Origin of the sequence: Salinisphaera sp. S4-8 (assembly GCF_040361235.1) — a bacterium.
In the GTDB taxonomy this organism is placed as follows: Bacteria; Pseudomonadota; Gammaproteobacteria; order Nevskiales; family Salinisphaeraceae; genus Salinisphaera.
This window is the reverse complement of record NZ_APNF01000016.1, coordinates 1-57,477: the sequence shown is the minus strand read 5'-3', so window position 1 is coordinate 57,477 and position 57,477 is coordinate 1. Positions and strand designations below refer to the sequence as shown.

The 57,477-nt window shown below is 63.4% G+C and carries 51 protein-coding genes and 2 pseudogenes (1 of these 53 only partly in view); 33 read left to right on the top strand and 20 right to left on the bottom strand.

The annotated features are described in order from the left end of the window. From S4A8_RS17715 to S4A8_RS17705, 3 genes and pseudogenes are all read right to left on the bottom strand, one after another. A pseudogene (locus S4A8_RS17715) lies at positions 1–916 on the bottom strand (IS3 family transposase); its annotated part reaches 157 nt to the left of the window's first position; the annotation flags it as partial. Between the two features lie 48 nt (positions 917–964). Then, entirely contained in the window at positions 965–1,150 is a 186-nt protein-coding gene (locus S4A8_RS17710; RefSeq protein WP_353221159.1) for a hypothetical protein, read from the bottom strand. After that, complete coding sequence (locus tag S4A8_RS17705; protein WP_353221158.1) at positions 1,147–1,446, bottom strand: transposase; 300 nt, start codon at positions 1,444–1,446, stop codon at positions 1,147–1,149. Before S4A8_RS17705 ends, S4A8_RS17710 begins: the two co-directional genes overlap by 4 nt. Before the next feature lie 777 nt (positions 1,447–2,223). Here S4A8_RS17705 and S4A8_RS17700 point away from each other — a divergent pair. From S4A8_RS17700 to S4A8_RS17690, 3 genes are read left to right on the top strand one after another with little or no spacing between them, the layout of a single operon-like run. Then, positions 2,224–3,177 carry an amidohydrolase gene (locus tag S4A8_RS17700; RefSeq protein ID WP_353221157.1) on the top strand — a complete coding sequence of 318 codons (954 nt, stop codon included), beginning with the start codon at positions 2,224–2,226 and terminating at the stop codon, positions 3,175–3,177. A gap of 60 nt (positions 3,178–3,237) precedes the next feature. After that, positions 3,238–3,465: a hypothetical protein gene (locus S4A8_RS17695; protein WP_353221156.1), complete on the top strand. Its 228-nt coding sequence runs from the start codon at positions 3,238–3,240 to the stop codon at positions 3,463–3,465. Continuing rightward, positions 3,462–4,925 carry a sodium:solute symporter family protein gene (locus S4A8_RS17690; protein WP_353221155.1) on the top strand — a complete coding sequence of 488 codons (1,464 nt, stop codon included), beginning with the start codon at positions 3,462–3,464 and terminating at the stop codon, positions 4,923–4,925. Before S4A8_RS17695 ends, S4A8_RS17690 begins: the two co-directional genes overlap by 4 nt. Positions 4,926–5,018: 93 nt before the next feature. On the opposite strand, the pseudogene S4A8_RS17685 reads toward S4A8_RS17690, so the two are convergent. From S4A8_RS17685 to S4A8_RS17670, 4 genes and pseudogenes are all read right to left on the bottom strand, one after another. Then, positions 5,019–6,189: pseudogene (locus S4A8_RS17685) on the bottom strand (fatty acid desaturase family protein). 50 nt (positions 6,190–6,239) lie between these two features. Continuing rightward, positions 6,240–7,298, bottom strand: a complete 1,059-nt coding sequence (locus S4A8_RS17680) for a ferredoxin reductase (protein ID WP_353221154.1) — start codon at positions 7,296–7,298, stop codon at positions 6,240–6,242. 363 nt (positions 7,299–7,661) lie between these two features. Further along, positions 7,662–8,507 carry a glutamate racemase gene (gene murI, locus S4A8_RS17675; protein WP_353221153.1) on the bottom strand — a complete coding sequence of 282 codons (846 nt, stop codon included), beginning with the start codon at positions 8,505–8,507 and terminating at the stop codon, positions 7,662–7,664. Between the two features lie 64 nt (positions 8,508–8,571). Then, entirely contained in the window at positions 8,572–10,155 is a 1,584-nt protein-coding gene (locus S4A8_RS17670; RefSeq protein WP_353221152.1) for a gamma-glutamyltransferase family protein, read from the bottom strand. Positions 10,156–10,497: 342 nt separating this feature from the next. On the opposite strand from S4A8_RS17670, the gene S4A8_RS17665 reads away from it, so the two are divergent. The 18 genes from S4A8_RS17665 (at position 10,498) to S4A8_RS17580 (ending at position 30,904) form a co-directional block, all read left to right on the top strand. Then, on the top strand, positions 10,498–11,715 hold the full coding sequence (locus S4A8_RS17665; RefSeq protein WP_353221151.1) for an amidase: 1,218 nt from the start codon (positions 10,498–10,500) through the stop codon (positions 11,713–11,715). Further along, entirely contained in the window at positions 11,712–12,113 is a 402-nt protein-coding gene (gene hpxZ, locus S4A8_RS17660) for an oxalurate catabolism protein HpxZ (RefSeq protein ID WP_353221150.1), read from the top strand. Before S4A8_RS17665 ends, hpxZ begins: the two co-directional genes overlap by 4 nt. Before the next feature lie 129 nt (positions 12,114–12,242). Beyond that, on the top strand, positions 12,243–12,743 hold the full coding sequence (locus S4A8_RS17655; protein WP_353180511.1) for a MarR family winged helix-turn-helix transcriptional regulator: 501 nt from the start codon (positions 12,243–12,245) through the stop codon (positions 12,741–12,743). Between the two features lie 423 nt (positions 12,744–13,166). Continuing rightward, positions 13,167–14,441 (top strand): amidohydrolase/deacetylase family metallohydrolase, encoded by a 1,275-nt coding sequence (locus tag S4A8_RS17650; RefSeq protein ID WP_353221149.1) that lies wholly within the window; start codon positions 13,167–13,169, stop codon positions 14,439–14,441. Continuing rightward, positions 14,438–16,795: a xanthine dehydrogenase family protein molybdopterin-binding subunit gene (locus tag S4A8_RS17645; protein WP_353221148.1), complete on the top strand. Its 2,358-nt coding sequence runs from the start codon at positions 14,438–14,440 to the stop codon at positions 16,793–16,795. The genes S4A8_RS17650 and S4A8_RS17645 overlap by 4 nt, the downstream gene beginning before the upstream one ends. After that, positions 16,782–17,597 (top strand): FAD binding domain-containing protein, encoded by an 816-nt coding sequence (locus S4A8_RS17640; protein ID WP_353221147.1) that lies wholly within the window; start codon positions 16,782–16,784, stop codon positions 17,595–17,597. The genes S4A8_RS17645 and S4A8_RS17640 overlap by 14 nt, the downstream gene beginning before the upstream one ends. Beyond that, positions 17,594–18,112 (top strand): (2Fe-2S)-binding protein, encoded by a 519-nt coding sequence (locus tag S4A8_RS17635; RefSeq protein ID WP_353221146.1) that lies wholly within the window; start codon positions 17,594–17,596, stop codon positions 18,110–18,112. The genes S4A8_RS17640 and S4A8_RS17635 overlap by 4 nt, the downstream gene beginning before the upstream one ends. After that, on the top strand, positions 18,102–18,734 hold the full coding sequence (locus S4A8_RS17630) for an SRPBCC family protein (protein ID WP_353221145.1): 633 nt from the start codon (positions 18,102–18,104) through the stop codon (positions 18,732–18,734). Before S4A8_RS17635 ends, S4A8_RS17630 begins: the two co-directional genes overlap by 11 nt. A gap of 8 nt (positions 18,735–18,742) precedes the next feature. Further along, positions 18,743–19,855 carry an oxamate carbamoyltransferase subunit AllG family protein gene (locus S4A8_RS17625; RefSeq protein ID WP_353221144.1) on the top strand — a complete coding sequence of 371 codons (1,113 nt, stop codon included), beginning with the start codon at positions 18,743–18,745 and terminating at the stop codon, positions 19,853–19,855. An 85-nt stretch (positions 19,856–19,940) separates the two neighbouring features. Next, the gene (locus tag S4A8_RS17620) at positions 19,941–20,765 is read left to right on the top strand and encodes a phytanoyl-CoA dioxygenase family protein (RefSeq protein ID WP_353221143.1); all 825 of its coding nucleotides are present in this window, start codon (positions 19,941–19,943) and stop codon (positions 20,763–20,765) included. Positions 20,766–20,810: 45 nt separating this feature from the next. Continuing rightward, positions 20,811–21,701, top strand: coding sequence for a glycine betaine ABC transporter substrate-binding protein (locus tag S4A8_RS17615; RefSeq protein WP_353221142.1), 891 nt, complete (start codon positions 20,811–20,813; stop codon positions 21,699–21,701). A 280-nt stretch (positions 21,702–21,981) separates the two neighbouring features. After that, positions 21,982–23,628: an amino acid ABC transporter permease/ATP-binding protein gene (locus S4A8_RS17610; RefSeq protein WP_353221141.1), complete on the top strand. Its 1,647-nt coding sequence runs from the start codon at positions 21,982–21,984 to the stop codon at positions 23,626–23,628. 3 nt (positions 23,629–23,631) lie between these two features. After that, a complete protein-coding gene (locus tag S4A8_RS17605; RefSeq protein ID WP_353221140.1) occupies positions 23,632–24,450 on the top strand; it encodes an ABC transporter substrate-binding protein in 819 nt (272 codons plus the stop codon). A 955-nt stretch (positions 24,451–25,405) separates the two neighbouring features. After that, on the top strand, positions 25,406–27,025 hold the full coding sequence (locus S4A8_RS17600; RefSeq protein ID WP_353221139.1) for an ABC transporter substrate-binding protein: 1,620 nt from the start codon (positions 25,406–25,408) through the stop codon (positions 27,023–27,025). A gap of 3 nt (positions 27,026–27,028) precedes the next feature. Further along, complete coding sequence (locus S4A8_RS17595) at positions 27,029–28,048, top strand: ABC transporter permease (RefSeq protein WP_353180489.1); 1,020 nt, start codon at positions 27,029–27,031, stop codon at positions 28,046–28,048. Further along, positions 28,048–28,899: an ABC transporter permease gene (locus tag S4A8_RS17590; protein WP_353221138.1), complete on the top strand. Its 852-nt coding sequence runs from the start codon at positions 28,048–28,050 to the stop codon at positions 28,897–28,899. Before S4A8_RS17595 ends, S4A8_RS17590 begins: the two co-directional genes overlap by 1 nt. After that, entirely contained in the window at positions 28,896–29,864 is a 969-nt protein-coding gene (locus tag S4A8_RS17585; RefSeq protein ID WP_353221137.1) for an ABC transporter ATP-binding protein, read from the top strand. Before S4A8_RS17590 ends, S4A8_RS17585 begins: the two co-directional genes overlap by 4 nt. A 65-nt stretch (positions 29,865–29,929) precedes the next feature. Further along, positions 29,930–30,904, top strand: a complete 975-nt coding sequence (locus S4A8_RS17580) for an oligopeptide/dipeptide ABC transporter ATP-binding protein (RefSeq protein ID WP_353221136.1) — start codon at positions 29,930–29,932, stop codon at positions 30,902–30,904. A gap of 249 nt (positions 30,905–31,153) precedes the next feature. Here S4A8_RS17580 and S4A8_RS17575 read toward each other — a convergent pair whose 3' ends face one another. Both S4A8_RS17575 and S4A8_RS17570 read right to left on the bottom strand, forming a co-directional pair. Then, complete coding sequence (locus tag S4A8_RS17575) at positions 31,154–32,812, bottom strand: putative bifunctional diguanylate cyclase/phosphodiesterase (RefSeq protein ID WP_353221135.1); 1,659 nt, start codon at positions 32,810–32,812, stop codon at positions 31,154–31,156. Between the two features lie 333 nt (positions 32,813–33,145). Then, positions 33,146–34,567: a diguanylate cyclase gene (locus S4A8_RS17570; RefSeq protein ID WP_353221134.1), complete on the bottom strand. Its 1,422-nt coding sequence runs from the start codon at positions 34,565–34,567 to the stop codon at positions 33,146–33,148. Positions 34,568–34,838: 271 nt separating this feature from the next. Between S4A8_RS17570 and S4A8_RS17565 the strand changes: the two genes are divergently transcribed. After that, positions 34,839–36,077 carry an MFS transporter gene (locus tag S4A8_RS17565; RefSeq protein WP_353221133.1) on the top strand — a complete coding sequence of 413 codons (1,239 nt, stop codon included), beginning with the start codon at positions 34,839–34,841 and terminating at the stop codon, positions 36,075–36,077. On the opposite strand, the gene S4A8_RS17560 is transcribed toward S4A8_RS17565, so the two are convergent. From S4A8_RS17560 to S4A8_RS17525, 8 genes are all read right to left on the bottom strand, one after another. After that, entirely contained in the window at positions 36,074–36,463 is a 390-nt protein-coding gene (locus tag S4A8_RS17560; protein ID WP_353221132.1) for a DUF2267 domain-containing protein, read from the bottom strand. The genes S4A8_RS17565 and S4A8_RS17560 overlap by 4 nt on opposite strands. A 236-nt stretch (positions 36,464–36,699) precedes the next feature. After that, positions 36,700–39,120 carry a heavy metal translocating P-type ATPase gene (locus S4A8_RS17555; protein WP_353221131.1) on the bottom strand — a complete coding sequence of 807 codons (2,421 nt, stop codon included), beginning with the start codon at positions 39,118–39,120 and terminating at the stop codon, positions 36,700–36,702. Next, complete coding sequence (locus S4A8_RS17550) at positions 39,113–39,508, bottom strand: MerR family transcriptional regulator (RefSeq protein ID WP_353221130.1); 396 nt, start codon at positions 39,506–39,508, stop codon at positions 39,113–39,115. The genes S4A8_RS17555 and S4A8_RS17550 overlap by 8 nt, the downstream gene beginning before the upstream one ends. Before the next feature lie 95 nt (positions 39,509–39,603). Beyond that, complete coding sequence (locus S4A8_RS17545) at positions 39,604–40,413, bottom strand: copper resistance protein B (protein ID WP_353221129.1); 810 nt, start codon at positions 40,411–40,413, stop codon at positions 39,604–39,606. After that, positions 40,406–42,325, bottom strand: coding sequence for a copper resistance system multicopper oxidase (locus S4A8_RS17540; protein WP_353221128.1), 1,920 nt, complete (start codon positions 42,323–42,325; stop codon positions 40,406–40,408). The genes S4A8_RS17545 and S4A8_RS17540 overlap by 8 nt, the downstream gene beginning before the upstream one ends. A 47-nt stretch (positions 42,326–42,372) precedes the next feature. Beyond that, complete coding sequence (locus tag S4A8_RS17535; RefSeq protein ID WP_353221127.1) at positions 42,373–43,053, bottom strand: c-type cytochrome; 681 nt, start codon at positions 43,051–43,053, stop codon at positions 42,373–42,375. Between the two features lie 143 nt (positions 43,054–43,196). Next, on the bottom strand, positions 43,197–43,568 hold the full coding sequence (locus S4A8_RS17530) for a hypothetical protein (RefSeq protein ID WP_353221126.1): 372 nt from the start codon (positions 43,566–43,568) through the stop codon (positions 43,197–43,199). A 52-nt stretch (positions 43,569–43,620) separates the two neighbouring features. After that, positions 43,621–44,061 carry a DUF411 domain-containing protein gene (locus S4A8_RS17525; RefSeq protein ID WP_353180465.1) on the bottom strand — a complete coding sequence of 147 codons (441 nt, stop codon included), beginning with the start codon at positions 44,059–44,061 and terminating at the stop codon, positions 43,621–43,623. Positions 44,062–44,371: 310 nt separating this feature from the next. Between S4A8_RS17525 and S4A8_RS17520 the strand changes: the two genes are divergently transcribed. Further along, positions 44,372–45,325 carry a Gfo/Idh/MocA family protein gene (locus tag S4A8_RS17520; RefSeq protein WP_353221125.1) on the top strand — a complete coding sequence of 318 codons (954 nt, stop codon included), beginning with the start codon at positions 44,372–44,374 and terminating at the stop codon, positions 45,323–45,325. A gap of 25 nt (positions 45,326–45,350) precedes the next feature. Here S4A8_RS17520 and xth read toward each other — a convergent pair whose 3' ends face one another. Further along, complete coding sequence (gene xth, locus S4A8_RS17515) at positions 45,351–46,124, bottom strand: exodeoxyribonuclease III (protein ID WP_353221124.1); 774 nt, start codon at positions 46,122–46,124, stop codon at positions 45,351–45,353. A gap of 81 nt (positions 46,125–46,205) precedes the next feature. Between xth and S4A8_RS17510 the strand changes: the two genes are divergently transcribed. Beyond that, positions 46,206–46,676 carry a DUF1499 domain-containing protein gene (locus S4A8_RS17510; RefSeq protein ID WP_353221123.1) on the top strand — a complete coding sequence of 157 codons (471 nt, stop codon included), beginning with the start codon at positions 46,206–46,208 and terminating at the stop codon, positions 46,674–46,676. Positions 46,677–46,691: 15 nt separating this feature from the next. Here S4A8_RS17510 and S4A8_RS17505 read toward each other — a convergent pair whose 3' ends face one another. Further along, the gene (locus S4A8_RS17505) at positions 46,692–48,764 is read right to left on the bottom strand and encodes a M3 family metallopeptidase (RefSeq protein ID WP_353221122.1); all 2,073 of its coding nucleotides are present in this window, start codon (positions 48,762–48,764) and stop codon (positions 46,692–46,694) included. A gap of 148 nt (positions 48,765–48,912) precedes the next feature. Here S4A8_RS17505 and gorA point away from each other — a divergent pair, with 148 nt between their 5' ends. The 4 genes from gorA to gpmA all read left to right on the top strand — a co-directional run bounded on the left by gorA (position 48,913) and on the right by gpmA (position 52,528). Then, on the top strand, positions 48,913–50,259 hold the full coding sequence (gene gorA / locus S4A8_RS17500) for a glutathione-disulfide reductase (RefSeq protein ID WP_353221121.1): 1,347 nt from the start codon (positions 48,913–48,915) through the stop codon (positions 50,257–50,259). Between the two features lie 141 nt (positions 50,260–50,400). After that, positions 50,401–51,270, top strand: coding sequence for an alpha/beta hydrolase (locus S4A8_RS17495; protein ID WP_353221120.1), 870 nt, complete (start codon positions 50,401–50,403; stop codon positions 51,268–51,270). 77 nt (positions 51,271–51,347) lie between these two features. Beyond that, positions 51,348–51,728, top strand: coding sequence for a 3D domain-containing protein (locus S4A8_RS17490; RefSeq protein ID WP_353180434.1), 381 nt, complete (start codon positions 51,348–51,350; stop codon positions 51,726–51,728). A gap of 50 nt (positions 51,729–51,778) precedes the next feature. Beyond that, positions 51,779–52,528 (top strand): 2,3-diphosphoglycerate-dependent phosphoglycerate mutase, encoded by a 750-nt coding sequence (gpmA, locus tag S4A8_RS17485; protein WP_353180432.1) that lies wholly within the window; start codon positions 51,779–51,781, stop codon positions 52,526–52,528. Between the two features lie 15 nt (positions 52,529–52,543). Here the strand turns inward: gpmA and S4A8_RS17480 are convergent, their stop codons facing one another. Next, entirely contained in the window at positions 52,544–53,047 is a 504-nt protein-coding gene (locus S4A8_RS17480) for a hypothetical protein (protein ID WP_502950756.1), read from the bottom strand. 53 nt (positions 53,048–53,100) lie between these two features. Between S4A8_RS17480 and S4A8_RS17475 the strand changes: the two genes are divergently transcribed. From S4A8_RS17475 to S4A8_RS17455, 5 genes are all read left to right on the top strand, one after another. Continuing rightward, positions 53,101–53,943, top strand: coding sequence for a hypothetical protein (locus S4A8_RS17475; RefSeq protein WP_353180430.1), 843 nt, complete (start codon positions 53,101–53,103; stop codon positions 53,941–53,943). A 9-nt stretch (positions 53,944–53,952) separates the two neighbouring features. Beyond that, positions 53,953–54,366 (top strand): CoA-binding protein, encoded by a 414-nt coding sequence (locus S4A8_RS17470; protein ID WP_353180428.1) that lies wholly within the window; start codon positions 53,953–53,955, stop codon positions 54,364–54,366. Between the two features lie 221 nt (positions 54,367–54,587). Then, the gene (locus tag S4A8_RS17465) at positions 54,588–55,289 is read left to right on the top strand and encodes a ZapG family protein (RefSeq protein ID WP_353221119.1); all 702 of its coding nucleotides are present in this window, start codon (positions 54,588–54,590) and stop codon (positions 55,287–55,289) included. Positions 55,290–55,421: 132 nt separating this feature from the next. Continuing rightward, positions 55,422–56,597, top strand: coding sequence for an alpha-hydroxy-acid oxidizing protein (locus tag S4A8_RS17460; RefSeq protein ID WP_353221118.1), 1,176 nt, complete (start codon positions 55,422–55,424; stop codon positions 56,595–56,597). Between the two features lie 462 nt (positions 56,598–57,059). Further along, the coding region (locus S4A8_RS17455) for an IS110 family transposase (protein ID WP_353221117.1) at positions 57,060–57,477 on the top strand (418 nt) is incomplete at its 3' end.

Sequence of the window (57,477 nt, the reverse complement as noted above, 5' to 3'; positions counted from 1 at the left end):
TTGAAGGACTCGATATAGGCGTTCTGGTTCGGTTTGCCGGGCTCGATCTGCTTGAGCTGAACACCATTGTGGTGAGCCCAGTTCAGCATGGCCTTGCCAATGAACTCGGGCCCATTGTCTGATCGTATGACCGTCGGAAGACCGCGGGTGAGTGACAGTTCATCGAGTACACGGGCGACTTGCGTGCCGCTCATCGATCGACCGGGCACGAGTGCCACGCACTCGTGCGTGGCGTCGTCGACGATGCCCAAACACTTGATGGCACGGCCATCGGCGACCCGATCGAACACAAAATCCATCGACCAGACTTCGTTCGCCCGAGCGGGGCGTATCAACGGCTGCCGGTCGGAGATCGGCACCTTCTTGCGTCGTCGCCGACGCACTTGCAGGCCTTGCTCGGCATAGAGTCGTTCGACGCGCTTGTGGTTCACGGACCAGCCGGCCTGGCGAAGCTTGAGATAGATCATCGGCGCGCCATAGCGTCGATAACGCTGTGCCAGGCGCAGAATTTCGGCGCGTAAGCACGCGTTGCGATCGGGTGCCGGCTGATACCGGAATGCGCTAGCACTCATCGCCACCACGGCCAGCGAACGCCGTTCGCTCAAGCCGCGCTGGCCCATAAACCGCACCAGCTCGCGCTTGGCTGCTGCGGTTACCATTTTTTTCGCAAGGCCTCGCGCGTGACCTCGTTTTCGAGCATCGACTCGGCTAATAGCCGCTTCAAGCGACTGTTCTCGGCCTCAAGCGCTTTCAGTCGCTTGGCATCCGAGACGTCCATGCCGCCGAACTTATTCCGCCAAGTGTAATAGCTCGCCTCGGAAAAGCCGTGCCGGCGGCACAGCTCTTTAACGGGCGTACCGGCCTCGGGCTCCTTCAGAAAACCGATGATCTGCTCTTCGGTATAGCGCTTCTTCATGTCCAATCTCCAGGCTTTGGGTGATTGGACTCCAGATCGACGTGCTACTCAATAGCGGGGGATGGTCGGGTGCAGTTTGAGAATCCGTTGCGTCAGCGCTTTATCGGCCTGGGCTCGGATGCTTGGACCGCGCTGGCGCCAGGCGTAGAAGCCCGAGCGGCTTACGCCCAGAACCCGGCAACAGGTCGCGATCGAATGGGACTGGCGATGCTGCGCGATCCAGGCGTACTTCATGGCAGCTCTCTGGCGAAGTACGCCGCCGCTTTTTTTAAGATGTCGCGTTCGGCTTTAACGGCTTCAAGCTCTCGACGAAGCCGCTCGATCTCGCTGGCTTCGGCGGCCGGCTTCGGGCCCGGTTTGCGAGAAAAGGCGTCATCGCCCTTGCTGCGTATCTCGTCCCGCCACGTGTAGAGCAGGTTGCGCCGCACGCCCAGATCGCGAGCTAAAGCAGCGGCTTTCCGGTCTCCGCTTTCAAGTAGCCGGACCGCTTCACGTTTGAATTCGGCTGAAAACGTTTGTCGTTCGGTCATGGTGCACCTCCGTCAGGATTGTCTCCTGATCTGGGTGTCCGTTACAGCCGGGGCGCCTCAGTATATTTAATTCCGAATTACCGGAAGGAATTAGAGCAAGGTTTTGAAATCCCGCTCCACGAGTTACCTATGCTGTCTGCTGATGGTCGGTGCCGCCGCAAATCAAGTTCGTCACTCGGCGCCCGAGCGCTCATACAATAGCGATCGGGACGCGCGAGCGGGTTCATCCAATACAGTGGCTTTGAGCCGATAGGCGGCGCAGCACGGGATACAAATTCCATTGGAAGAAATCGGGGGCTTGGCGTCCGCGGTAGCAGTTAACAATGAGGTTTGACTAGCTGGGGTGGCCTGGCGATGCGACCGGCAATAAAAGGGTACCGTCTGAGGGTGATCATGACTGCAAAGCGGGTTCTCTTGTGCATCTGTACTCGTGAGTCGATCGCTTGCGAACTGCAACAAACGCCGTTCCTGCAACGACTTACCGAAAGCTGCATGCTGAAATAATTGGCGGTGTTTGCTATTTTGCGGATCTGTTCAGCTGACTAGCGAGCGTATTCCCATGTTCGACGACGCGCCAACGCATTTGGTGACTTTGCGTCATGCCTTGCACCAAAATCCGGAGCTGGGTTTCGAGGAGCAGGCGACTTCGGATCGGGTGTGTGCCCATCTGGACGAACTGGGCGTGGAATACGAACGCGGTATCGGCGTGACCGGGGTCGTAGCCTGGGTGCAGGGGAGCAGCCGGGCGGTTCGGTGCGGGTGGGTCTACGGGCGGATATGGACGCGCTGCCGATTCATGAAACCAGCGGCGTGGCTCATGCCTCGAAAGTGCCTGGGCGCATGCACGCCTGTGGTCATGATGGGCATACCACCATGCTGCTGGGCGCGGTAGAGCATTTCGTGGCCCATCGTGATTTTGCCGGGACGGTGTATTTCATCTTTCAGCCGGCCGAAGAAGGCGTGGGCGGGGCAAGCGCGATGATCGCCGACGGGCTGTTCGAGCGCTATCCGATGGATACGGTGTACGCCCTGCACAACTGGCCGGCCTTGCCCATCGGCCAGTTCGGGCTCATCGAAGGCCCGATCATGGCGGGTGGTGATCGGGTGGATATCGCCATCCACGGTCGTGGTGGCCACGGCGGGCTCAACCCGCATGGCTGTATCGACCCGGTGCGTATCGCCGGTGAACTGATCACCCGGGCGCATTCGATCGTCGGCCGCGATATCGATCCGCTGGCGCCGGCGGTGGTTAGCCTGTGTTCGATTCAGGCGGGCGATCTGGCCGGTTTTGCGGTGATTCCGGACACGGCGCGGCTGTCCGGCACGCTGCGTGCGCTGGATAACGACACACGCGAGAAACTACGCGAACGCCTGCGTGCGATATGCGCCGGCCTGGAAGCCACCTACGGGGCAACGATCGAGCTATCCATCGAGGACAAGTTCAGCGTGACCTACAACCACGCCGGCCCGACCGCCACGGCGCGTGCCGCGATTGCGTCCACGTTCGGCGAGACGACGCTGGCGCCGAACTACCCGCCGTGCATGGGCGGCGAGGATTTCTCCTACATGCTGGATGTCTGCCCGGGGGCCTATATTCATGTCGGTTCGGGCGATGATGAGCATACCCACGGGTTGCATCACCCGGCCTACGATTTCAACGACCGCATCATGGCGCCGGGGATTGCGCTGTTCGTGCAGCTGGCACGGGACACGCTGGCGCAGGCGGCGTAATCGAGCGCGGGCTGCGCGCATTCATTGCGAGCCAAAGCGCTCGCCATACGAGGGAGCATCATGGAACAACCCCCCAAGCGCCGTCGTGCGACCGGCGCCTATATTCTGTTTTTAATCGTGGCCTTCACGCTGATGACCGTGCCGGTGTTCACCTTTGCCGACCGCGTCGAGCCGCTGGTGTTCGGCCTGCCGTTCAACCTGTTCTGGATCGTACTGGTCGAGCTGGCCGCGTTCGTGGTCATTCTTGGCTTCTACGTCTATGAACACGGCCGCGGGAGCGAGGCATGAGCAACTGGATGTTCGCGCTGTGCTCGATGCTGGTCTATCTGGTCATCGCCTTTGCGCTGGGACTGCTGGCCGGTCGCAAGCGCTCGTTCTGGTCGGTGTCTGAATATGCGGTCGCTGATCGGGGGCTGGGCTTCATCGTGGTCTGGTTCATGATGGGCGGTACGGTTTTCAGTGCCTTTGCCTTTCTGGGCGGGCCGGGGATGGCGTTCTCCCAGGGTGCGGCCGCGTATTTCGTGCCGGCCTACCTGGCCCTGGGCATTCTGCCCTGGTACGTGCTCGGGCCGAAGGTCGGGCGGATCGGCGCGCGCAAGAACTTCGTCACCCTGGGCGAGTTCGTGGGTGATCGCTACCGCTCGCGCGCGCTCACGGTATTAATCGGCGTGATTTCGGTGCTGGCCTTCATCCAGTACCTCACCCTGCAGATCAAGGGCATGGCCTTCATCTTCAGCATTCTCACCGAGGGCGCGATTCCGTACTGGTTCGGCGCGCTGCTGGCCTACGGTATCGTGGTCATCTATGTAGCCAGTTCCGGTGTGCGCGGCGCGGCCTGGAGCGATGTGCTGCAGGGCGCGCTCATGCTCCTCGTGGCTTGGGCGGTGGGCTTTTATCTGGTGAATACGCTGCACGACGGGCCGACGGATATGTTCTCGGCAATCAATGCCAGCCAGCCGGATTTTCTGACCATCGGTCGTGACGGCTCGCCCATGTCGGCGATGGCGTTTTTCTCCGTGATTCTGGTGTCGGCACTGGGTTTTCTGATGTGGCCGCATCTGTTCACCAAGTCGTACACGACCACGGAAAAACGCATCAAGCTCACCACGCTGGCCTTCCCGCTGTTCGGTATTTTCCTGGTGCCGGTGCTGTTCGTGGGCTATGCCGGTATTGGTGTGGTGGCACCGGATGCGCTGGGTAGTGCCGACGAACTGCTGCCGTATCTCATCACCAACGAGCTCGGCGCCAGCGGTTGGCTGTATGGCCTGATCGGCGCCGGTTCGCTGGCTGCGGCCATGTCGTCGTCGGATGCGATCACCCACGGTGGTTCGGTGTCCTTCGGGCGCGATATCTGTCGGGCGTTGAAGCCGGATCTGTCCGAACGGTCCCAGATCTGGATCATGCGGCTGGCGGTGGTCGGCATCGGCGCGGCGGCCTACTGGCTGTCGATCTTCGGTGCGGCCGGGATCATTGCCTTGCTGGTCGGTGCCTATGGCTCGATCGCCCAGTTCGTACCCGCCGTCTACGGAGCGCTGATCTGGAAACGCGGCACCGCCGCGGGTGCGATCAGCGGCATGGTGGTGGGCATCGGCGTCAACTACTACTACCAGATCGTGGCCGACGCCACGCCTTGGGACATGAACGCGGGCCTGGTCGGCCTGTTGTGCAACATCGCGGTATTCGTGGCCGTGAGCCTCATGACCAAGCCGGTCGACGCGGCGCTCGCGGCGGAATATCGCAACGCCTAACCTTGGTTGCTGATAGCGTTCGCGGGCGGCGCGCTACTTCAAGGTAGTGCGCCGCCTACATATCTGGCCAATTCGGCCGGCCAGCGCTTCGTTCTAGTGCGCGGCCGCCGCAGCGGAGGCCGAGCCGTTGACCTGCGAGCGCCGCTTGGCCTGGGTCTTGGCGGCGGGACGTTCGTGGTGGATGCTCGAGGGGATCGGGCCCTTGCGCTTGCGCCGGTGCGGCAGCGCCATGCGCACGATTCGCTTGGCCACACCGCCGAGTTGTTTGGATAACGGGCCGGTGTTGTAGTTGAGGTTGTAGCGTTTGGCGATCGCCTCGACCTTGGGCCCGATCTGACGGTACCGATTCGAGGGCATATCCGGAAATAGATGATGCTCGATCTGGTAGCCCAAATGGCCGCCCATGATATGAAAGAACTTGGAACCGGTGACGTTCGACGAGGCGAGCATCTGGCGCAGATACCACTCGCCCTGGGTTTCACTTTCGGTTTCCTCGATACGGAACATCTCGGCCTGTTCGGTGAAATGACCGCAGAAGATAATCGTGAACGACCACAGGTTCCGGTTAAGGTTAGCCACCAGATTGCCGGAGAACACGAACGGCGCCATCGGGCCGGCCAGTACCGGGAACAGCACGTAGTCCTTGAGTACCTGCCGGCGGACCTTGCGCCAGATATCGCGGCCCTGCGATAGCGCCTCGGCATAGCTCTTGTCCTTGCCCAGACGCTCCCATTCGAGATCGTGCAGGGCGACGCCCCACTGGAACAAGGCTGCGAGTACGAGCACATAGAACGGCTGAAACAGGAACGCCGGGTTCCATTTCTGTTCTTCGCTCATGCGCAGGATCGAGTAGCCCACATCGCGATCCATGCCCACGATATTGGTATAGGTGTGGTGCATGTAGTTGTGCGAGTGCTTCCATTGCCGGCCGGGGCAGGTGTTGTCCCAGTCGTAGGTAGCCGAATCCAGTGCCGGGTCGTGCATCCAGTCCCACTGGCCGTGCATCGTTATGGCCGATCTCCATGTTCTCCAGAATTTTGGAGACGGATAGCAACGCCGTACCTGCCAGCCAGGCGGGTGGGAAAATGCCCGCGAACAGCAATGCGCGGCCCGCGACTTCGGAAAACCGCTGGGTATTGAGCACGCGATAGATATAACGGGCGTCTTCTTCGCCCAGGCTGTTCATGACTTCATCGCGCAGTGCGTCGAGCTCGGCGCCGAGTTGTTCGACGTCGGCGTCGCTTAAATGTGTCGGTCGGCCCATGGTGTGCTCCTCGGGTGGATATGACGACGTTCTTGCGTCGAGAACGCCTGTTAGATTTCCAGCGCGACGTCGCCCGCCGCGGCATGGATACAGATCTGGATGTCGGTATCGCGGATCTCGTGGACCTCGTTGTTGCGCAGATCGCGAACCGTGCCCTCGCTGACACGACATTTGCAGCTATGGCAGATGCCCATGCGACAGCCGTAGGGCGGGTTCAGCCCGGCGCTTTCGGCCACTTCCAGCAGTGAGCCTTCATCACCGGAGGCCGCCACGTCGGACTTGATGAAATGGACTTCGCCTTCGCCCTGGGCGGCTTCGCGGCGGCTGGCCTCGAACTGCTCGCGAAAGATGGGTTTGGTCGTGCGCGAGTCGAGCAGAGACTCGGCCGCGTCCATGAAGCCCGATGGCCCGCATAGCCAGGTCATGCGTTCGCCAAGCTCGGGCACATCGCGATCGAGCGTTTCGCCATCGATACGACCGTGCTCCTGGGTATAGCGGATGATCAGCGTCAGCGCGTCATGGTCTTTGGCCAGCGCTTCGAGCTCGTCGGTATAGATCATGTCTTCATCGGTGCTGGCGTAGTGCATGAACACCACGTCCGGAAGCTCATCTTTATCGATCCAGGAGCGCAGAATGCTCATCACCGGCGTGATGCCGCTGCCCGCGCTCAGCAGAAATGCCTTGGCCGGCGGTTCGACATTGGGGTAGAACTCGCCTTCCGGGTGGCTGAGATAGACCAGCTGACCGGCCTTGGCGTGGTCGACCAGGAAATTGCTCACCACGCCGTCGCCATTGCGTTTGACCGTGATTTCCACGCGCTTGTCGCGGGCGGCACTGGCGATCGAAAAACAGCGGCGGTAGCGAACGCCGTCGAGATCGATACCGAAGAGAATATGCTGGCCCGGACGCGGTGTGATCCAGTTGTCGTTCGGGTCGATCGTCAGGGTCACGCTGTCTTCGGTCTGGCGCTCGATATCAGCGATACGCCCACGCGGTTCGTTGACCGAGAGCTTGCTGTCGATCAGCCCCAGGTAATGGTCGACCGACAAGGGCGTGGTCAACGACTCGGCCAAAGAGCTTTGCAACACCTTCTTGACGATCGGCTTCATGGGGTCTCCTCTCACGGCGTGGCCGTTGCAATCGTTGGGCGGGTTGGCCGCCTCGACTGCTTATTCTGGTTTGGGTTCGTTGTAGCACAGCCGTTTTGTTTCAGATACGGGGGTGCAACTCGGCCCGGGCATGGCCGACGTATCGTAGTCGCAGGGCGAAAACGTCTTTAAAGCCGGGCGCCTGAATTTGCTAAATGTTTTCTTTTAAGATTTATGTCGGTAAACCAGCGGTTTAGATATGGGCGCCTTGAAGTCGCCGTTACGCGTGTTCGTGCCGAAATAGTCGTAATGAATTGTTCTTACGACTTTTAAAGGGCGGCGAATCGTTCGAAAATCCAGCGCCTCATATCACGGTAAACGCCGTTACCGCGCGAACTCGCCGCGCTGGGTCGCCGTGTATGTGTTGTCGCTGACCAGACCGAATTGCTGCATGAGTCGTTCGACAGGCGCCTCAGGGGCACCGGCTGTGAATACGGCCCAATCGGTTGGCCTGTCGTTAGGCCAGGCAAGCGTGGGGCGATCACGGGGCACCGTCCGAGCGATGTTGAATACGTGTCGGGCGATCGCCGGGGCCGGGTCGAGCCAGAAAACCGGCCACGGCGCAAGCTGTTTGAACAAGTCAGCCAGCAACGGGTAATGGGTACAGGCGAGTACCACGATATCCGTTTTTTGCTGCGCCTTTTCGACGAAACAGGGCGCGATCTCGCCACGAATCATATCGGTATCGCAGGCGCCATCGCGCACATGGGCCTCGGCCAGGCGGGCAAGATGGCGGCTGCCCACCAGCGTGAGTTCGCAGTGGGCAGCGAAGGTATCGATGAGGTGGCGGGTATAGGCGCGTTGGATGGTGGCCGGCGTAGCCAGAACCGAAATCAGACCGGAACGGCTTTGTTCGGCGGCCGGTTTGATGGCCGGTACCGTGCCGACGAAGCAGGCCTCGGGATAAGCCGCGCGTAGATCCGCGAGCGCGAGCGTGGCCGCCGTGTTGCAGGCAATGACCACGATCGCCGGTGTATAGGCGGTCAGCAGTTCGCCGATCAGGCCGATCAGGCGTTCGCGCAGGCGCGCCTCGTCCCAGTCGCCATAGGGAAAGCCGGCATCATCGGCGACATAGACGAAGCGCTGTTCGGGCAGTACGCGCCGAATCTCGCGCAGCACCGTCAACCCGCCGATGCCGGAGTCGAATACCAGAATAGGGCGCCCTGCCATGCCTGTGCGATCTGCTGGTGAAAGCCCGCTATTCTGGCATGGTCGTGAGGCGCGCCGTGGGTACCTAGAGCGTAACGGCTCCGCCGTCCGCCCGGGGATCGCTTGCGCCTTCGCAATAGCCGGCCGGGTGGCGAACCACCGCACCGGCATGGCCGGCCAGATCCGAGAAAGCCTCGATCATTTCCACCTCGTGACCGCTGGCGATGAGTGCGTCGATCAGGGCCGGGTCGAAGCGGTTTTCCAGCTTGAGGCTGGTGGTGGCATCGCCCCAGGTCTTGCCGAGCAGCCAGCGCGGGGCGGTGACCGCGCGTTGCAGGCCCTGGCCGTACATCGCATAGCGCGAGAATACGGCGGCCTGGGTCTGGGGCTGGCCTTCGCCGCCCATCGTGCCGTAGGCCATCAGCCGGCCGTCCTCGAGTTCGGCCATGGCGGGGTTGAGGGTATGGAACGGGCGCTTGCCGGGGGCCAGCTGATTGGCGCCGGGTGTCAGCGAAAAGCCGGCCCCGCGGTTCTGGAACGTCACGCCGGTGTCCGGGCAGGTCAGCCCCGAGCCGTGTTCCCAGAACACGCTCTGAATGAAGCTCACCATGGTGCCGTCGGCATCGGTCGCGCCCATCCAGATGGTATCGCCGGCCTTGGCTTCATAGGGCCAGTCCAGGGCCTTGCGCGGGTCGATTGCCGCATGCAGGTCATCGAGATGGGCGGCCTCCAGCCATGATTCGGCCGGGCGGTGCATATGGTCGGGGTCGCCCAGTTCGGCGTTTCGAATCAGAAATGCCTGCTTGGTGGCCTCGATGAGTCCGTGCAGATGATCGAAGCCCTCGGCCTCGGCGACTTTCAGGCGGTCGAACAGGGCCAGAATCATCAACGACGACACGCCCTGCGTGGGCGGCGGCATGTTGTAGACCGTGCCCACCGAAAGTTGGGTGGACAGCGGCGCAACGACATCGGCGGCGCACCGGGCCAGGTCGGATGCACGCAGCGGCGAGCCCATGGCCTCGAGATATGCTGCATGGGTCGCTGCCAGCGAACCGCTGTAATAGCTGTTCAAGCCCTCGCGGGCCAGGGTTTCCAGCGTATTGGCCAGGGCCGGCTGATAGAAGATATCGCCCTCGCGCGGTGCGCTGCCGCCGGGCATAAAGACTTGCGCAAACCCAGGCACGTCGCGTAGCTCGTCGGCCTTGGCCGCGGTACAGCTAGCCTGATTGCCGGTGGTCACGAAGCCGTCCCGGGCATGGGCGATAGCGGGTGCGAGCAGTGTGCCCAGCGCCATCGGTTCGCGTTCGAGCTGGTCGAGCGCGGCCTGCCAGCCGGCGATGGTTGCCGGGGCGGTCAATGCGGCCTCGGCGCCGCGGGCCGGAATGGTTGCGTGATGGCCGCGCTCGGCATACCAGTCCGGCGTGGCAAGCGCAGCGGCGCGCCCGCACGCCGAAATACCGATCGGTGCCTGGCCGGGCTTCTTGATCAGCCAGAAGCCGTCACCGCCGATCGAGTTCATATGCGGATAGACCACAGCGATCGTGGCCGCGCTCGCGACCATGGCCTCGATCGCGCTGCCGCCGGCAGCCAGTACATCGCGGCCGGCCAGTGCGGCCGACAGATGGGGAGCGGTAACACAGCCGTAACGGCCTTTCGCGGTTTGCAGCATGGATAGCGTTCTCGATCACTGTGATTAGGCATCCGGCATGCAAAACGAACGCCGGCGCTCTTCCAACTTTTATTTTCAAAGGCTTGGCAGCACTTTTGCGGCTGCAATACGCCGCCATACCGCCCGTAAGTCTGGGTCGCGTTACGGCCCGATCACCTAAGCTTGCAAGCGGCGCCAACGTTGCCCGCGCCAGATCATTACATGGCATACACGTTGCATACAACGGCACGTTCAATTGAGCGTATCGCGATGCAGGGAGTGCGTCATGGAAAAGGCCGTCTCGAAACCATATTCCAGCGGAGCCACCGGCGCATCGAACGGCCGCGTACCGGTGGCGCGGCGATGAGTGCCCGGGTCGACGATCCGGTCGATGCCTTCTGTCGCGACAACCCGGCCGCGCTGGCGCCTACCGGCGAGGGCGTGCTCGACGGTTTGCGGTTTGCGGCCAAGGACGTCTTCGATATCGCCGGTACGCGCACCGGCTTTGGCCAGCCGCAGTGGCTGGCCACGCATGCGCCCGCGCAAACCCATGCCGATTGCATCACGCGTCTGCTTGCGGCGGGCGCCGAACTCGTTGGGCGTACGATTTCCGACGAACTGTGTTATTCGCTCACCGGCGACAATAGCCACTATGGCGCGCCGAAGAACAGCTGGGGGCTGGATCGCTTGAGTGGCGGTTCGTCGAGCGGCTCGGCCGCGGCCGTTTGTGCCGGCCTGGTGGACTTTGCGCTGGGCACGGATTGCGGCGGCTCGGTGCGTGTGCCGTCGAGCTATTGTGGTTTGCTGGGCCTGCGAACCACCCACGGCCGTGTGCCCACGCCCGCACTGCTGCGCTTTGCCCGAGCGTTCGATTGCATCGGCTGGTTCGCTCGCGATGCGGATATCTTTGCGCGGGTGGGCCGCGTGCTCCTGCCGGATGCCCGGGAAAGCGGGGCGTTCAAGCGGGTATTGATCGCCGCCGATGCCTTCGAGGCGGTAGAGGCAGACATCGCCGATGCATTGACACCGGCTATTGACACGATCGCGGCACAAGCCGATGAAATACAAACGATTCGCCTGGCCGATGATGGCCTGGCCTGCTGGTTCGAAACCTTTCGTATCCTCCAGGCTGCGGACGTCTGGGACGCGCTCGGCGACTGGGTCACGCAGACCCGCCCCACGCTCGGTCCCGGCGTGCGCGAACGCATGGCCCAGGCCGCGCGGATCGATGCCGGCGCGCTGCGCAAGGCGCGGGTCCATCGCGCCGACATCGTGGCCCGGCTGGACCACCTGATCGGCGAAGACGATGTCGTGGTGCTGCCCACGACACCGCGGCCCGCGCCGCCGCGCGGCGAAACCGACGCGTCACTGGAAACCACCTACCGCTCGCAGGCGATGTCGTTGCTGTGCAGTGCGGGGCTGGCCGGGTTGCCGCAGATGAGTCTGCCGCTGGCGATGAAAGACGGCCTGCCGTTGGGCCTGTCGATCATGACGCGCCGCAATGGCGATATGCGCCTGATCGAACTGGCCGGCCGGGTATGTCCGCAGGCGCCGATACCGCCCGGGCGGGCGCCGCTATGAGTCAGTCGCCCGAACAGCTCAATCGCCGCGATGTGGTGGCCGAAGTCACGGACGCGCTCATGCGTTACGAGGCCGCGCTAACCGGCAACGATGTCGAGATGCTGGATACGCTGTTCTGGGACAGCGAACACACGGTGCGCTACGGGGCGACCGAAATGCTCTATGGGCACGACGAGATCCAGGCATTTCGCCGGGCGCGCAATCCGGCCAATCTCGACCGGCGCATACGACGGATCGCGATCACGACATTTGGCGAGGATTTCGCCACGGCGAGTATCGAGTTCGAGCGCGCGCATGAAAACGGCGTATCCATCGGCCGGCAAAGCCAGTGCTGGGTGCGCTTCGATGTCGGCTGGCGGGTCGTGTCGGCACACGTATCTGTATTGCCAAAGAATTAACGGGTGTGTAAAACGCCGGTTGGCGCTGTCTGTGCGCCCGTCCGGCGATTCGCGCCCATTCGACCCGGCGTCACAGGTGGTCGGGCAGGCGCGTGTCGAGCTCATTCGTCCTACGCGAGCCTGCCTGCCATGCCCGATCCTCTCGACGTTGCCCAGGAACTCGCCGAGTTCGAAGCGCGCTCGCCGCTACTGGTTCGACCCGGCTTTCTCATTCGCCGGTTGCACCAGATTCATAGCGCCTTGTTCACCAAGGAAACCGAAGGCTTCAATATCACCCCGGTCCAATACAGCGTGCTCACCGCGCTGGCCGAGCATGGCGAAATGGACCAGATGACCCTGGCCCACGAGATCGGGCTCGAGCGCACCAGCGTGGGCGAGGTGCTGCGTCGGCTCGAGCAGCGTGGCCTGGTCGAACGCCGTCAGAGCCCACAAGACGGGCGTGTTCGCCTGACCCGTGCGACCCGCGCAGGGTGCGATCACGTGCAGCAGATGACCGCCGCCGTACAACGCGCCCACGAACGCACGGTCGAAGCCCTGGAAGGCCCTGATCGTGACCTGTTCGTGTGGTATCTGGCACGCCTGGTCGAAGCCAATAACGAGCTGGGCACGGTGCCTTTTCGCCTGCGTTAGCAGGCAATTTCGGCGCGTCGTCTGCCGCTTCGTGGGTGGCAGCACGTGCAGCGCGTGTTCCTGATCCGGTAGCCAAACAGCGGGCTCGAGCCGCTGTTTTCAACGCAGCCGTTGGCCGCGAGGCGCGTGTAGCCTCATGCGCGCTCCCCGCCCGAGAAATCATCTGATTTTGAGTCTAGTAAAAAATACGAGGTGCACCACATAGTTCCCCCATGCTGGTGCAGCGGCGTTGTTTTAGCGCATTGATCGACGACATTTCGGATACGGTTTTCGTGGCAAGTGAGGGGTGTACCACTTAATAGTTAAATAATTTAAATATTGTTAAACAGCCGGTTGCATAATCTACGTTGTATGCAACGTGGTCATTTGGCACAAGCCTTGCGCTGTTCTGGCTATCGCAGATCACGCAGGCAAGGAGCCAGAATGTCGACGACGGTGTTGAAGGGCGGTCGGGTCGTGGACCCGGCAACGGGCACGGATGAGCAGGCCGACCTGGTCATACAGAACGGTATCGTTACCGGCCTGAACGCGCCCTATGCCTCGGATGCCGACGTCATCGACTGCAGCGGCAATCTCGTGCTGCCGGGCATGATCGATACCCACGCCCATATCTATCGTTATGTGACCGGACGCTTCGGTCTCGATCCCGACATGGTGGGCGTGCGTTCGGGGGTCACCACGCTGGTCGATCAGGGCGGGCCGAGCTGCATGACACTGCCCGGCTTTCGGCATTTCATCGCCGAGCCGGCGAAAACGCGCGTGCTCGCCTTCATCTCGGCCTATCTCGTCGGCGGGCTGGAAGGCCACTACTACCCGCAGCTCTATCAGCCGGAATGTCTGGATATCGATGCCACCGCGAAGGCGGTCGAGGCCAACCCCGATCTGGTCAAGGGCATCAAGGCGCATGCGGAGCTGGGCGGTTTCCAGCGCTGGGGCATGGACGTGATCAAGCTCGCCGCCCAGATCGGGCGCCAGTCGCGTATGCCGGTCTATCTGCATTTCGGTCAGCTCTGGCCGTCGCCCGAAGACCCGATGGATATCGACCCGGACACGATCTTTCCGAGCGTGCTCGAACTGGTCAAACCAGGCGATGTGCTCGCCCATCCGTTCACCCGTCATCCCGGCGGGTTCGTGGACAAGCACGGCCAGGTGCACGGCCTCATTCGCGATGTGCTCGACAAGGGCGTGAAGATCGACGTGGGCCACGGTTCGCACTTCAGCTTCGATGTCGCGCGCAAGGTACTCGATGCCGGCATCGTGCCCAATACGCTCGGCGCCGACATGCACGGCTACAACACCCGCGTAGCGCCGCCGCCCGGCACGCCGGATGTGCACTCCGACCCCGAAGAGGGCGATCACATGTTCGCCGGGGCGGTGCGCTTTTCGCTGACCTCGGCGATGACCAGCATGCTCGCACTCGGGCTCACGCTCGATCAGGTCGTGCCGATGGTCACCTCGAACGCCGCGGCCATGCTCGGCATGGCCGACGACATCGGCCATCTCAAGCCGGGCGCGGTTGCGGATGTCTCGGTGCTCAACGATGAGCGCGGCCAGTGGACGCTGCGCGATAACGAAGATCATCGCGTGACCGCCGAGCGCATGCTCACGCCCCGCTTTTGTCTGCGGGCCGGCGAGCGCTTCGATGCAGATGCGCCCACGCTGCCGCAGTTCGCGCCGGCCCAAGCTGCCTCGGCATGACCGGCGCCCCACCCGACACCCAGGCCAAGGGCATCGGCGCGCGGTTGGCGCGCAAGGAAGATGCGCGCTTTCTGGCCGGTCGCGGTCAGTTCGTGGCCGATATCCGCATGCCCGGCATGCTGGACGTGGCCTTCGTGCGTGCCCCGGTTGCCCATGCCCGGATCGTGGAAATCGAAAAACCCGACGGCTGGGAATCGCTGGTCTACACGATGGCCGATATGGCCGGCGTGAAGCCGATCGTGGCCGCTTCCAAGCTGCCTGGATTTCAGGTCTCCGAGCAGTATCCGCTGGCCAAGGACAAGGTACGTTTCGTCGGCGAGATGGTGGCGATGTGTGTCGCGCCCAGCCGTGCCCGGGCCGAGGATCTGGCCGAGCAGGTATTTGTCGACTACGAAGACCTGCCGGTCGTGTCGGATATGCATGCCGCGGCCAATGGCAGCGCCGAAGGCAAGCTGCACGCCCACTGGGATAGCAACGTCTTTCTCGAAACACAGGTTGACAACGCGGCCGCAATGGCTGACGACGTGGTCAGTCTGCGCCGGTCGTTGTCTACCTCGCGTCAATGCCAGGTGCCGCTGGAAGGACGGGGTGTGGTCTGTTACTGGGACCACCGGCTCGGCCGGTTGGAGATGACCAGCGCGGCGCAGATGCCGCATATCAACCGTACCGGCCTGGCCGAATGCCTGGGCCTGGACGAAGGTCAGGTACGCGTGGTTTCGCCCGATGTCGGCGGTGGCTTTGGCTACAAGGGCATTCTGCTACCCGAGGAAATCTGTTGCGCGTGGCTGGCGATGCAGCTCGACCGGCCGATCCGCTGGATCGAGGATCGAAACGAGCATCTATCGGCCAACGCCAACTGCCGCGAGCACGCCTACGACATCACCGTGCATGTCGAACGCAGCGGCCGCCTGGCCGGTATCGATTGCGATGCGATCGTCGATTCCGGTGCCTATTCGTCCTATCCGTTTTCGGCCTGTCTGGAAGCTGCGCAGATCGGCTCGATCTTGCCGGGCCCGTACAAGATGGACAGCTACCGCTGTCATACGCGCTCGGCGGCGACCAACAAGCCGCCGATCCTGCCCTATCGCGGCGTCGCCCGCACCGGGGTGTGTTTCGCGCTCGAAGTCATGCTCGATATCGCGGCTCGCGAACTGGGCATCGAGCCGTACGAGCTGCGCGAACGCAGCCTCGTCGGCGCCGACGACATGCCGTACACGAACATCACGAACAAGCTGTTCGACTCGGGCGACTATATCGCCTGCATGCAGCGCGCCGTCGAAGCGCTCGACTGGAGCGGCTGGCGTGCGCGCCAGGCCGAAGCCACGGGTCGCAAGCGTATCGGCCTGGGCCTGGCGACGTTCTGCGAGCAGGGCGCGCACGGCACCTCGGTCTATCACGGTTGGGGCATTCCCATGGTGCCCGGCTACGAGCAATGCAATGCGCGGGTGACCACCGACGGCATTCTCGAACTCTATCTGGGTGCGCATTCGCACGGTCAGAGCATGGAAACGACCATGGCTCAGGTCGCCCACACAGTGCTTGGTATCGACCCGCAACATGTTCGCATCAGGCATGGCGATACCGATGGCTCGCCGTATTCGACCGGCACCTGGGGCTCGCGCAATGCCGTGATGTCCGGCGGCGCGGTCGCTGCGGCGTGCGAAAAACTCGCCGATCGCCTGCGATATCTGGCCGCGCACCTGCTCAATGTAGCGGCCGACGATCTGGTGTTTAAAAACGGCGCCGTCGCCACGGCCGACGGCAGCCGCTCGATCACCCTCGTCGAGATCGCGCATACCTGGTATCGCGCGCCGCAGCGACTGCCCGACGATGTGGACCCGGCCGGGCTGGGGCTCGTCGCGGGCTACAAGATGCGTCCGGACATGGGCACGTTCAGCTATGCGACCCATGCCTGCGCGGTCGAGGTGGATACCGTCACCGGCGCGGTCACGCTGCTCGACTACGCCATCTGCGAAGACGGCGGCGTGCTGATCAATCCGATGGTGGTCGAAGGCCAGCTGATCGGCGGGCTCGCCCAGGGCGTTGGCACCGCGCTCTACGAAGAAATGCCGTTCGACGACGAAGCCCAGCCCCTGGCGTCGACGCTGGCCGATTACATGGTGCCGGGCGCGGCCGAGATGCCGCCGCTGCGTATCGAGCACATGCAGACGCCGAGCCCGTTCAGCAGTTTCGGCCAGAAAGGCATCGGCGAAGGCGGGGCGATTGCCCCGCCCGCGGCGATTGCCAATGCGGTCAACGATGCGCTGGCGGGCCTGGGGGCCGAGATTCATAGCGTGCCGATTTCGCCCGAGCGGGTGATTGCGGCATTGGAGGCGGCCCATGAAAGCCATTGATTACCGTATCGAACGCGTGGCCGATATTGCCGGCGCGATCGAAGCACTTCAGGCCGAGGCGTTTGCCAAACCGATCGCCGGTGGACAGTCGCTGGGCGCGATGCTCAATCTGCGTCTGGCGCAGCCGGAATGTGTGGTCGATATCGCGAGAGTGGAGGCGCTCAAGGGCATCCGCCGCGAAGACCAGACGATGGTCATTGGCGCGCTGGTCACCCATACCGCCCTCGAAGACGGCCGCTACGACGACGCGACCACCGGCATGCTGGCCCATGTGGCCGCCGGGATCGCCTACCGGGCGGTACGAAACAGCGGCACCATCGGCGGCAGCCTTTGCCATGCCGATCCCGCTGCGGACTGGATCGCGGCCACGGCCGCGCTGGGGGCGACATTCGAGGTCCAGGGAGCACAGGGGCCGCGTAGGGTCGCGGCGCGCGATTTCATGACCTCGGCTTTCGAAACCGTGCTCGCCGAGGATGAAGTGCTGATCGCGATCCATATCCCGGCGCTGGGCGATCGCGCGCGCTGGTCCTATCGCAAGTTCTGTCGCAAGACCGGCGAATTCGCGCTGGCCATTGTCAGTGGCGTGGCCGATCCGGCCACGGGGGTCGAACGCTTGGTGTTCTCGGCCCTCGACGGCGCGCCGGTGGTCGTCGAACGCGCCGGCCTGTTCGACGAACTGGCCGCATCCGCGGCCCGGGCCGCGTTGCTCGACGACGAAACACTGGCGCTCGTCGGCCACCGGCGTGCCCTGCATGCCGGGCTGCTGGCGGATGTGCTCGCCGATATGCGAGGTGTCGCATGAGCCAGCCGCTGGAGTTTCCTGAAAGCAACACGGTGACGTTTCGGCTGGACGTGAATGGCCAGCCGCGCGAGATCAATGCCGAAGCGCGTACCCATCTGGCCGATGTGCTGCGTGAGCATTGCGGGCTGACCGCCACCCATCTGGGTTGCGAACAGGGCGTGTGCGGCGCCTGCACGGTCGAGATCGATGGCGTGCCGCAGCGTTCCTGTCTGCAATCGGCCGCGCGTTTCGAAGGCCGCCAGATCCGCACCCTGGAAGCCTTCGAAGAGGATGCACTGACCGCGGCCCTGCGCCGTGCCTTCAGCCAGGAACATGCCCTGCAGTGCGGCTATTGCACGCCGGGGATGCTGATCACCGCGCGCGACATCGTGCAGCGCCTGCCGCACGCCGACGAAGCCCGTATCCGCGAAGAGCTGGCCGGCAATCTGTGCCGCTGCACCGGCTATCGCGGCATCGTGCGGGCGATTCAGCACGTGCTCGAAACCTATCCGCAAGAGAGTTCCGATGGATCTTAATCAACGCTTTACCATCGATGCCCCGGCCGCCGACGTCTGGCAGGCCTTTCAGGATCCGGCGTTGCTGGTGGATTGCCTGCCGGGCGCGACGCTACGCGAACCGGTTGCGGACAATCACCTCAAGCTCACCTTTCAGGTCAAGCTGGGCCCGATCGCGGCCGCTTTTGCCGGCGAGGGCGATTTGAGCCTCGACGACGCGACTCGCAGCGGCGCGCTGCAGGGTCGTGGGACCGATCGCAAGAGCAACAGCCGGGTAAAAGGCGAAGCCGCCTTTGCCGTGATCGAGGAAGGCGCAACGACCGCGGTCGAGTTGAGCGTGTCGTTCTCGATTACCGGCAAGCTGGCGCAGTTCAGCCGCGAGGGCATCGTCAAGGCGCTGGCCGATCAGCTCACCCGCGACTTTGCCGACAACCTGCAGCAGGCGCTGCAACCCGAAGCTTCGGCCGAGGACGCGGCCGGCGACACGCAGGCCCCGGCCAAGCATGCGGCGAACGACGTTGCACAGACACCGGGCCGCGCACGCCTGAAATCCGTCGATACCAGCTCGGTCAATGCACTGAGCCTGGTCTGGCGGATGATCGTGAACTGGTGGCGCCGGCTGTTGGGCAAGTCAGCCGCATGAATGCCGTCATGCCAATCCCGCTCGACGCCAAGCGCGCGCAGCTCGCCACGCTTTTCGACGGCGCCTGTCTGCGCGGCGTGGCACGGCTGGGCGATATGAAGCCAGCGCTGGGCGACGACGTCTTGCTGCACGCCGGCCCGCCGCTGGATGGTCGCGTGCTGTCTCAGCCGATACGAAACGCGGCGATTCATGCCCTGGTCTATGCCGGCAAGCATGTGGATGCGGCCGCCGACGCCATCGACACCGGGGCTGTGCGGCTGGTGCCGGCGCAGGATCATGGCGTGGTTACGCCGCTGGCCCAGGTGGTATCGAGCGCCATGCCCGTGTGGCGGGTGGGCGACGACCGTCACGAGGTGCTGGCCCCGATCGCCGAAAGCGCGCCACCGGCGCTGCGTTTCGGCTCGGCGGACGCTGTCTGCGTGCGCCATCTGCATGAACAGGCGGACTGGGCTTTCGATCAGCTGGCAGCGCGTCTGGCCGCTACGCCGTTAGCGGTACGCGACTGGATCGACGCGTCGCTGCAGGCAGGCGACGAATGCCATGCCCGTACGGGCGAGGCCAACGTCCAATTGCAGGCAGCGCTGGGTGATCTGCCCGCTGCCTATGGCGAAACGATCGCCGCCAATGCCAATTTCGTGTTGCCCATGCTCATGGCCGCCAGTGCCTGGGCGATGCAGGCACACGGTGGCTCGATCGCGGCGGTCGGCGGCAATGGAGCGGTCTTCGGGGTGCGTTTTGCCGGGGAACGCCACTGGCGTACGTGCGGCGCCACGGCACCGATCGGTACCCGCCTGCCGGGCTGCGAAGACGTGCCCGTGATCGGCGCGGTCGGCGATAGCCCGGTGATCGATTTTTGTGGCCTCGGCGGCCAGGCGCTGGGGTTTGTCCCGGCCTTGAGTCAGGCCTGGGGCGCACTGTTGCCGGCCGACTGGCCCGAGCGCGCCGCCGCGGTGACCGACGACATCGGTCTGGTGTGTTGTCATCGCATCGCTGCCAGTGGGCGTTCGCCGCTGGTGCATCTGGCCATGGTCAGCGCCGCACGCGAGGGCGGTCTGGCCGGGCGTGGATTCTACGAACCGGACGTGTCGCTTTTTCAATCCGCCCGAACCACGGTCACTTGAGTCATGCCCGACGCGGCGCCTGCGCGGATGGGGCGCTACGCCATGCCGAAGCGTTTCTGCAACCCACTGTATCCGGAGCCTAACCATGTCGAACAGCCTTAGCACCGAACAGATTCAGCACTTTGAAGAGCAGGGGTATCTCTATCCACTCGATGCGTTGACAACCGAACAGGCAGCCGACTGCCTGGCCAAGCTCGAGGCGATGGAAACCGAGCTCAAGACCGACCCGCAGAAATATCTCAAGATCAAGGCCCATCTGGCCGCCCCGTGGATTGTGGATCTGGCCTGTAACCCGGCGATTCTCGATGCGGTGGAATCGCTGATCGGGCCGGACATTCTGTTGTTCGGCTCGTCCTTGTTCGCCAAGCGCGAGCAGGATGATCGCTTCGTGTCCTGGCACCAGGATTCGGCCTATTACGGTCTCGATCCGCATCAGGAAATCACCGCCTGGCTGGCCCTGACCGATGCCACGCCCGACAACGGCTGCCTGAACGTGCTGCCCGGCTCGCACCGTGGCCAGGATTTCGATCACGACGAAACCTACGACCCGAAGAATCTGCTTTCGCGCGGCCAGACCATTCGCGGGCTCAAAGAAGAAGACGCGGTCGAGATGGCATTGCGCGCGGGCCAGTTCTCGTTGCATCACGAGCGCACCGTGCACGGCTCGCGCGGCAACCACACCGATCAGCGGCGCGTGGGTATCGCCTTTTTCTATATGCCGGCCCATGTGGTTTCCACGCTTGGGCGGCGTAGCGCAATGCTCGTTCGTGGCGAGGATCGCCATGGCCACTGGGACAGCGATCCGGTGCCCCAGCGCGTGCTCGACGAGCAGTGCATGGCCTATCTGCGCCAGATCTGGGAGAGCTACCAGAACCCCGAGGTCACCAAGCAGGCCGCCAAACACGCCTGATTCGTCAACGCTCATCAATTCAATAATCCGAACTTGGGGAATTACATGAAAACGCATAAATCGTATTGGGCGGGCATCGCTCTTCTACTCATCCTGCCCTGGTGCGCGAGCGCCGGCGCAGCCCAGGGCGACGACCCGGCCGACCAGGAAATCGTGATCGGCTGGACCGCCTGGGCGGACACGGAGTTCGTCACCAAGCTGGCCGAACGTGCCATCGAGAAGTACAGCGACTACGAGGTAACCCTGCGCATGGCCAATATCGCCGTGCAGTACCAGGGTGTGGCCGAGGGCAGTCTGGACGGCATGCTCATGGCCTGGCTGCCGGACACGCATGCCGATTACTGGCAACGCGTGAAGGACGATGTCGACGATCTCGGCCCGCTGTACAGCGGTGCCCAGATGGGCTGGGCGGTGCCTGCCTATGTGCCGGAATCCGAGCTCGACTCGATCGCGGATCTGAACAAGCCCGAGGTCCGCGCCAAGCTCAAGGGGCGCATTCAGGGTATCGACCCGGGCGCCGGCGAAATGCAGATCTCGCAGAAAATGCTGTCCGCCTACGACCTGGAGGACTACCGGCTCGTCGCCTCCAGCGATGCAGCCATGACCGCGGCACTGGCCCGGGCGGTCAAACGCAAGGAATGGATCGTGGCCACGGTGTGGACACCGCACTGGATCTTCGGCCGCTGGGACCTGCGTTTTCTCGATGAGCCCAAGCAGATGCTGGGCAATCCACAGCATGTGGATGCGCTGGTGCGCAAGGGCTTCAAGACGGACTACCCGGAAATCGCCACGTTCTTCACGAACATGAACTTCCCGCTCGACGAGCTGCAGCGCGCCATGGTGGCGGCACAGGAAGACGGCATCGACACCGCCATCGACGACTACATGAATACGCACGAAGCCGAGATCAAATCCTGGTTCGCCGAGGCAGGCTAACCAAACCGAGCCGGCGCCCGGGGCAGGCGCCGGTCGGCAACCCGTTTAGGGGGTAGCGGGCTGCGCCGCGGGGGCGGCGCGGGCCCGCTTTTTTAACGCAAGGCCGAAGTCGTTGCATGGGTAACGATCGGCAAATGCTGCGCTGCAGCATTTGCCGCGGCCATCAGACACCGCCATCGGCAGCCGGCCTGACCGGCGCCGAGCGCGGCACGACAACCGTTTGTCGCGTTTTCTGGCGCCACCCCGTGGCGGCGGCGCGCGACACCAAACAGAGGGCTCGATGGACGCCAGCGCATTTCTGCATTACCTGACCCTGCCGTTGCTATGGGAAGGGCTGAAAACGGCCATGATCATCGCCGTGATTGCCTTCGCGGCGGCGCTGCCGTTTTCGCTGGGTATGGCGATGATGCGCCTGTCGCACTACAGGATCGTGCGGCTGCTGCCCATTCCCTATATCTGGGTGATGCGCGGTACGCCGATCCTGTTGCAGTTGTTGTTCTGGTACAACGTGCTGCCGCTGATCGGCTTGGGCCTCAGTGCCTTCTGGACGGCCGTGCTCGGGCTGATGCTCAACGAGATCGCCTTCATGTCGGAGATCATCCGCGGCGGTCTGCAGTCGATCAAGAAAACCCAGCGCGATGCCGCCAGTGCGTTGGGGCTTACCTCGTGGCAGATCATGTATCGCGTGATCATGCCGCAGGCGATGCGCTCGATCGCGCCGGCCATGGCCAATGAAGGCATGGTCATCGTCAAGCATACGTCGCTGGCCTCGGTGATCACCGTGCAGGAGCTTACGCTCAGCAGCGAGCAGGTGGTTTCGACCAATTTCGAATATGTCGAGGTCTTCCTGGCGGCCGGCGTGCTCTATCTCGGCGCCACCACGCTGATTGCGCTGGCCCAGAATTATCTCGAACGTCATCTCGATCTCGAACGACGCGGGCATGCCATTGCTCTCGCTGCACAGGCCGGGCGCGAACGCGGCGAGAACCCGCTCACCGGCGCGACGGCACCGGCGGGTGCGGGGCACGACGACAAGCCAATCGACAGCGAAGCACCGGCGCTGCAGAAATTCCTGAACCCGGGGCGGGCGCTGGCCAGCAAAGACGGCAAGCCCGGCGCCGGCCCGCGCCGGCCGTACGTGGTGATCAACAAGGTATCTAAATCCTTCCACGGCAAACGCGTGCTGCGCGATGTGTCGTTCAATATCTTCCCGGGCGAGGTGGTGTTTCTGATCGGGCCCAGCGGCTCCGGCAAGACCACGCTGTTGCGCACGATCAACCGGCTGGAAACCGTCGACGACGGCGAGATCACCGTGGGTGGCCAGTTCGTGGGCTATCGCTCATCCGCCGGTCGCCCCGTACCGCTGCGCGATGCGGCGCGCTCTCGTGCCAAGGTCGGCGTCGGCATGGTCTTTCAGCATTTCAATCTGTTCGATCACCTGACCGTGCTCGAAAACGTGATCGAAGCACCGGTACGTGTCCACGGCACCCAACGCGAGCAGGCCCGGGCCGAGGCCCGCGAACTGCTGGCCTGGGCGGGCCTGGCCGAATACGAAAACCACTACCCGCATCAGCTGTCCGGCGGGCAGCAGCAGCGTATCGCCATCATTCGCGCGGTTGCCACGCGGCCCAAGCTGCTGTTGTTCGACGAACCCACGTCCGCGCTTGACCCCGAGCTGGTCAACGAGGTGCTCGACCTCATGCGCAAGCTCGCCGAATCCGGCATGACCATGGTCGTGGTCAGTCACGAGATCGTGTTCGCCCGCGACTGGGCCGACAAGGTCGTGTTCATGGAAAACGGCGAGATCGTTCAGCACGGCGCGCCCGAAGACGTCTTCAACGCGCCCGACAACCCGCGCACGAAGAACTTCGTGCATCTCATCGAGCAACGTTCCGAAGGCAGATCATCCAAAACCCGAGAGGCATGAGCCATGACCGAGACCACACCCTTCAAGAAACTGATGACCGTATCGGCCCTGCTGGCCGCAGCCGTTACCACGGCGCCGGCATTCGCTGCCGACGGCGATTCCTACACGATTGCTACCTCGGCGGACTTCCCGCCGCTGAGCTATCGCGATCCCGACGACACATCCAAGGTGATCGGCTTCGAGATGGACATGATCGAGGCGATGTCCGAACACGGCGGCTGGGACTACGAACTCAAGACGAGTGCGTTCAACGGCCTGCTGCCGTCGCTCAAGAGCGGGCGCGTGGATATGGTCGTCTCCGATATCTACAACACCGCCGAACGCCGCAAGAGCGTGGATTTCATCAACTACATCGAGAACGGCTTTGCCGTGATGGTGCGTGCCGACGATGCAGACACGCTGACCAGCTACGACGCCATGTGCGGTAAGAATATCGGCATTCTCACCGGCAGCGCGCCGGAAATGGATGCCGTGACCGCAGCCAGCGAAAAGCATTGCGAATCACAGGGCAAGCCGGCGATCCAGCCCAAGTCCTACCCGTCGGTCGCCCAGGAAATCCCGCAGCTGGCCAACGGCCGCCTGTCCGGCATCCTGGAAACGCTGACCACGCTGGCTTATGCCCAGAGCCAGAACGAAGGCAAGTTCGAGATCGCCTTTCGCGACCCGAACACCACCAAGGTGGGTATCGCAATCCGCAAGAACAGCGACTTCGCCGCCGACATTAAGGAAGACATGGCCTGGTACATGAGTTCGGGCACCGCCGACGAGCACGCCAGGAAGTGGGATATTCCGGTCGAGGCGTTGATCAAGACCGACGACTAAAAGCCGTTCCGCTGGGCCGTCGGCCCACGAAAGGCAGATATCGGCACCCGCCGGCACCCGCCGGTATCTGCCTTTTGTATTCTGGATCAGGATTGAAACGCAGTCGGCTGCACTGCTCGGTCAAGCGGGTTGTCCGCCAATGAACGCCAATAAACGCGAATGTGTATAGATCGCTTCGAGTGGGGGGCTGGAATTCAACCGAGCAAACGCAGAAATGCGGCGGCCGTGAAGGCAGCCGTGTCCGCATGGCGTCTTTCATTCGCGTTTATTGGCGTTTAGTCGCGGATCGTTCCTTTCTTTGAAGGCAGGAACCGCAGATTCCGCAGATGACGCAGATTGTGTGACAGGCGGCTTCGTACTTAACCGCACGGTAGCGCGAGCTGGGTGGTCGCGCGCTCAAGAAGCAGGTTGTCCGCCAATGAACGCGAAGACACGCGAATAAAGACAGATGCTGCGACAGGCCGATTCGCGCTGCGCCGGCATGCGTCAGAGCAGGGCGCGTTGACCGGTCGCGGATCTGGCGTTCTTCTAATCTGTTGAATCTGCGTAATCTGTGGTTGTCTTCAACGACCGAAGCCCGTGCTGCTGCCCAAGCCCTCTTCCATTCGCGTTTATTGGCGTTCATTGGCGGACCGTTTTTCTTTCTTCAAGGACTGAAATCGCGCACGGCGCAGATTGTGTGACAGCCGACTTCGTACGTAGGCACCGGCACCGCGCCCTGCACTGCTTTGCCGATCGCACCGTGCCGTTTCAACGGGCGCTGCACCTGTTTGGGGCATGGTCGGAGCGTGGGTGCTGCCCCATGCCCGGACAGGGTGTAATACAGGCGCCGCGCAGACGCGAACCGGTGTCGCATCAGGATGTATGCAAGCTGGTACACAAATTGCGATAGCCCTGGCCTGTTTGAAATTCGGTGTGCTGGGCGGGCGCATCGGCCTATCGCTACGAGGCTGGCATGGATCGCAGAACCTTTCTCAAGAACAGTGCATGGATCGCGGGCGCGGCGGGTAGTCTGCCGTTGTTCAAGTTCATGCCGGCGCATGCAGCCGGCAACCGCGAAACACTGGTGGTCGTCACCGGCGCGGGGCCCAACAGCATGGATATTCATCGCGAGGGCACTAATCGGCCGAGCTATGCGATCGCGGTCAATCTCTATGATCGGCTGCTCAGTTACGGCACCAAGACGCTGGACGACGGTACCGTGTCCTACGACTACGAAACCCTCGTACCGGAGCTGGCCGAAAGCTGGGAAGTGGCCGACGACAAGATGTCGGCGATATTCCACCTGCGCAAGTCCGCCACCTTCTGGGATGGCAAGCCGGTCACCGCGAGTGATGTGAAATGGTCGTTTGATCGCGCCGTGACCGTCGGCGGCTTTCCCACCGTGCAGATGAAGGCCGGCTCGCTGGAAAAACCCGAGCAGTTCGAAGTGGTCGACGAGCACACCTTCAAGATCAACTTCCTGCGTCCGAGCAAGCTCACGCTGCCGGATCTGGCCGTGCCGGTGCCGATCATCATCAATTCGAAAGTCGCCAAGGCCCATGCCAACGACGATGATCCCTGGGCCACCGATTATCTGCACCGCACCCCGGCCGGTGGCGGTGCCTACAAGCTGCTGCGCTGGGACCCGGGCGAACAGACGGTCTACGAACGCTACGACGATTGGCAGAACGGCGAAGTGCCGGCGCTCAAGCGGGTGATCATCCGCGAAGTGCCGTCGGCGTCTACACGCCGGGCGCTCATCGAGCGTGGCGATACCGATATCTCGCTCGATCTGCCACCCAAGGAGGCGGCCGACCTGCATGCCAGCAGCAAGATCAACGTGGCCGGCGTGCCGATCGAGAACTGTGTCAACGCGCTCGGCCTGAACGTGGAAATGGCACCCTTCGACGACAAGCGCGTGCGTCAGGCGATTGCCTATGCGCTGCCCTACGAAAAGATATTCGATGCCGCCGCCTACCGGCGCGGGCGCATGATGCACGGCGGTCAGTCGTTCACGCCGGCATCGGCAGACTGGCCGCAGCCGTTTCCCTACGACACCGATCTCGACAAGGCCCGCGCCTTGCTCGAGGAAGCCGGCCACGGCAACGGTTTCGAGGTGCCGCTATCGATCAATCTCGGTCTGGCGCAATGGACCGAGCCGACCGCGCTGCTGATTCAGGAAAGCCTGGGCAAGATCGGTATCCGTACGCCCATCGACAAGATTCCGGGCGCGAACTGGCGCACACAGGCGCTGGTCGAGAAGAGCCTGGCCATGCATCTGAAGAACTTCGGCGGTTGGCTCAATTACCCAGACTACTACTTCTTCTGGGCCTACGTAAAAGGCCATCTGTTCAACTCGATGAACTACAGCAACCCGACCATCGACCGGCTCGTCGATGAGACGTTGCATATCCCGGTCGACGATCCGGCCTATGTGCCCAACATCAAGCAGATGATCGCCATCGCCTTCGAGGACGTGCCGCTGATACCGCTCTGGCAGCCGAACCTGGACGTGGCCATGCAGAAGAATGTCGAAGGCTATCAGTACTGGTTCCATCGCCAGCTCGATTGCCGGCCGCTGAAAAAGGCCTAGCAAGTGTCCGGATTGACCACGATCGGCAAGCGCCTGCTCGAGGCGCTGCCGACGATCTTCGGCGTGATTCTGGTGACATTTCTGCTCACCCGGGCGCTGCCGGGCGATCCGGCCGTCTATTACGCCGGCCCGGCCGCGGATGCCGAATCCATCGCTCAGGTGCGCGCAGCCATGGGCCTGGATCGCAGCCTGCCGGTGCAGTTCGCCAGCTATGTGAAAGGCCTCGCGGAAGGCGACTGGGGCGTGTCGCTGAGCACCGGGCGCGATGTCACCGAGGAACTCGGCCGAAGGCTGCCGGCATCGCTGGAGTTGACCGGGCTGGGCTTGTTGATCGCGATCGTGATCGCCATTCCACTGGGCGTACTGGCGGCCACCCGGCCCAACAGTCTGGTCGATCATGTCTGCCGGATCATCGTGACGACAGGCGTATCGATGCCGGTGTTTTTCACCGGTCTGCTGCTGGTCTATGTCTTCTATTACCTGCTCGGTTGGGCCCCCGCGCCGCTCGGCCGGCTGGATTTCATGCATATCGCGCCGGATCGGGTGACCGGCCTGTATCTGGTGGATAGCCTCATCGCGGGGGATTTCGAAGTCTTTCGCGCCAGTCTGGCGCATATCTTTCTGCCCGCACTCACGCTCGGCATCTTCGCGTTGGCGCCGATTGCACGCATGACCCGGGCGGCCATGCTCGATGTGCTTTCCAGCGACTATATCCGCACCGCCCGGGCCAGCGGATTGGCCACATCCACCGTGTTGTTCACCTATGCGTTGCGCAACGCACTGCTGTCGGTGCTCACCACGCTGGGCATGGTGTTTTCCTTTCTGCTGGGGGCCAACGTACTGGTCGAAAAAGTGTTTTCCTGGCCCGGAATCGGCTCCTTCGCGATCGATGCGTTGGTGGCCTCTGACTATGCCGCCGTGCAGGGCTTCGTGTTGGCGATGGCGTTGTTGTTCGTCACCCTCAATCTGACGATCGATCTGCTGTACGCGGTGATCGATCCCCGAATAAGGGCGGCAAGTTAATGGCCGCAACCTCGACACTGACCCATGCCCGGTACGTGCTCGGCGAAAACCCGCTGACGGTCGTGGCCTTTGCGATGTTTTTCGTCCTTGTGCTGCTGGCGGCCTTCGGGCCGTGGATTGCGCCCTACGATCCGCTGGCCAGCGATACCGCGATCAAGCTCATGGCCCCGTCGGCCGAGCACTGGTTCGGCACCGATCACCTGGGCCGCGACGTACTCAGCCGGGTCATTGTGGCCACGCGGCTGGATCTGATGATCGCGCTATCGGCCGTCGCGCTCGCGTTTTTCGGCGGCAGCGTGCTGGGCAGCCTCGCCGGTTATTACGGCGGCTGGACCGACCGCGTGATCGGGCGCGTTATCGATACGGTCATGGCCTTTCCGCTGTTCGTGCTGGCGATGGGCATCGTCGCGGTGCTCGGTAACAGCGTGGAGAACATCGTCTATGCCACGGCGGTCATTAACCTGCCGTTTTATGCGCGCGTGGCCCGTGCCGAGATCGGCGTACGTCGCGAATCCGGTTTTGCCGCGGCCGCCAAAGTCGCCGGCAACGGCAATATCGGCGTGCTCGCGCGCCATCTCTATCCGAATATTCTGCCGGCGATGATGGTGCAGCTGTCGTTGAACATGGGCTGGGCGATATTGAATGCGGCCGGGCTGTCGTTCATCGGTCTGGGGGTACGCCCGCCCACGCCGGAGTGGGGGATCATGGTCGCCGAGGGGGCACAGTTCATCGTCTCCGGCGAATGGTGGCTGGCAGTGTTTCCGGGTGTATCGCTGATGATTGCGGTGTTCTGCTTCAACATGATGGGTGACGGGCTGCGCGATCTCATCGACCCGAGGCGACGCACATGAGCGCGTTGCTGGACGTCTCCGATCTGAGCGTGGAATTTCGCAGCCGCGCGGGCATGGTGCACGTGCTCGACCGGGTGGCCCTGTCGGTGGCGCGCGGTGAGACGCTGGCCGTGGTCGGCGAAAGCGGCTCCGGCAAGTCGGTAGCCGCGTTTTCGATCATGGGTATTCTCGATGCGGCTGCGCGTATACCCAACGGGCAGGTGCATTTCGGTGGCATGGATCTGCTGGCCGCCAAACGCCGCGAGTTCAACGATATACGCGGGCGTGAGATGGCGATGATCTTTCAAAGCCCACGCACCGCGCTCAACCCCATTCGCAAGGTGGGTCATCAGCTCGAGGATGTATTGCGACGCCACGGCCCGGTCGCCCGAGGGGATGCGAAACGCCGCGCGATCGAAGCACTCGAACAGGTACGTATTCCCGATCCCGCACGCCGCTACGACGCTTATCCGTTCGAGCTGTCGGGCGGACTGTGCCAGCGCGTGATGATCGCGATTGCGCTGTGTTGCAAGCCGCGTCTGTTGATCGCCGACGAGCCGACCACCGGTCTGGATGTGACCACCCAGGCCACGATCATGGATCTGCTGGCCGAGCTCGGCCGGGAAACCGGCTTGGCCACGCTGTTGATCACCCACGATCTCGCGCTGGCCTCGCAGTACGCCGACCGGATCGCGGTCATGCATGCCGGCCAGGTGGTCGAAACCGCGCCCACGGCGTCGTTGTTCGACAAACCTCGCCATCCCTATACGGCCGGACTCATGGCAGCGACGCCGACCAGCACCACGGCACTCGAGGCGCTGGAATCGGTACCGGGGCGTATTCCGCCGCTCAATGCCCATCTGCCCGTTTGTCGTTTTGCCGAGCGCTGCCCGCGGCGGGTCGCCGAATGCGACGATCCGGGGCCGCGCTTCGATGCCGAAGCCAGCGCGCCCGATCACTATTTCGCTTGTCGGAGGCCGCTATAAAACCGTTGCTCCACGTTCAGGGACTATCCAAGCTGTACCCGGTTTCCGACGGCGAGTCGGCGCCCATGAGGGCGTTGCGTGGCTGGGCTCGCCATCAGTCACGCCCGGCGCCCAAGCTGCACGCCGTGGACGATGTCAGCTTCACGATCGGTGCGGGCGAAAGCGTTGGCCTGGTGGGTGAATCCGGCTGTGGCAAATCCACGCTGGTCAGCCTGATCACGCGGCTGATCGAACCCAGCGCCGGGGTGATCCGCTTCGACGGCGACGATATCGCGACCATCAATACCCGCGCGTTCGCACGCTCACCGCAGCGCGGCGCGATTCAGGTCGTGTTCCAGGATCCGCACGACAGCCTCAATCCGCGTCATAGCGCCTTCGATGCGATCGCCGAACCGTTGCGGCGGCTCAAGAAGCTATCCACCGCCGAATGCCGGCCCCGGGTGGCCGAACTCGCGCGCGATGTCGGCCTGCCCGAAGAGTTGCTCGATCGGCTGCCGCATCAGCTCTCCGGCGGGCAGAAAGCCCGCGTGAATATTGCCCGTGCGCTCGCCCCCGAGCCGCGCCTGCTTGTGCTCGACGAACCGACGTCCGCGCTCGATGTGTCGGTGCAGGCAGTGATTCTCAAACTGCTCGACGAATTACGCGCGCGCCTGGGTATCAGCTATCTGTTCGTTTCCCACGATCTCAACGTGGTGCGTCTGCTCTGCGATCGCGTGATCGTGATGTATCTGGGCCGGATTGTGGAAAGCGGAACCGCCGAGCAGGTGTTCGAACAGTCCGCGCATCCCTACACACGGGCGCTGATTTCCGCGATTCCGCGCACGATCGAGGAAAGTCCGATCGTCCGTATCCATCTGCCGGGCGATCCGCGCAGCCCGATCGATCCGGACCCGAACGTCTGTCGTTTCTACGGCCGCTGCCCGCGCGGCGAGGATCGCTGTCAGCAAAGCGAACCGCCGTTGTTGAGCATGGCCCCGCAACATGCCGCCGCATGCCACTTCGCCGAAGAAGTGCAGGCCCACGCGCTTGGCGAGCGTTGACGGCGGCTGCTATTCGGTTTGTGCCTGGTACAGATTAGCGCGCAGTGTCGCGTATGCGTGCGTCGAACTCGGCGCTGGCAGCGCCGCCGCGTGCGCATACGCGCGATGCCCGATTATGACGACGCTGTGGTTGTCGATTTGCTGCGCGACGCGTTGGCGGTTGATCACGTCCGATACCTGGGTGCATCGGTTATGACGGTGGCTCATCGCGATTGAGCGGCGACAACGAGAACAACCCGCCGGCCATGTTCATGGCCCGGTTGCTACGGGCCCGATCGACGCTGATGCGCCAGGGGCGGCGCGTCTTTCCGGTCGGTGAAAGCGCGCAAGAAAATCGGCGATTTCGTCGGCCGGCATGGGTTTGGCGATGTAATAGCCCTGAGCAATATCGCAGCCGTCGTGTTCGATTTGTGCGTATTGAGCGGCGGTTTCCACGCCTTCGGCGATGGTCGCGATGTTCAGATTGGTGCCCATGGCGATGATGCCACTGACCAGGGCCTTCGCACGTGGCGAGTGCCCGTCCTGTATGAAGGTCTTGTCGATCTTGATCTTGGAAAACGGGAAATTGTTGAGATAACTCAGCGACGCATAACCGGTGCCGAAATCGTCCATGACGATGGCGACGCCCAGCTGTTTGATCGCCCACAGTCGTTGCATGATCGCGGGTGATTCGTCGAGCAACAGGCCTTCGGTGATCTCGATTTCCAGACGCTCGGGCGCCAGGCCGCTGTTTTCGAGGGCCTGGGTTATCGCGTCAATGATGTCGTCGTTGGCGAACTGAACCGGCGAGACATTCACGGCAACGCGCAGGCGTGTATCCGGCCAGGTCATGGCCTGGTCGCAAGCGCAGCGAATCACCCAGTTGCCGATTGGCACGATTTCGCCGATTTCCTCGGCCAGCGAGATGAACTCGCGGGGACGCACCAGCCCGCGCGTGGGGTGCTGCCAACGAATGAGTGCCTCGAAAGCGCTCACGCGTTGTTCCGAGATCGCGGTTTGCGGCTGATAGTGCAAGACGAACTGGCCTCGCGCCAAGGCCTGTCTGAGATCACTCTCGAATGCACGCCGCTCGAGTGCGCGTTGTTCGAGTTGGGCGCGGAAAACACGGTGGCAGCCACGCCCCCGACGTTTGGCATCGTAGAGTGCAAGATCGGCATGGTGCAGCAGATCGTCGAGTCGTTCGCTGTCGCCGGTGGTGGTGGCGATGCCGATACTCGCGCCGATATTGATCTGCTGGCCGTTAACGAGAAACGGTCGTCCCAGCAGCCCGACCAGTCGCTGCGCCAACGCGTTCAGGCCCTCGGCACGCGGCTCGTCGGGCACCAGGATGGCGAATTCGTCGCCGCCCAGACGGATCAGGGTGTCGGTACCGCGGGTCGAGGCACGGATACGCTGGGCCACGAGGGTGAGCAGTTCGTCGCCCGCGCCGTGGCCCAGCGTATCGTTGACCTGCTTGAAGCGATCGAGATCGATCACGAGTACGGCGCTGGCGGTGGCATTGGCCGCTTTGAGCGCACGGATTCGTTCGGCATACATCAATCGGTTGCCAAAGCCGGTCAGTGGGTCGAGCTGGGCGGCGAGCTCGCGGGTGGTTTCGTCGCGCTGTGGCCAGCCCGTGGCTGCAATGACGAGACGGCGTTGTGCACGGCAGGCGCCGAAGTAGAGCGTGAGCGGCCGCCCGGGTGTGATTTCGACCGTGAGTGCCGATTCGCCGTGATCGCGCAGCTGGCGCCCGAGCAGGGTATTGCTGTGTGTGTCCGCCAGGGCGATATCGGTGAGCCGATCGGGCAGCGTATCGATGTTCAGGCGGTGGGCAAAAGCAGTGTTTGCCGACACGAAACGGCATTCGGCATCGATGACGGCCACGCCGGTGGCGATTGTTTCAAGCTCCGATAGGCTGTCTAACATGCTCCTGGCCTGTCTGTCGCAGCGCGATACCAGCGTGTGTGGATCAGACGAAAACACGCACCGCGGGGCGGATCACGCCAACCACAACCGCGCCGCCGATCACGGCGTGCGTCCTTGCGGGTTGCTCGCGGGCGCGGCTGCGCGCTAAATCGGGACACACCCTGGGCAGGTCGGTGCGACCGGGCCTGCGCGATGGGAATGGATAACATGTCGGATGATCGGCCGCTTTAACGACAACTTTATCCAGCCGATTTCAAGTCGCGTCGATCGATGCGAGGACGACGGCTTCGTGAACCGTCTAGGGTCAGGGCAAGGGGTTGGAGCGCGACCGACTCAACGGCAATGCACGCGATCCCGGCCGTCGTTCTTGGCGCGATACAGGGCTTCGTCGGCACGTTTTAGTACCTGCTCGACGGATTCGTTGCCGCGCGTACTCGTCACCCCCGCCGAAATAGTCAGCGGGATCTGTTCGCCGGCGACTTCCAGCGGCGTGTTTCGCACGCTTTCGACCAGACGCTCGAGCGTGCCGGCGGCGGCCGATAGCGGGGTCTCCGGCAACAGCGCGAGAAATTCCTCGCCGCCCCAGCGGCCGATCGTGTCGCTGGCGCGCAGGGTTTGCCGGGCCAGTCGAGCGAACAGTTGCAGGGCCGCGTCGCCGGCGGCGTGCCCGTAGCGGTCGTTGAGTTGCTTGAAGTGATCGAAATCGATGAGTGCGACGCTCAGGCTGCGCGCATAGCGATGTACACGCTCGAGTTCCTGCTCGAACTGTTCGGTGAGCAGGCGCCGGTTGCCCAGGCCGGTCAATTCGTCGTGGGTCGCGAGTCGGTGTACGCGTTCGTGGGCTTCGCGCAGTGCGTCGAGATCGCGCTGACGGGCGATTTCATGGCCGAGCCACTGCGCGAACATGCCCATCAGATCGTAGTCGCGCTGGTTGAATGGGGGCGTTGGCAAGGGGCTGGAAAAACTCAGCGAGCCATAGAGTTCGCCATCAACGGTAATCGGCGCCCCCAGGTACGACTCGAGCTGGAATGTGTTGTAGCAGGGATGCGTGCACAACTGGCTTTCGGCAGCATGATGAATACCGAACGGCCCGTGTTTGGCGATCACGTGCCAGCAAAACGTGTCGGATACGTCGTAGACGGTGCCGGGCACGATACTGCCGTCGGGCGAATGCGCCTCCTTGATCTCGTAGTGCTGATTATCGATCTGGGCGACCACGCCGTAGGGGACGCCGAAATGTTGCGCGCCCAGTTCGACGATCTCGCGCTGGCGTTGCGCAAAGCCACGCGTGGGATCGGAGGTAATCTGGTGGAGCGAATGCAGCACCTTGTCGGTGGCGATGTGTGAGGACACGTCGCGAATGATGCCGACAAACATCGGCCGGTTCTGGTCGCTGCCGCGAATGGCGCCGCCCGTGGTCTCGCCCTCGAAGACGCTACCGTCCTTGCGCCGGTAGCGCATGAAATAGGTGTGGCGTTCGCCGTCGGCGTCACCGTGGTAGTGGGTGGTGCCGAGCTGTTCGAAATCTTCGGCGCGTTCGTATAGCGCGAGCGTATGCAGACCGCGGAATTCGTCCGGTGGATACCGAAACAGCGTATTGGCGGCTTCGTTGGTCATGACGACACGGCGATCACGGTCGGTGACGATCACGGCCTCGCTGACATCCGCGAACACGCAGGCGAGTATGGCGCGCAACGACTGGGTATCGATCGCCAATGTTTCGTCGTCCAGCGCAGCCGCTCTTATACGTTTCAACACGTGTCTCCTGAGGTAGTTCGGGCCGTATTGCTGAGCGCATCGGTGCGGGAAAGGCCGACCTGCGGCTATTCGAATGGCTAGCGTACCGTAAACCGCATGCGGCGATGACGCGTGTAAGGCGTCTTTATGCGAGGCTGCATCGGTGCGACGTCAGATCAACGCGGCTGTAAGACCGCGGCATTCGCGAACCGGAGGAGCGCATGGCGATATCCACGCAACGCCCGTCATATGATTGCGGGGGCGCACAGGCGAGACAGGGCATCAAGCCGTGAGCCCGGCCGCGAGCGAAATCCCGCACCGGGATCCGGCCGAGCGCTGGCAGGCGCTTGGGGTACTGGCGATCGCCATGCTGCTGGGCATGACCGGTTGGTTTTCGGCCACCGCGGTCATACCGCAGTTGCGCGAACTCTGGGGGTTGTCTGCGGCTGCGGCCGCCTGGCTGACCATCGCGGTACAAATCGGCTTTGTGGCGGGTGCGTTGATGGCCGCGGTTTTCAATATCGCCGATCGCCTGCCGCCACGCCATTTGATGTGCTACGGCGCGAGCCTGGCTGCGCTTGCGAATGCGCTATTGCTGTTCGAGCCGCCGCTCGCGTTGGCCGTCTTGTTGCGCGCGATGACCGGGTTAGGCCTGGCCGGTGTCTATCCCCCGGCAATGAAAGCCATGGCTACCTGGTTCAAGGTCAAACGCGGCACGGCGCTGGGCATCATGGTCGGCGCGTTGACGATCGGCTCGGCCACGCCGCATCTGGTCAACGGCCTGGGCGGGCTGGACTGGCGGCTGGTGATCGCGGCGAGCTCGCTCATGTCGCTGGCTGGCGGCTTGATTGCACGTTATCTGGGCCGCGACGGGCCGTTCGATTTTCCGCGTGCGGTGTTCGACCCGGGCAAGGCCTGGCAGGTGTTTGCCGATCGGCCCGTGCGGCTGGCCTGTATCGGTTATTTCGGCCACATGTGGGAGCTCTACGCCATGTGGGCATGGTTCGGCGTATTTCTCGCCGATGTGCTGAGCCGCAATGCGGCGCAGTTGCCCGCAGCGCTGAGCGCGGTGACGACTTTTGCCGCAATCGGCATGGGCGCCTTGGGCTGCTGGGTGGGCGGCGTGCTCGGCGATCGCTGGGGGCGGGCACGCGCCACGTCCCTGGCGATGATCGTATCCGGCAGCTGTGCACTGATCATCGGCCTCATTCCGGGCAGCGCCTGGCCGCTGATTCTGCTCGTGGGGCTGATTTGGGGCTTCTGGGTGGTGGCCGATTCGGCCCAGTTTTCCACCGCGATCACCGAGCTCGGCGATCAACGCTATATCGGTACCGCGCTCACTCTGCAGGTGGCGATTGGGTACGTGGTGACGATTCCCACCCTCTGGCTGATTCCCATCGTGCACGAAGCCCTCGGCTGGGCCTGGGCCTTCGGCTTGCTCGCCCTGGGGCCGCTGGTGGGCACGATCGCCATGCAAAACCTGGGCGCGATCGAAAGCGACCGCGCCCGGGCGCAGGGTTCGCGCTAGCTGGCCAGCAGCGTGTTCAGCTCGGGCGGCAGATCGAAGGTCACGTCAACGAACTCGCCGGTGGTCACGGCCTGCTTGAGGGTCTCGATGACCGCGCGTACGGGTTCGCGCACGTCGGCGGCGTCCATATTGGCGCGGGTCGCGACTTCACTGTAGAAGTCGTCGAGGGCGACCGTGTCTTCAGCCTGGCCGGACTGTTGCTGGCCACCCTTGAGCGCCGATTGCGACAGTTCCGAGGGCAGCTGCGAGGTCAGCTGGCGAATCTCTTCCTGCGGCAGGTGCAGGCACAGCGATTCGATGGTCGCGAATGTCACGTTGGTGGCCACGGTGCGATCGTTGACGCCGCTGGCCTGTTCCACGCGGGCAATGAAATCTTCGGTCTGCATGAGGCAATCCTTGTTCTATTGTTCGATTCGGACACGTCGGGCAACGTATCCACAGGCCGCGCACTGTGCCCGCGCCAGATCGGCCCGGCTATCAGGACAACCACGTAATTGCCCGTGCCGGACGCGCCATGCGTCGTTACGGGCCTTGACCGTGGGCCCGCCACGCTCGGCGGCCCGCGCCTCGCCTGACACGCCCGGCACGGGCAATGCGATGGCATATCCGGTCACGACATGCCCTAGAGCGAAGCTCGGCGCAGTCGTAGCGCGTTGGTGATGACCGATACCGACGACAGGCTCATGGCTGCCGCAGCGAGCATCGGCGAGAGCATCGTGCCCAGCAGTGGGTAGAGCACGCCGGCCGCGATCGGCACACCGGCCCCGTTGTAGACAAAGGCGAAGAACAGGTTCTGGCGGATATTGCGCATGCTCTGGGCCGACAGCCGCTGGGCCTTGGCAATGCCGCGCAGATCGCCCTTGACCAGCGTAATCGGCGCGCTTTCCATGGCGATATCGGTGCCCGTGCCCATGGCGATACCCACGTCGGCCTGGGCCAGCGCCGGCGCGTCGTTCACGCCGTCGCCGGCCATGGCCACGCGGTGCCCTTGTTGCTGGAGTTTTTCCACCAGCGCGTGTTTGTCCTCGGGCAGGGCGCCGGCATGGACCTCGTCGATGCCCAACTCGGCCGCGACCGCTTTCGCCGTGGCTTCGCTGTCGCCGGTGAGCATCACCAGACGCAGGCCGGCATCGTGAAGAATGGCCACCGCTTCGCGCGTGTTGGCCTTGATCGGGTCGGCCACGGCCACGAAACCGGCCAGCGCGCCGTCGACCGCGACCCACATCACCGTCTCGCCGCGGCCACGGCGCTCGTTGGCCTGGGTCGTCAGGGCGGTGGTGTCAATGTGGTTGTGCGTCATCAACGCGGCATTGCCGATCTGGACTGTACGGCCGTCGATACGCCCGGCCACGCCGCGGCCGGTGATCGACTCGAAATCGGCCGCCTCGGTCAACGACAGGCCGCGCTCGCTGGCCGCGTTATAGATGGCGCGGGCCAACGGATGTTCGCTGGCGCGCTCCAGGCTTGCGGCCAGGCGCAGTAGTTCGGCCTCGTCGAAGTCGTCCGCGGTTTCGATGGCCACCACCCGCGGTGCGCCTTCGGTGAGCGTGCCGGTCTTATCCATGAGCAGCACATCCACGTCCTGCATACGCTCCAGCGCCTCGGCATCGCGGATGAGCACGCCTTCGCGCGCGCCGCGGCCGATGCCCACCATCACCGACATGGGCGTGGCCAGGCCCAGCGCACAGGGACAGGCGATGATGAGCACGGAAATGGCCGCGACCAGTGCATGGGAGAGCGCCGGTGCCGGGCCGAACAACGCCCAGGCCGCGAAGGCGATGACGGCCGCGAGCACCACCGCCGGTACGAATAGGCCGGCCACCTTGTCGGCCATGCCCTGAATCGGCGCGCGCGAGCGCTGGGCGGCAGCCACCATATCCACGATGCGCGACAGCACTGTGTCGTCGCCGACCGATTCGGCCCGCATCACGAAGCCGCCGGCCTGATTGACCGTGCCGCCGGTGACCGTGTCGCCCGGCTGTTTGTTCTGGGGTTCGGGTTCGCCGGTGATCATCGACTCATCCAGCGTGGAACGCCCGTCGATGATCACGCCGTCCACTGGCACCTTTTCGCCCGGCCGCACACGCAGGCGATCACCCTGTTCGAGCTCGTCGAGGGCGACATCGGTTTCGTTGCCCTCGTCGTCGAGCCGGTGGGCGCTGGGTGGCGCGAGATCCAGCAGGGCGGACAGGGCGCGGGAGGTAGCCCCGCGTGCCCGTGCCTCCATGACCTGGCCAAGCAGAATCAGGGTGATGATCACCGCCGCAGCCTCGAAATACAGCGGCGATCGCCCGTTATGAATGAATGCCTCGGGCAATATGCCGGGCAACAGCAGGGCGACGATGGAAAAACCATAGGCCGCGCCCACGCCGAGTGCGATCAGCGTCCACATATTGGGGCTGGCATTGACCAGCGACTGCCAGGCGCGCTTGAAGGCGAAACCGCCGCAATAAAACACTACCGGTGTGGCCAAGGCGAACTGCAGCCAGCCGAAGCCCGCGCCCAGCCAGCCGTGCAGATCCACACCGGGCACCATGTCGCCCATGGCGAGTATGAACACGGCGGCCGCCAGCGGCAGGCTGATCCAGAACCGGCGTTGCATGGCCTTGAGTTCCGGGTCTTCGCTGTCCGGGCTCACGGTGGTCGGCTCCAGGGCCATGCCGCATTTCGGACAGTCGCCGGGTTTGTCCTGGACGATTTCCGGATGCATGGGGCAGGTGTACTGGGTCTGGCGTTTCGGCGGTTTGGCCGGCTCCAGCGCCATGCCGCATTTCGGGCAATCGTCCGGGTGATCGCTTTCCACGCCGGGGCACATCGGGCAGATGTATCGGGTGCCGGGCGGCGCGGGCGTGTCGTCTTGCACCGGGTTCAGAAACGATTCCGGATCGGCAGCGAAGCGGTCGCGACAGCGCGCACAGCAGAAATGATAGGTCTGGCCGTTGTAGTCGTACTGCGGTTTTTCGCCGGGCACGACGCTCATGCCGCAGACCGGGTCCTTGACCGTATTCTCGCCGTCGGCGCGGGCGTGGCAGCAATTACTCATTGTCGTTCAACGTTTCGATGATGGGGCAGCCCGCGACCGGGCCGTGGCCCGAGCAGCGCTGAGTCATGTCCTGAAGCGTGGTGCGCATGCGCTGCAGATCGTCCAGGCGGGTTTCGATTTCTTCGAGCTTGGCTTCGGCAATCGCCTTGATGTCCGCGCGCTGGCCGCCGGCCTGCAATTGCAGCAGGGCCGATATTTCGTCGAGCGTGAAGCCCAGCCGCTTGGAGCGCCGAATGAAATGCAGCCGTTGCGCGGCATCGTCGGGATAGCGGCGATAGCCGCTGGCCGCACGCGGCGGCTCCGGCATCAAGCCACGTCGCTCGTAGTAGCGAATGGTTTCGATGCCGGTATCCGCGGCCTTGGCCAGTTGTCCGATCGAATAGGTCATGGATTCACCTGCGATTGATGATCCGGATCTTAAGTCCGTAGTCGGCTAAAGAGTCAAGATGCCTGGGGCACGGTTTCGCCTTTTGGAGGCAAGCCTTAGTACCAGGCCCGCAGGCCGAGCACGAACGCGGTCGACGAGCTCGATTCGCTCTCGGCACGGGCCAGATCCCGGGTGTCGCCATAGCTCTGCTCCCAGCGCACCCCGATATAAGGGGCGAACTCGCGTACGAACTCGTAACGCAGGCGCAGCCCCATTTCGGTACTGTTCAGGCCGCTGCCGAGGCCGTACTCCGGTACGTCCTGCGCGGCGGCATTGATTTCGACACGTGGCTGCAGGATCAGCTTCTGGGTGAGCAGCAGTTCATATTCGAACTCGCTGCGAAGGCTGATATCGCCGTCCTCGCTGACGAACAGGGCCAGATCCGTCTCGAGCCAGTAGGGCGCCAGGCCTTGCAGCCCGAGTACGGCAAAGCCACGGTCGGGGTCGGGATTGACGTCGTAACGCAGGCCGGCCTGGGCATTCCAGAATGGCGAGATCGCGCGGTTGTAGAGCGCCTGAAACTCGGTTCCCTCGGGCGAGCCGCCATGCATCGGCCCTTCGCCTTCGGTCTTGAGCCAGAACTTGTTGATGTCGCCGCCAATCCAGCCCTGGGCGTCCCAGAGATAGTTGTTCGTGCCCTCGACGTCGCCGTATTCCAGCCGGTCGATGAGTACGAAGGTATGGACTTTGTCATCGTGGATCGGCTTGTTCCATTCCGCCGGCGCGCCGCTGTGCGGATCGATTGGGCCGCCGGGAATGACCGAATCGAGATCGGCCTTGCCATTGTTGTCCGTCTGCGCCCAGGCCAGACTGTTCAAGCCTAGCAGGGCCGCGCCGCAGGCCATCGCGAGCGTTCGTTTAAGCATCGTCTTCTCCCGACTGATCGGCCACGCGCACGACACGGAACATGCCCATCTCCATGTGGTAGAGCAGGTGACAATGAAAGGCCCAGCGGCCGGGCTCGTCGGCGGTGACGAGCAGCGAGGCACGCGAGGCCGGCAGCACGCTCAGGGTGTGCTTGAAGGGCAGCCGGTCGCCCTGGCCGTTTTCCAGCTCCATGAACATGCCGTGTAGATGGATCGGGTGTTCCATCATGGTGTCGTTGACCAGAATCAGGCGGATGCGCTCGCCATAGGGGAATTCGATCGGCGTTGAATCGGCGTATTTCACCCCGTCGAAGGACCACATGTAGCGATCCATGTTGCCGGTCAGGTGGATTTCGATGGTGCGTGAGGGCTCGCGGCGATCCTGCATGGGCCGCACGTTGCGCAGCTGGCTGTAGGTGAGCACGCGATGGTCAACGTCCTTGAGGCCGGTCGGGCGTTCGGCCAGCCGGTTGCGCTGCACGTTTGCAACGTTGATATTGCCTGGGCCGTGCATGTCGGGGCCGTGCTCGTGGTGCATCATCTGCATCGCGTGGCCTTCGGGGGCCATCGGCATGGCCGATTCGCCCATGGTGCCCGTGCCGCGCATGTTGCCCATCTCGTGCCCGTGGTCTGCGGCCGGCATCTTCTCCATCGAGCCGTGGTCCATGGCTTGGCTGGCGTGCCCCATCGTCTCGGCGTGCTGGCCATGGCTCATGTGCATGTTGCCCATGTCCATATGACGCATGTCCATGCCCATATCCATCATCGTGCGCTGCCGTGGTTCGCGCAGCGCGGGCACTGGCGCGACCATGCCCGCACGCGGCGCGAGGGTGGCACGGGCATAGCCGGTGCGGTCCATGCTCTCGGCCATGACCGTGTAAGCCTGGTCGGCCTTGGGCTCGACCATCACATCGAAGGTTTCGGCAACACCGATCTGGAATTCGTCGGTCTCGACGGGTTCGACCTCCTTGCCGTCGGCCGCGACCACGGTCATGGGCAGACCGGGCACGCGCACGTTGAAGTAGGTCATGGCCGAGGCATTGATCACCCGCAGGCGGATGCGCTCGCCCGGCGTGAACAGGCCGGTCCAGTTGGCGGGCGGATGTAAACCGTTGATCAGATAGGTATAGGTATGGCCGGTCACGTCGGCGATATCGCTTGCGCTCATGCGCATCTCGCCCCAGGCCAGCCGATCCCTGAGTGTGTTGGCAACGCCGGCGGTGCGAAAATCCTCGGCCAGATCGCCCAGCGTGCGCTCGCTGAAGTTGTAGTAGTCGCTAACCGTCTTCAGCTTGGCCACGATCCGGTGTGGGTCCTCGAAGGTCCAGTCGCTGAGCATCAGTACATACTCGCGCTCGGCCTCGATGCCATCGTCTTGCGCCGAATGGATCACGATTGGCCCGATCTGGCCTGTTTGCTCCTGTAGGCCCGAATGGCTGTGGTACCAGTAGGTGCCCGCCTGGCGGACCGGGAAATCGACTTCGAAGGTATCGCCCGGGTCGATGCCCGGAAACGTCACGCCCGGTACGCCGTCCATCTGGAACGGCAGCAGCAGGCCGTGCCAGTGCATCGATGTGGATTCGTCGAGATGATTATGGACGCGCAGGCGAGCGTTATGGCCTTCCCATAGTTCGATGATCGGGCCGGGCGTGGTGTGGTTGAGGGTGATCGCCGCGGCGTGCCCGCCGGCGATATCGATCAGCTCGCGGCGTACATGGATGTCCATGTCCACATCGCGGGGTGTGCCGCCGGCCACCCGGGCTGCGCCCGTGGTCAGATGGCGCTGGCTGGCAGCCGCCAGCCCGTCGCGGGCATAGGCTGGCAGCAGGGCATTGAAACCGGCCAGCAGGCCGGTTGCGCCCATGGCGCGCAGCAGGCGCCGGCGCTCGCTGTCATGTGTTCGGTTACTCATTCGGTGCTCCTGAATTCCAGATGGGGCGATGACGTAGGCCGGCGCGCTCAACTGTGGGCGTGCGTGTCGTGCGCTGCATGGTCATGCGGGGTATCGCCATCGTCATGTCGGGTTGTCCGTGGTTCGGCGTCGTCGTGTGTGTCGGGTTGGGCCTGCGCGCCGTGTTTGTGCGCGTCGCTGTCGTGGTCATGGTCGTGCCCGATACCGTGGGCCTGTGCGCTCGCCAGCATGTGTCGGTAGTCGGCCGCCGACAGATCCGGCATTTGCGTGACGAATGCCGTCATCGCCCATATTTCATCGTCGCTATGGGTTGGGCCCCAGGCCGGCATGCCCGAGGCCTTGATGCCGTGCTTGATCACCCAGAAGATTTCGCTGGCCGTCTTTTCGTGGGCCGCGTGCGCCTGGCCGGGCGGTTTCGGGTACATGCCCCGGGCGGCGACCGACGGGCCCTGGCCCGGCGGGGCGTGGCAATCACTGCACATGGCCTCGAAGTTGGCGGCGCCCGCCAGCAACTGCTGTTCGGCGCCCAGTGCCGGGGCCGCGATATTCGCGGCCTGCCGCTCGATCGACCGGTGCACCGTCTGGGTGAGTACCCAATGCGTGATCGGCCAGTGCGCGTTGGTTGCGGCCACGTTATAGACGCCGGAATAAATGATGCCGCCGGCTGTAGCGATCACGACCCCAAGGTTGATCGCCAGCGTGGCCAGAACCGTTTTCAAGATTCGCATGCGTTCGTTTCCCGTTAAACGGCAGTGCGCGTCTGAAGCCGGCACGATGTGCCGATGCCTTGCGAGGCCGGCCAAGCGGACGACGGCCCTTACCTAACGCGGTGCCAATTCAGACAGGGCGCCGTAGCGCCCTATGGAGTGCGTTATCGGGAAGAACGCGGGGGCGGGCGGTGCGGTCGGCTGGGAAAGCCGTACGCGAGCATCGCGAGCAGACGGGCGGGGGCATACGCCTCGGGTGTCGGCGACGGGTTCGGCGATGTGCTTGCGGTCACCGCGCTTGGTGAACAATGTCCGGCGAGCACACAACAGCAGCGGTCTTGCGTGTGGCAGGTGTCGTGCTCGCCGCCATTGTGTTCGTGTGCTTGCGTGTTGACAGGGCCGTTTGCCTTGTGGACCTGCGGCGCGCCGGTCGTGTATGCCCCCGGTGCTGCCATGCCGTGCGTATGGCTGGCGGCCAGCAGCGGCTCGGCAACGAGTATCTGCAGCAGCAATACGGCTATCAGAACGACACGCATGGCGGCGATCTAGCGCGTGGCTCGCGCTTGGGCACTCATGCGACGTAGCGGCCTAGAGGCGCGCATAGACATCGCCCTGCAGGGTACGCACGACGAATGGCTGTGTTTTTTCGCCGGGCATGCCGGGGGTACCGATCGGCATGCCCGGCAGGGCGATACCTTTGATATCGGGTTGTTCGCGCAGCAGCCGGGCCACCGTTTCCAGCGGGACATGCCCGACCACCACATAACCGCCGATACGCATCATGTGGCAGGAACTCAGTTCGGGCGGCACGCCGGCTGCGCGAAACCGCTCGGCGCGATTGCCCATCTCGGCAACCGTCACGTCGTAGCCAGCGGCGCGCAGATGATCCACATACTTGTGACAGCAGCCACAGCTTGCATCGCGATACAGCGTTGCGCTCAGCGGCGCGGCAACGGCAATGCTGGCCACGGCCCATAGCAGCAGGGTGGCCGCAAAACGCGATAGCGAGCGAAAGCGAGAGACGATCATGGCGAGACTCCGAAAGACTGGCGCGCTGAACACGCAAGGGTAGACCGAATATAGGCCTGCACGAGCCGACCGTACAACGTGGACCCGGGTACGGAGTTTTCGGGTGTTATCGCCCGCAAGGCCAGTGTGGCCAAGGCCTGGCGGGGTGCCGGAAAATATCGCGTAGAGGCGTTGGCGAGCCCCGCCAAGTGTGCGATTCGCGCAGTTTGCCGTGCGACGCGTCTCGGCGGTCGCGCATGCAGATCGGGCCTGCAGGAAAACAAGCGCGTACACTACGGCGCGTTACGAAGCGGTGACAGGACAGCGATATATGCGAGTAGTGGCGATCGGGGCCGGTGCCTGGGGCAAGAACATCATCCGTAATCTCGACGAACTGGGCGTGCTGGCCGGGATCGTCGAAGGCAATACCGAACGCCTGAACGGCTACGGCGAGCAGTATCCCGGCGTTGCGCTGTTCGAGGACTGGCGCGCTGCGCTCGAATCCTCGGACTGCGATGCCGTGACCATTGCCACACCCACGCCGTCGCATTTCGAGATCGCCATGGCAGCGATCAAGGCGGGCAAGGATGTGTTCGTCGAAAAACCGCTCACGCACAGCTCGGGCGAAGCCCGTCAGCTCGTGGATGCGGCCCGGCACAATGACGCCATCCTTATGGTCGGTCATCTGCTGATCTACCAGCCGGCGATTTCCTGGATACGCGACTATGTCGCCAGCGGCGAGATCGGTGAGCTGTTCTCGATTCGTCACGAGCGGCTCAATCTGGGCCGCGCGCGCAGTGCCGAGAACGTGATCTGGGATATCGGCGTGCACGATATGGCGGTCATGCTGTATCTCGTCGGCGAAGCGCCCGAACGGGTGCGCGGAACCGGCCATCGCATGCTTGGCCTGGGCGTGGAAGACGAGGTGCATGTGCATCTGGAATTCGCCAACGGCGTGCGCGGCAATATCCATACCTCCTGGCTGTGGCCGGAAACCGATCGCCGCACGATTCTGCGCGGCTCGCGCGGGATGCTCGTCTACGACGAAGTTGCCCAGACGGTCACCCACCACCGTCGCTGGATCGATGCCGAACTGCAGAACCATGATGAGGGCAGCGAAGTCGTCCACCGTGGCGACGGCCAACCCCTCAAGCTCGAGCTACAGCATTTTCTCGATCGCATAGCCGATCGCGAACCCGCTCGCTCGGACGGCGAAAGCGCCCTGGCGGTCGTGGAAACACTCGAGCGCATCAATGCGGCGGTGGAGGAATCCAGCCGCTACTGAGCCGATGCCTTACTGGCATAGGCCCTTATAGCGCGAACTCGGCCACCACCGGTACATGATCGGACGGGCGCTTGCGACCGCGCTCGCCGACATGGGCCTTGCACTCGCGGCAGACCTCGACCAGCGCCGGGGTGGCCAGCACGTGATCGATACGTAGGCCGGCATTACGTGCCCAGCCGCCGTTGCGGTAATCCCACCAGGTAAAACGATGGCGACCTTCGCGTTCGTCGAACAGCCGCCAGCAGTCGGCAAGCCCGTTATCGAGCAGAGTCTGCAGGGCGGCGCGCTCGGGCGGTGAACACAGGATACGGCCTTCCCATTTGTCGGGATCGTAGGTGTCTTCCGGACGTGGGGCGATATTGAAATCGCCGGTGAGCACCAGCTTGTCGTATGACGCCAGTTCGTTTTTCAGCCAGCTGGCCAGTGCTTCGAACCAGGCCAGTTTGTATTCGAACTTGGGTGAATCCAGGGCCTGACCATTGGGGCAATACACGCCGATGACACGCACACCGTTTACGGTGGCCGCGATTACGCGCTTGTGGTCATCCTCGAAGCCGGGCAGCGCATAGGCGACGTGCTCGGCCGGCGTTTTCGTGAGCAGGGCCACGCCGTTGTAGGTTTTCTGGCCGGTGAATACGGTTTGGTAGCCGGCCTCCAGGATCGCATCCTGCGGAAACTTGTCGTCGGTGAGCTTGGTTTCCTGCAATGCGAGCGCATCGACCGGGTTCTTCTCCAGCCAGGCCAGCACGTGCTCCAGACGCACATTGAGCGAGTTTACGTTCCAGGTGGCGATCTGCATGGGCGAGGATTCCTTTGCATTGCGGCCGACGGGTGGGCGCGCTATACCTGCAGGCCTGTTATCGCCCTGCGGGATTGCGCCATGCGTCGACTTCTATTCAAGCCATTTGCGGCCGCTATTGTAATGACCTCGGGCGTGGTCGGCTGCGCCAGCCCGCCGCCCAAGCAATTTACCCGTTCGGCGGACACGTTCACGCCCTGTTCGAGCGCGCCGCATTGTGTGTGGTCCCAGGCGGACAAGAACGGCAAGAAATATGTCGCCCCGCTGGCGTTCAAACCGGCCAATGCCGCGACTGCGCGCCGGGTATTGCTGGATGTGCTGGCCGCCAGCGAGAACGCTACTGTCGAACGCGCCGAGCCGCGCTTCATTCATGCCACCTTTCGCAGCACGCTGGGTTTTGTCGACGACGTGACCTTCATCGTGCAGCCCAAGGCCGCGGTTATCGACGTGAAATCGTCGTCGCGGCTGGGCTACTACGATTTCGGCGTGAATCGAAAACGGGTCGAACAGCTGCGCGCTCGGTTCAACGCGCAGCTTTCGGCCAAAGCCTAGTCCGGGCCCCTGACACTAGGCAGCGCGCTCGTTGCCGTCGAGCCCGCTGTGGCGCAGTAGCGCATCGATCGACGGTTCGCGCCCGCGAAAGGCCACGAAGTTGTCCATCGCATCGCGGGTGCCGCCGCGTTCGAGCACTTCGGTGAGAAAACGCTGGCCGGTCGTGGTATCGAACAGGTCGGTTTCCTCGAAGGCGGAGAAGGCATCCGCGGAGAGCACTTCCGCCCATTTGTAGCTGTAGTAGCCGGCCGCATAGCCGCCCGCGAAAATATGCTGGAAGCTGTGTGGGAAGCGGTTTATCGCCGGCGGGGTGAGGACCGCCACTTCGGCTCGCACTTTGGCGAGCGTATCCAGGACCTGGCTTGCGCTGTTCGGGTCGTGGTCGCGATGCAGACGCAGGTCGAACAACGAAATTTCCACCTGACGCAGCATCTGCCAGCCCGCCATGTGGTTACGCGAGGCATAGAGTTTGTCGAACAGCGCCTGCGGCAGTGCTTCGCCGGTCTCAAAGTGGGCCGCGAACAGATCCAGCGACTCGCGTTCCCAGCACCAGTTTTCCATGAACTGGCTGGGCAGTTCGACGGCATCCCATTCCACGCCGGCGATGCCGGAGATGGGTCCGTAATCCACACGCGTGAGCATGTGGTGCAGGCCGTGGCCGAATTCGTGGAACAGCGTGGTCACCTCGTCGTGGGTGAGCAGCGCCGGTTCGCCGCCGATGGGCGGCGAGAAGTTGCAGGTCAGAAAGGCCACGGGCAGTTGCAGGCCCTGATCGTCCGCGCGTCGGCTCTGAAAGCCATCCATCCAGGCGCCGCCGCGCTTGCCTTCGCGGGCATAGGGGTCGAGATAGAACACGCCGCGGCGCTCGTCGGCGTCGTCGCGAATTTCGTAGACGGTGACGTCCTCATGCCAGGTGGATACACCCTCGAGCGCGGCGATACGGATGCCGTAGAGTTTTTCCACCACCTTGAACAGGCCGTCGATGACCTTGGGCGCCTGAAAATAGGGGCGCAGGTCTTCCGCGGAATAGTCGTAGCGCTGTTCCTTGAGCTTTTCGCCGTAGTAGCCCACATCCCAGGCTGCGAAGTCGTTGACGCCGTCGTCGGCCGCCAGGGACTTGAGTTCGGCCAGTTCTGCTTCGGCGGGCGCACGGCTGCGTTCGGCCAGATCGAGCAGGAAGGCTTCGATCTGGTCCGGCGTTTCCGCCATCTTGGTGGCCAGCGATTTCTCGGCATAGTTGGCGAAGCCGAGCAGACCGGCGGCTTCATGCCGCAATGCCAGGATTTCGTCGATGATCGCGCTGTTGTCGAATTCCCCCGCATTGGGGCCGACCTCGGAGGCACGGCTGGAAAACGCTTCGTAGACCTCGGCGCGCAGCTCGCGATCGTCGGCATGGGTCATGATGGCGATAAAGCTCGGCGCATCCAGCGTCACCAGCCAGCCGTCGAGTTCCTTGTTGGCCGCGTTCTGCGCCAGCAGCGAGCGCGCTGAATCGGGCAGGCCGCTCAGGCGCTTTTCATCGGTGATGTGCTTGCGCCAGGCCTGGGTCGCATCGAGCACGTTCTGCTGGAACGTGGTCGACAGTTCGCTCAGCCGCTGGGCGATTTCGGCATAGCGTTTCTTGTTGGCGTCATCGAGTGCCACGCCGGCCAGGCGGAAATCGCGCAGCATGTCGGTGACCACGCGCTGTTGCGCGGCATCGAGACGGTCGAATTCGTCCGATTCGCGCAGCCGCTGGACGGCTTCGAACAGTTCGGTGTTCTGGCCCAGTTCGGAGGAAAACGCGGTCAATTTGGGCAGGCAGGCCTGATAGGCCTCGCGCCAGGCCGGCGAGTCCATGACCGAATGCAGATGCGACACCGGCGAAAACGCCCGGCCGATACGGTCTTCGGCGGCGTCCAGCGGGGCGATGAGCTTACCCCAGCTCGGCTCGACGCTCTCGGCGATGGCGCGATCCACCGCACGCCGGGCATCGGCAATCATCCGCTCGACGGCCGGTTCGGCATGCTCGGGCTTGATGGCATCGAAATCCGGCAGCTGGCCGCCATCGAGCATGGTCACGAGTGGGTTGTTCTGGGTATCGGTCATGATGATCTCGTATACAAAGCGAAGACGACGCGCGGGCGTCGTGAATAGCCTTGAATGTGCGGCTGCCCCGCGCCCGATCAAGAGCGAACGACGACGCCGATGGACGGGGTGAATACAATGGGCTTCATCATATGGTCTGCGAGCAGTTATGAGCGAACATTTCGACCTGGTCGTCATCGGTGGTGGCAGTGGTGGTATGGCCACCGCGCGCCGCGCGGCCAGCTACGGCAAGAAAGTCGCGTTGATCGAGCGCGGTCGGCTGGGCGGCACCTGCGTGAATGTCGGCTGTGTGCCCAAGAAGGTGATGTGGCATGCCGCGGAATTCGCCCAGCACGCGGGTGACGCGGCGCACTATGGCTTCGCTACCGGCGTGCCCGAGCACGACTGGGCCAAGCTGGTGGATAACCGCGAGACGTATATCAAGCGCCTCAACGGCATCTATGCGCGCAATCTCGACAAGGACGACGTCGAATTCATCGCTGGCGATGCCCGCTTTGTCGGTGAGCGCCGCATCGCGGTCGGCAAGCGCGAGCTCAACGCCGACCATGTCGTGATCGCCACCGGCGGCAAGCCGCACTGGCCGGATATTCCGGGCGCGGCTCTGGGCACCGATTCCGATGGTTTCTTTACCTGGCGCGAACGCCCGGCGAGCGTGGCCATCGTGGGCAGTGGCTATATCGCCGTCGAACTGGCGGGCGTGCTCAATGCGCTTGGCAGCGACGTCAAGCTGCTGCTGCGCAAGGACCACGTGCTCAAGGATTTCGATGCGATGCTCGGCGAAACGCTCATCGAGCGCATGAAAGAGGCGGGTATCGATGTGCAGATGAAGCGCAGGACCGCCGAACTCAGCGAGGCGGGCCCGCAGATCAAGGTCGATTTCGAGGATGGCGATTCGGTGACCGTCGACAAGCTCATCTGGGCGATCGGACGGCTGCCCAATACCGATAATCTCGACCTGGAAAACGCGGGCGTGGCGTTGGCTGCCGACGGCACGATCATCGTCGACGAATGGCAGGACACCTCGATCGACGGTGTGCATGCGTTAGGGGATGTCACCGGCGCGATCGAACTCACGCCGGTCGCCATCGCCGCGGGCCGACGGCTGTCGGATCGGCTGTTCGGCGGCCAGCCGGATCGCAAGCTCGATTACCACAACATTCCGACCGTGGTGTTCACCCATCCGCCCATCGGCAGCGTGGGTCTGTCCGAGGCCGATGCCCGCGCCGAGTACGGCGACGAGGCGGTGAAGATCTATACCAGCCACTATGTCGCGCTCTATCACGGCGTGCTCGAACACAAGATACCGAGCGACATGAAGCTCGTATGCGTGGGCGATGACGAAAAAATCGTCGGCGCGCATGTGATCGGCGACGGCGCCGATGAAATGCTGCAGGGCTTTGCGGTGGCGGTGAAGATGGGCGCGACCAAGAAGGACTTCGACGATACCGTGGCGATTCATCCGACGAGTGCGGAAGAGTTCGTCACCATGACGTGAGGCCTCTACATAACTACTGCGCTCGGTATCTTGGCTGTCGGTGGTGCTCGAAATCCTCATGTATGCGCTTATACATTGCGGTTTCTGCGCTCCGGCGCCAGCCAACCTACGTCGCTCGCTACGTTATGAAGAGGCCTCACTGTGCATAGATTTCTTCTCGGCTTGAGCGGCTTGGTCGTGTCTTCGTTACTCGCCGCATGCTCCGGACAGTTCTGGGCCAACGCCCTGACGCCCCGCTGGGGCTACGAGCGCCATGCGGATATTGCCTATGGTGATCTCGATCGCCAGACACTCGATGTCTATGTGCCCGAAGACCTCGCGGCCGGCGCGCCGGTGGTGGTGTTCTTCTATGGCGGCAGCTGGCAGAGCGGCGACAAGGACGGCTACCGTTTCGTTGGCCAGGCGCTGGCCTCGCGCGGCTTCATTGCCGTGCTGCCCGACTATCGGCTGTATCCGCCGACGACGTTTCCGGGCTTCGTCGAAGACGGGGCCAAGGCCGTGGCCTGGGCGCATGAACATGCGCGTGACTACGGCGGCGAGGCAGCGCATCTGTTCGTGTCCGGGCATTCGGCGGGTGCGCATATCGCGGCCATGCTGGCCACCGATGGGCGCTATCTGCAGGCCGCCGGCATGGCGCGTGCGGATCTGGCGGGCTTTGTCGGCATGGCCGGGCCCTACGATTTTCTGCCCATTCGCGACCCGGCGCTCCAGCAGATTTTTGCTCCGCGTGACGCCTGGCCGCAGAGCCAGCCGATCAACTTCGTCGATGGCGGCGAGCCGCCGATGCTGCTCATGCATGGCGCGGCCGATACCACGGTCGAGCCCGCCAATAGCCGAAATCTGGCGGCCCGGGTCAATGCTGCGGGCGGGGCGGCCGAATTGCACATCTATGCCAAAACCAGTCATATTGGCCTGATCGCACCGCTTGCAGCGCCATTGCGCATGACCGGCAGTGAGCTCGACGACGTCGCATCGTTCGTTAAAAAAGTCGCCTCAGACAGCTCACGTTAAGCTTCGGCGTGTATCCTGCGCGGCTTAATTTAGTCGCTTACGTTCCCATGCGTCGTTTTGTCACAACAACGATATGCGTGCTCGTACTGCTGTGCGCGTCGATTTCTTCCGCCACTGCAGATTCGGTGGAATGGAAGGAACTCAGCGTTTCGGCCACGGCATACAATTCGGTGGCCTGGCAGACGACCGCCAATAAACCCTCGATTGCTGCCTGGGGCGACGAACTGCGTCCGGGCATGCGCGCGATTGCCGTATCGCGGGATCTCATCAAGCAGGGCCTGACCCATGGGGCACGCGTGAAGATCGAAGGCATGCCCGGTGTGTATGTCGTGCGCGACAAGATGAACCGCCGCTGGAGCAACAAGATCGATATCTATATGGGCAAGGATGTCGACGCCGCGCGTGAATTCGGGGTACAACACGACCTGCGCATCAGCTGGGCCGAGCCGGATAGCTGAGCGTGCGCCGGCGTGATGCCGGTGTGTTCATCGAAACCCAAGGAGACACGATGCCCGGCAAGCTCGTATTGCTACGCCACGGCCAGAGCCAGTGGAATCTCGAAAACCGTTTTACCGGCTGGGTCGATGTCGACCTGACCGAGCAGGGGCGGGCCGAAGCGCGCGCGGCTGGCCGGCTGCTGGCCGAGGAAGGCCTGCGCTTCGATATCGTGTTCACCTCCGTGCTCCAGCGCGCGATCAAGACCATGTGGCTGGCGCTGGAAGAACTCGAACAGCCGTGGGTCGATGTCGTTCGCCACTGGCGTCTTAACGAGCGCCATTACGGCGGCCTGCAAGGGCTCGACAAGGCCGAAACCGCGGCCAAGCATGGCGAGGAACAGGTGCATATCTGGCGGCGCAGCTACGATATTCCGCCGCCGGAAATGGCAGCCGACGATCCGGGCCATCCGCGCAACGACCCGCGCTACCGGCATCTGGATGCTCGTGTCTTGCCGGGTACCGAATCGCTCGCGCTCACCCTCGATCGCGTATTGCCGTATTGGCACGATGCGATCGCGCCGCGCCTGAAAGCCGGCGAAACGGTGCTGGTCACCGCCCATGGCAACAGCCTGCGTGCGCTGGTGAAATATCTCGACGGTATCGCCGACGACGTAATCACCGGTGTGAATATTCCCACGGGTATTCCGCAGCTCTACACGCTCGACGACGAGCTCAACGTCATCGAGTCGCGTTATCTGGGCGATGCCGAGGCGGCCGAGGCCGCGGCGAAAGCGGTCGCCGATCAGGCCAAGTCGAAGTAATCGCCTTCGGCGCGCTCAGTGGCGTACGCCGATCACGAGCGCGCCGCTTTCGGCATCGATGAGGCCTGCGGCCACAAGCCAGGCGTGTGCGTCTTCGGCGTCGTCGGCAAACCAGGCCGCGGCGCTGCCCAGGCGAAAGGTATAGCCCCAGCGGTCCATGTCGGCGCACATACGCGTGCGGTCCATGCCGTCGAGGTGCTCGCTGGCCAGAATCTGCCAGTAGCACACGGCGTTTTCCTCGTCGTAGGTGCCGCCGGCGTTGGTGTGCAGGCCCGCGCGCCGGGTCTGATCCATGCACACATAGTGGCCTGCCTCGTGCATGGCCGAATGCACGGGCGTATCGGCGCGCACGTAGATCGTGTCGCCGATCAGGCCGGCTTCCTCGTCGCCCCAGAAGCTGCCGGGGATCGCCTGACCGGGAGCAACGCGCGCAAGCGTGAGTCCCAGGCCGGCGAAAAAGGCGGCCAGCGTGTCGAAACCCAGCGCCTCGACGCTGAGTACGCCATCTGTTTGCGGCACGACGTCCGGGCTTTGTCGTACGATATGCGGATTGCTCAATGCACAGGTGAAACGTGAAACTGCAAGCGAAATCCTATCTTATTGTCGCGATGATGGCTGCGGCCGTATTGACTGGTTGCGCCACCGGCCCGGCCGACAAGGCCGCCCAGGAAAGCGCGGCCGACCGCGTGCTGGCTGCCTATGATGTGCCGGACCTGCTCGCGCAGGCCGCACCGGCGGTGACCCAGTCGCTCAATCAGAATCTGCCCGACGATGTCGATGCAGCCACCCGCAGCACGCTGCGCGATGCCGTCTACGAGGCCTACGATCCGGCCACGCTGCAGCAGGACGTGCTCGACCGCCTGCGCGACGCCGCCGCGAAGGACGATCAGCAGCGCGCGCTGACCATGGCCGCGGACGCCCTGCATACACCGCTTGCCACGCGCATGATCAGCCTGGAGTCGGCCACCGGGGATCCGAACTTCGCCGAGAACTTCAAGGCATTCGTCGACCAGCCGGCCACCGACGAGCGCAAGCAGCGCCTGCGCCAGATCGATCTGCTGGCCAAGCACATGCAGATCGTCGAGTTGCAGACCGACTTCAACGTCACCCTGCTCGAAGCCATGATCCGCGCGCGGAATGTCGCCTCGGCCGAGGAATATCGGGTGGACAACAGCCGTGTCGAACAGATGGTGGCCGAAACGCGTGCGAACATCGGCAACAAGCTCGAGCAGCGTGTACCGTTGATGCTGTTGTACGTCTATCGAAACGTCGAGGACAGCACGCTGGCTGATTATGCGGCCCTGCAGGGCCAGCCGGAACTGGTCTGGACCAATCAGGCGCTCAAGTCCGCAATCATCGATACACTGGCCGCCGCGAGCGACCGCGTGACCGAAAACTTCAATTCCGCTTCCTAGCCGAGTCTCATGTCGATAATTACAGAAGATAGTCGTATCCGAGAAATCCTGGCCCAGACCCGCCGCGTGGCGGTGGTCGGGCTGTCCTCCAACCCTGATCGCGCCTCCTTCGGCGTGGCCCAGGCGTTGCAGGCCGAAGGCTTCGATATCGTGCCGGTGAACCCGAACGAAACCCAGGTGCTCGGCGAGAATGCCTTTCCGGATATCCGCCATGTCACCGGCATGGTCGACGTCGTGGATGTATTCCGCGCGCCCGAGCATGTGCCCCAGATCGTGGACGCCTGTATCGAACGCGGTGTACGCACGCTCTGGCTCCAGGAAGGCGTGGTTCACCACGAGGCCGCGCAGAAAGCTGTGAATGCCGGCATCGAAGTGGTCATGGACCGCTGCATGCTCAAGGAATACCGCCGCCTGCTGGGCTGATACGCCGCGCGGCGAAGCCGTTCGTTGCGCTTTTAGATCAGCCCGCACCGGCCCGTGCGACGCGCGTCGGGCTTGATGCGAACGGTCACGCGCGAGCCGCGTGGCCGTTTTGTCGCTGCACCTCGACCAAGGTTGCATGGTCACGACTTGCCGTGGGCGGCGCGACGACACAGTATGGACGCAACTACGATTAATCCTTATGTACCGGGAGAAACCGTTTCATGGCTAACCTCAGCCCTATCGCCCTTATCCTTATCGTCGTGGTGTGCGCCGTGGTCGCGCTCGTCGTGGGTTATTTCCTGGGCAGCCGTTTCGGCGGCAAGAAATCGGTCGCCATGCGCGAGGCGACCGAAAAACACGACAGCTACAAGAACGACGTACGCGAGCATTTCGAGCAGACCTCGGCGATCATGTCGCGCATGGTCGACGACTACCGGGACATGTACCAACACATGGCCGAAGGCGCCGAGAAACTCGCCGAAATGCATCCCGAGAAGCTCGTGACACCGCCGCCCGCGCCGGAAGCGATCACCCGCGACAGCGCAGCCGACAAGCCGTCGGCGAAGACGCAGGCAGCGCAGTCCAAGCAGGGCAGTGCCGGGAAAGCGTCCGACGCCAAGGCCCAGCCCAAGCCGGCCGCCGCTTCGCAAAAAACCGCGACCGATAGCCAATCGTCTGAGCCTGCGAAGGCCGCCGAATCGGGCACAGCCGTGGGCAAGGCCCGCGATAAAAAGCCGGCGGACAGCAGCAAGGCCGGCGTGGCCGACAAGCCCGATGCCGCGGCCAAGGGCACGGCCAGCGCAGATGTCAAGGCCAAGGACGCGCCCAATCGCGATAGCGTCATGAACAGCGATTCTTCCAACGATCGCCCCTGGAACAAGGAAGAAAAAGCCAAGGACGGCAAGCGCTACGGTCTGGAGTGACCGGTAAGCGCAGGCGCACAGACGCTTGCGTGAAAAACGAAATGCTGTTCTGATTCAGCCGGCCCTGTGCCGGCTGTTTTCGTATGGAACGCCGGTGCATACGAAATAAAACGATGATCGAGGAGTACGCCGGTGGAACGCAGCAACACCCCTTACGGTAACCATCAGTTCGGTATCTACAGCGCCGGACTCAAGGGCGAGCTGCCCTCGTTGCCGTTGCGCTATGAAGACCTTCAGGCCCGCGCCCGCGAGGTGCTCGACCCCGCCGCGTACTGGTATGTGGCCGGCGGCGCGGGCGAGGCCTCGATGGCGGCGAACCGCAGCAGTTTCGATCGCTACCCCTTGTTGCCGCGCATGCTCACCGACGTCAGCGAACGTGATCTGAGCACGACCGTGCTCGGCAAGACACACGCCACGCCCTTGATGCTCGCGCCGCTCGGCGTCCAGGAAATCCTGCACCCGGATGCCGAGCTTGCGGTCGCGCGCGCCGCGGCGGATGTCGGCGTGCCGATGATTCTGTCGACGGTTTCCTCCTATCCGATGGAGCAGGTCAAAAGCGAACTCGGCGATACCACTGGCTGGTATCAGCTGTACTGGCCCAATGACGACGATCTGGCGACCAGTCTCGTACAGCGTGCCGAGAAGGCCGGTTACGAGGCGATCGTGATTACGCTGGATACCAAGATGCTGGCCTGGCGCGAGCGCGATCTCGAAGGCGCGTATCTGCCGTTTCTACAGGGCAAGGGACTGGCCAACTACACCAGCGACCCGGTGTTCTGTGCCGGGCTCGACAAGGCGCCGGAAGACGATGTGGTGGCTACCGTCAAGCACTGGTCGCAGGTCTATGCCTCGCCGGAACGCAGCTGGCCGGATCTGGCCAAGCTGCGCGCGGCGACCAATCTGCCCCTGATCCTCAAGGGCGTGCTGCACCCGGAAGATGCGCTGGCCGCACGCCGGGCCGGCATGGACGGCGTGATCGTGTCCAACCACGGCGGGCGTCAGGTCGACGGCAGTATCGCCGCCATCGACGCGCTGGTCGGCGTGGTCGATGCCGTGGGCGATCATATGAGCGTGCTTTTCGATAGCGGTATTCGGCGCGGCGCGGACGTGCTCAAGGCCGTCGCGCTTGGCGCGGATGCGGTGCTCGTCGGGCGTCCCTTCGCGTGGGGACTGGCCTGTGCCGGTGAACAGGGGGTGGCCGAGGTGTTACGCCGCCTGCTGGCCGATATCGACCTCACCCTGGCGCTGACGGGCCACGACCGTATCGACGCGCTCAACCGAGCGGCGCTGGCGCCCATTCGGTATTGATTGTGGCGTGACCCGGCTTGCCTGCCGTGTTCCATGTTGGATTACGCTTCGCGAATCCAACCTACGCCTGCTACCGGCCTCGGGGCCAGGCCGGAGCCGCGTAGGTTGGCTTAGGCCGCAGGTCGTAAGCCAACAGGAAACCGCCTCGAGGCTGGCCGCAGCCGCGGGGGCGACACGGTTTTAGTGCCGTGTTTCCATGTTGGATTACGCTTCGCTAATCCAACCTTGTATGTTGATAGCCAGCGCCTGATACGCGACCAGGCGTTATGTGCCGGGCAAGCAGACTGTATCCAACCTAAGGCACAAAGCCTGTTCTGTAGATCAGTCTTGCCCGGCGCGCTTCGCGCTGTCGAGACTGGACGGTATGCCAAGACCCGGCCCGCCGTGGCCGAGAGTCTGAATGAACAAGGCAAGTCGAAACGCATCGAACAGGTCGCGCCTTGATACAACGCAGGAGTCCCTATGATCGTTATCGGTCTGGATGTCTCCAAAACCCGCCTGGATGCGGCGGTCAAACGCCCCGGCACGGACAAGTGGTACGACCGCAAAGTCGCTCACAGCCAGGCCGACGTGCACGCACGGATCGAGCGGCTATGTGACAAGCTGGACGCGACGCCCGATCAGTTGCGGGTGGTCACGGACGCCCCCGGCCCGTATCACGAAAAACCCGCGCACTGGCTGTATGAGCTCGGCTGTACGCCCTGTGTCGCCAACCCCAAACGGGTACGCGATTTCGCCAAGGCGATGGGGCTACTCAACAAAACCGATCGCGCCGATGCCCGTGCACTGTGTTTGTTCGGCGACCAGGCCAAACTACCGGCGTGGACGCCGCCACCGCCAGAGGTCGCGATGCTACGGGCGCTGATCAACCGGCTGTCCG

Excerpts from the sequence above, each read along its gene's own strand:
- S4A8_RS17465 (WP_353221119.1), top strand. The coding sequence starts at position 54,588 with ATGGCTAACCTCAGCCCTATCGCCCTTATCCTTATCGTCGTGGTGTGC.
- S4A8_RS17710 (WP_353221159.1), bottom strand. The coding sequence starts at position 1,150 with ATGAAGTACGCCTGGATCGCGCAGCATCGCCAGTCCCATTCGATCGCG.
- S4A8_RS17560 (WP_353221132.1), bottom strand. The coding sequence starts at position 36,463 with ATGCAGACCGAAGATTTCATTGCCCGCGTGGAACAGGCCAGCGGCGTC.
- S4A8_RS17585 (WP_353221137.1), top strand. The coding sequence starts at position 28,896 with ATGAGCGCGTTGCTGGACGTCTCCGATCTGAGCGTGGAATTTCGCAGC.
- S4A8_RS17620 (WP_353221143.1), top strand. The coding sequence starts at position 19,941 with ATGTCGAACAGCCTTAGCACCGAACAGATTCAGCACTTTGAAGAGCAG.
- S4A8_RS17605 (WP_353221140.1), top strand. The coding sequence starts at position 23,632 with ATGACCGAGACCACACCCTTCAAGAAACTGATGACCGTATCGGCCCTG.
- S4A8_RS17635 (WP_353221146.1), top strand. The coding sequence starts at position 17,594 with ATGAGCCAGCCGCTGGAGTTTCCTGAAAGCAACACGGTGACGTTTCGG.
- S4A8_RS17645 (WP_353221148.1), top strand. The coding sequence starts at position 14,438 with ATGACCGGCGCCCCACCCGACACCCAGGCCAAGGGCATCGGCGCGCGG.
- S4A8_RS17700 (WP_353221157.1), top strand. The coding sequence starts at position 2,224 with ATGGACGCGCTGCCGATTCATGAAACCAGCGGCGTGGCTCATGCCTCG.
- S4A8_RS17630 (WP_353221145.1), top strand. The coding sequence starts at position 18,102 with ATGGATCTTAATCAACGCTTTACCATCGATGCCCCGGCCGCCGACGTC.
- xth (WP_353221124.1), bottom strand. The coding sequence starts at position 46,124 with ATGCAGATCGCCACCTGGAACGTAAACTCGCTCAATGTGCGTCTGGAG.
- S4A8_RS17520 (WP_353221125.1), top strand. The coding sequence starts at position 44,372 with ATGCGAGTAGTGGCGATCGGGGCCGGTGCCTGGGGCAAGAACATCATC.
- S4A8_RS17540 (WP_353221128.1), bottom strand. The coding sequence starts at position 42,325 with ATGAGTAACCGAACACATGACAGCGAGCGCCGGCGCCTGCTGCGCGCC.
- hpxZ (WP_353221150.1), top strand. The coding sequence starts at position 11,712 with ATGAGTCAGTCGCCCGAACAGCTCAATCGCCGCGATGTGGTGGCCGAA.
- S4A8_RS17545 (WP_353221129.1), bottom strand. The coding sequence starts at position 40,413 with ATGCTTAAACGAACGCTCGCGATGGCCTGCGGCGCGGCCCTGCTAGGC.
- S4A8_RS17600 (WP_353221139.1), top strand. The coding sequence starts at position 25,406 with ATGGATCGCAGAACCTTTCTCAAGAACAGTGCATGGATCGCGGGCGCG.
- S4A8_RS17680 (WP_353221154.1), bottom strand. The coding sequence starts at position 7,298 with ATGAAGCCGATCGTCAAGAAGGTGTTGCAAAGCTCTTTGGCCGAGTCG.
- gorA (WP_353221121.1), top strand. The coding sequence starts at position 48,913 with ATGAGCGAACATTTCGACCTGGTCGTCATCGGTGGTGGCAGTGGTGGT.
- S4A8_RS17625 (WP_353221144.1), top strand. The coding sequence starts at position 18,743 with ATGCCAATCCCGCTCGACGCCAAGCGCGCGCAGCTCGCCACGCTTTTC.
- S4A8_RS17590 (WP_353221138.1), top strand. The coding sequence starts at position 28,048 with ATGGCCGCAACCTCGACACTGACCCATGCCCGGTACGTGCTCGGCGAA.
- S4A8_RS17555 (WP_353221131.1), bottom strand. The coding sequence starts at position 39,120 with ATGAGTAATTGCTGCCACGCCCGCGCCGACGGCGAGAATACGGTCAAG.
- S4A8_RS17695 (WP_353221156.1), top strand. The coding sequence starts at position 3,238 with ATGGAACAACCCCCCAAGCGCCGTCGTGCGACCGGCGCCTATATTCTG.
- S4A8_RS17670 (WP_353221152.1), bottom strand. The coding sequence starts at position 10,155 with ATGCTGCAAACCGCGAAAGGCCGTTACGGCTGTGTTACCGCTCCCCAT.
- S4A8_RS17525 (WP_353180465.1), bottom strand. The coding sequence starts at position 44,061 with ATGATCGTCTCTCGCTTTCGCTCGCTATCGCGTTTTGCGGCCACCCTG.
- S4A8_RS17530 (WP_353221126.1), bottom strand. The coding sequence starts at position 43,568 with ATGCGTGTCGTTCTGATAGCCGTATTGCTGCTGCAGATACTCGTTGCC.
- S4A8_RS17580 (WP_353221136.1), top strand. The coding sequence starts at position 29,930 with ATGAGGGCGTTGCGTGGCTGGGCTCGCCATCAGTCACGCCCGGCGCCC.
- S4A8_RS17550 (WP_353221130.1), bottom strand. The coding sequence starts at position 39,508 with ATGACCTATTCGATCGGACAACTGGCCAAGGCCGCGGATACCGGCATC.
- S4A8_RS17665 (WP_353221151.1), top strand. The coding sequence starts at position 10,498 with ATGAGTGCCCGGGTCGACGATCCGGTCGATGCCTTCTGTCGCGACAAC.
- S4A8_RS17690 (WP_353221155.1), top strand. The coding sequence starts at position 3,462 with ATGAGCAACTGGATGTTCGCGCTGTGCTCGATGCTGGTCTATCTGGTC.
- S4A8_RS17650 (WP_353221149.1), top strand. The coding sequence starts at position 13,167 with ATGTCGACGACGGTGTTGAAGGGCGGTCGGGTCGTGGACCCGGCAACG.
- S4A8_RS17535 (WP_353221127.1), bottom strand. The coding sequence starts at position 43,053 with ATGCGAATCTTGAAAACGGTTCTGGCCACGCTGGCGATCAACCTTGGG.
- S4A8_RS17640 (WP_353221147.1), top strand. The coding sequence starts at position 16,782 with ATGAAAGCCATTGATTACCGTATCGAACGCGTGGCCGATATTGCCGGC.
- gpmA (WP_353180432.1), top strand. The coding sequence starts at position 51,779 with ATGCCCGGCAAGCTCGTATTGCTACGCCACGGCCAGAGCCAGTGGAAT.
- murI (WP_353221153.1), bottom strand. The coding sequence starts at position 8,507 with ATGGCAGGGCGCCCTATTCTGGTATTCGACTCCGGCATCGGCGGGTTG.
- S4A8_RS17505 (WP_353221122.1), bottom strand. The coding sequence starts at position 48,764 with ATGACCGATACCCAGAACAACCCACTCGTGACCATGCTCGATGGCGGC.
- S4A8_RS17470 (WP_353180428.1), top strand. The coding sequence starts at position 53,953 with ATGTCGATAATTACAGAAGATAGTCGTATCCGAGAAATCCTGGCCCAG.
- S4A8_RS17610 (WP_353221141.1), top strand. The coding sequence starts at position 21,982 with ATGGACGCCAGCGCATTTCTGCATTACCTGACCCTGCCGTTGCTATGG.
- S4A8_RS17615 (WP_353221142.1), top strand. The coding sequence starts at position 20,811 with ATGAAAACGCATAAATCGTATTGGGCGGGCATCGCTCTTCTACTCATC.
- S4A8_RS17655 (WP_353180511.1), top strand. The coding sequence starts at position 12,243 with ATGCCCGATCCTCTCGACGTTGCCCAGGAACTCGCCGAGTTCGAAGCG.
- S4A8_RS17575 (WP_353221135.1), bottom strand. The coding sequence starts at position 32,812 with ATGTTAGACAGCCTATCGGAGCTTGAAACAATCGCCACCGGCGTGGCC.
- S4A8_RS17510 (WP_353221123.1), top strand. The coding sequence starts at position 46,206 with ATGCGTCGACTTCTATTCAAGCCATTTGCGGCCGCTATTGTAATGACC.
- S4A8_RS17705 (WP_353221158.1), bottom strand. The coding sequence starts at position 1,446 with ATGACCGAACGACAAACGTTTTCAGCCGAATTCAAACGTGAAGCGGTC.